Raw genomic sequence first — 56,626 nt, forward strand, 5'->3', positions numbered from 1 at the left:
CAGCTGGAAATCTCCGGTACGCACGGCAAGATCCACCGGCTGGCGGTGCGTGACGTGACGCGGCGACGCGGTGTGGGCCACTACCTGCTGGAAGAGACGATTGCGCAGAACGGATCGATAGCGGACTGGTGGATTGCCGATGATGGCAGTGACGATCAGCAGGTGCGGGCGGCGTTTATGCAGGCGTGCGGCTTCCGGGCGCAGAGTGACGGCTGGATACGGGCAACAGATGACGCAGAGGGGATGGCGGAAGAGGTGTGACAGTCCGGGGTGACAGAAAGCAACAGGGGCGACATGCTGTCGCCCCTGTGGGTATTACGCTTCGATCGCCATACGCAGTTTTTTCATGGCGTTCTTCTCCAGCTGCCGGACTCGTTCGGCTGAAACGCCATACTGATCGGCCAGCTCCTGCAGCGTGGTTTTGTTGTCTTCGTCCAGCCAGCGGGCGCGGATGATGTGCTGACTGCGCTCATCCAGGCCTTCCATCGCATAGCTCAGCTTGTCAGCGGCGTGTGCGTCCCAGTTATCCTCTTCAATGCCATCAGCAAAGTCAGAGGTCTTATCCTGGAGATAGAGCACCGGGGCCATGGAGCGGCCTTCACTGCTCTCATCGTCGGCAGACATATCAAAGGTCATATCCTGGGCAGCCATACGCGATTCCATTTCACGTACGTCTTTGCTGCTTACGCCCAGCTCACGCGCAACCATCTCAACTTCGTCCTGATTGAACCAGCCCAGACGCTGCTTGGTTTTACGCAGGTTAAAGAACAGCTTACGCTGTGCTTTGGTGGTCGCGACTTTCACGATACGCCAGTTACGCAGCACGTACTCGTGAATCTCGGCTTTAATCCAGTGCACGGCGAATGAAACCAGGCGCACGCCAACTTCCGGGTTGAAGCGGCGCACCGCTTTCATCAGGCCGATATTACCTTCCTGAACCAGGTCAGCCTGTGGCAAGCCGTAACCGGAGTAATTACGAGCGATATGAACTACAAAGCGTAGGTGTGACAGGATCAGCGTCTTAGCTGCATCCAGATCGCCCTGGTAATGCAGCCGTTCAGCTAACGCTTTTTCCTCTTCTGCCGACAGCATCGGCCAGGTGTTGGCAGCCCGGACGTAAGAATCCAGGGTACCCGGAGAAGCAATAGCTAAAGTTTGCATTTCTTTGGTCATTCAAACCCTCACAAATTCAATGGAATTGCCGCACATTTCCCTGCGCAGACGATACATTAAGTCAACGTCGCGCGAAATCCGAAAGCAATCTGTGCTACTTAGAGTGTGAAAGTTATCCACAAGTTCAATTATAGCAGTGAATATTTTACACACAGATGACAGGAAGGGAAGAGGGGGAAAGGTCCTCTGCATACACTGTCGGTAGCAGAGGACCATTATAACAAAAAAATGTTGCAGGCGTTTACTGCGGCGTAAATCGGCGTAAATGTTGTACCGTGGCCAGCCAGGCCGCCACCCAGCCGATGATCGCCGCAATCAGCAGCAGCAGCAGCGCTTCATCCCAGGAGAAGCCTTCCAGCGAGAAGGTGGTGCCGAAGACGGTCGCCACGCTGGCAACCACCGACTGCAGGCGCAGCACCAGCACTTCCGACAGCAGCAGCGACAGCACCGCTCCGCTGAAGCCCAGCAGCGCCCCGCCATAGAGGAAAGGCCGCAGGATGAAGCCATCCGTCGCGCCGATCAGCTTCTGAACGTTAATGGTGTCACGCCGGGCGAAGATGCTGAGCCGGACGCTGTTGCCGATCACCAGGAACACCGCCACGATCATCAGTACGCCAATCATTGACGCGATCTGCCCCACCAGCCCGGTCAGCGCGGCCAGTCGTGCAAACCAGCTGTCATCCATCCGGACTTCATCCACGCCCTGCACTTTCGTCACGCGGTCGCGCAGGCTTTGCATGGTGTCGGAGTTCTGGAAATTGAGCTTCGGCGTAATGATCGCGACGGCGGGCAGCGGATTCTGCTCCAGCATATCCATCGCGCCGCCAAAGCCTGACCAGTTACGGAACTCGTTCAGCGCCTCTTCGCGCGTCAGGTAGTTGACGTTATCCACCCCTTCCACCTGCTTGAGCTGCGCCACCACATTTTCGGCCGCGCTGTCATCCAGGGTCTTGGAGAGATAGACGGTTAACTGCGGTGCCGGATACCACTGGGTCGCCGCCTGGCTGACGTTTTTCCACACCATGTAGCAGACGCTGGGCAGGGTCAGGGAGATGGCGATCACCATCACCGTCAGCAGCGTAGCCAGCGGCTGACGCCACATATCAGAGAGGGTGCCGCGCAGCGCATAGCGCCACTGCTCCTGCCAGCCACCTTTCAGCGCTTTACTCTTCGACGGCTGCTTTGCTTTCGGTGCCGCCGGACGTTTAATGCGTTTATTGACCATCGTGGCCTCCGTGCAGGCGTCCCTGATTCAGCGTCATCATCCGGTAGTTGCGTCGGGCGATCAGGCCGCTGTCATGCGTTGCCATCAGGACGGTGACGCCAACGCGGTTAAACTCTTCGAACAGGCGCAGAATATCTTCTGACAGCGCGTCGTCGAGGTTACCGGTCGGTTCATCCGCCAGCAGCACCGACGGTTTGTTCACTACCGCACGGGCGATGCCGACACGCTGCTGTTCACCACCAGAAAGCTGAATCGGATAACTTTTCGCTTTGTCGAGCAGACCCACTTTATCCAGCGCGGCCGACACGCGACGACGGATATCTTCGCCACTGGCGCCCGAGATAATCAGCGGGATCGCCACGTTGTCATAGACCGAGCGATCCATCAGCAGGTGGTGGTCCTGGAAGATCATGCCGATCTGACGACGCAGAAACGGCACTTCACTGTTCCGCAGACGGGAAATGTCATGGCCACTGAACCAGATTTTTCCGGCACTCGGGCGCTCAATGCCACAAATCAGCTTCAGCAGGGTACTCTTACCGGCACCGGAGTGGCCGGTGAGAAACGCCATTTCGCCGGGGCGCAGATGGAAATCTACCCCCTGCAGCGCCTGACGTCCGCCGAGATATGCCTTACTGACCTCTTCAAAGCGAATCATCCTAATTAGTCCTCTCGGGCAAACAGTGCCTCAATAAAATCGTCCGCCTTAAACGGTCGTAAATCTTCAATGCCTTCACCGACACCAATGTAGCGAATCGGAATACCGAACTGATCGGCCACCGAGAAGATCACGCCGCCTTTAGCGGTGCCATCCAGTTTGGTGAGCGCAATACCGGTCAGGCCGACCGCTTCGTTAAACAGCCGGGCCTGGCTGACTGCATTCTGTCCGGTGCTGGCGTCCAGCGTCAGCATCACTTCGTGAGGCGCGGACTCATCCAGCTTTTTCATCACGCGGGTGATTTTTTTCAGCTCTTCCATCAGGTGCGATTTGTTCTGCAGACGCCCGGCGGTGTCGGCAATCAGCACATCCACGCCACGCGATTTCGCCGCCTGAATCGCATCGAAGATCACCGAGGCGGAATCTGCGCCGGTGTGCTGGGCAATCACCGGAATGTTGTTGCGCTGGCCCCACACCTGCAGCTGCTCAACCGCTGCCGCACGGAAGGTATCGCCCGCCGCTAACATCACGGATTTGCCTTCGGCCTGATACTGGCGCGCCAGCTTACCGATGGTGGTGGTTTTCCCCACGCCATTGACGCCCACCATCAGGATCACAAACGGTGTTTTGCCTGAAACGTCCAGCGGCGCGTCGACTTTGGCGAGAATCGACGCCATCTCCGCCTTCAGCAGGCCATAGAGCGCTTCCGCGTCGCGCAGCTGCTTGCGGTTTGCCTGCTGGGTCAGATGCGTAATGATGCGGCGCGTGGTATCCACACCCACATCCGCAATCAGCAGCTGCTCTTCCAGCTCATCAAACAGATCGTCATCAATCTTTTTGCCCCGGAACAGGCTGATAAAACCGGAACCGAGGTTCTGACGGGTTTTCACCAGGCTGCGTTTCAGGCGGGCAAAGAAGCCCTCTTTGGCGGGACGCTCCTGCTCCTGGGCGATGAATGGCGCAGCAGCCAGCGGCAGATCGCTGACGGTATCAGAGGCGCTCTCGTCCGCCGGTTCCTCAGCGATCACCTCCGCGTCGGCCAGCGCCAGCGCGGTCAGCTCATCCTCGCTCAGCGGCGCGTCGGCCTCGCCGGGCAGGGTTTCCGTATCCGCATCGTCCTCTGCCCGTGCGGCAGAATCCTGCTTGCTGTACAGGGCATCCGCGTCGCTGTGCGGCGTGTCGATAATCTCTGCGTCACCCAGCGCCAGCGCGGTCAGCTCCGCTTCGCTCAGCGGAGCCACGGCGTCATCCGGTGTCGTTTCAACGACGGCGGCATCGCCCAGTGCCAGCGCCGTCAGCTCCTCGTCACTTAACGGTGCGTCTGAGGAGACGGCATCCTCAACCGGCATGACCACGGCGTCGGCGTCAATGACCGGCGCGTCGTCATGTTCAGGTGCAGCAGATTCAGTGATAGCGTCAGATTCGGTAACGACAGATCCAGCGTCATCCAGCGCCGCCGGTGCCGCTTCAGATGGCGCGGCCGCGGTTACGTCCGCCTCATGCTGCTCGCTGGCTACCGTTTCGGTAATGGCAACCGTCTCTTCCGCCTGTGCTTCTGCCTGACTTAAAGCCGGGGCTTCCTGTTCTGGCTGCTGCTGAGCGGGTTCTGCGACCTGTTGTGTCTGCTCTTCCGCTGCAGGTTGTTTCTCTTCCTCTTTGCCAAATCCCAGCCAGGAAAAAAAGCCACGTTTTTTCTCTTTTGCCATTGTGTGACTACACTCCTCGATGGCTTTGTCCCGGTCGCGCAGGGTTTCCAGGGGTAAATCAATGAAAGTTGGTCATCGCCAGACCGGCGTAAACCGCAGAATAATGCATGACTTCAGCAACTCAGTAGTCTAACACTTTCCAGCCAGCTCACCACAGCACCCTTTTTTAACGTTTCTTCTCACCGATTCGCCCGTTAAACTACGCAACAAATTATGACGAGTTGTGAGCAAGATGAATAAAAACCCCCGCAGTACAGGCGGAACCGGGCAGATCCGCATCATTGGCGGCCAGTGGCGCGGACGTAAATTGCCGGTGCCGGACAGTGCCGGACTGCGCCCCACCACCGACCGGGTGCGAGAGACGCTGTTTAACTGGCTGGCCCCGGTGCTGCCCGAGGCGCGCTGCCTCGACTGCTTTGCCGGAAGCGGCGCATTAGGCCTGGAAGCGCTGTCACGCTATGCTGGATCGGCGACCCTGCTGGAGCTGGAACGTCCGGTGGCGCAGCAGCTGACAAAAAATCTGCAGACCCTGCGCGCCAGCAACGGCACCGTCATCCAGACCAATACGCTAAACTGGCTGGCGCAGCCGGGCGAACCCTTCGATGTGGTGTTTATCGACCCGCCGTTTCGTCAGGGATTGCTGGCCCAGACGCTGCAGTTGCTGGAGCAGAATCACTGGCTGGCCGATCAGGCGCTGATTTATGTCGAGAGCGAAGTGGAAAATGGCGCACCGCCGGTGCCGCCAGCGTGGGATCTTTATCGCGAGAAAATAGCCGGACAGGTGGCTTATCGTTTGTATCAACGTCAACAGGAGACGCAGGATGTTACTTAATTTGGGGCGTCTGTTGATGCTTTGCGTGTGGGGATTTTTACTGGCTAACGTGGTGCATCCCTACCCGAAACCGCTGACTTACTTTATCAACGTGGCGCTGTTCTTCATGATCATGATGCACGGTCTGCAGCTGGTATTGCTGCGCGCCACGCAGACTAAAGACGCGCCGCCTATCGATCGCGTCACCCAGATCAAAGTCTTTCTGTTCGGGGTTTTCGAGCTGGTCGCCTGGCAGAAGAAACATTTCCCGCGCAAAAAATAGTGCCGGGCGGGCGTCACGCCCGCCAGTTACTGCACGGGCGTGAAGCTGATAAAGCGCGTGCCCTGCATCTTCAGTTCGCCCTTCGCCCCTTTATCCAGCTGATGGTACTCCGCCTCTTTAATCTGCACCTTAATATCGCTGGCCCCGTTCAGCGGATGAAACAGGGCTTCATACCGCATCTCTTCGCCGGCGATCACTTCCCGCTGCCGTGAACGGCGATTGGGTGCCGGAAATTCCCGTTTGGTTCTGACTTCAGCCTGCAACGCCCGCACCGGTGACGCGTCATTGACCGCGCCTTCACGGCGTTGCTTGATGAACTGACGCGTGGCCAGCACGGCGATAACCGCCAGGACGATAATAAAAATCAGCGGGGGTTTACTCATGGTGAATCTGTGCCTGAGGAGAAGATGAAACAGGGAGCAAAGGATACAACCAGAGTTGCCTGATTGTCACATCTCTGAGGCGTAACCTAAACTGGAAGGGATATTTTGGGATCTTTCATCATTCTGAATAAAAAAGGGAGAAACAATGCTCTGGTCTTTCCTCGCTGTCCTTTTCTCCGGCTGGCTCTATGTCGATGCCACCTATCGCGGCCCGCAGTGGCAACGCTGGCTGTTTAAACCGGTCACCCTGCTGCTGCTGGTGGGTCTGGCCTGGCAGGCACCGGTGCTGCAGACCACGGACTACCTGATTCTGGCGGGGCTGATCGCAACCCTGATCGGTGATGCGTTAACGCTGCTGCCGCGTCAGCAGATGCTCTACGCCGTAGGGGCCTTTTTCCTGTCGCATCTGCTCTATACGCTCTGCTTCGCCGCCAGCATGACCATGACCTTCTTCTGGCCGATCCCGCTGACGCTGCTGATCATCGGTGTCGCCCTGATTGGCGTGCTGTGGAGCCGACTGGAGGATCTGCGCTGGCCCGTCTGCACCTTCATCGGCATGACCCTGGTCATGACCTGGATCGCCACCGAGCAGTACTTCTTCCGTCCGACGGATTACAGCTTCTCCATCATGGTGGGTTCAGCGCTGCTGCTGCTGGCAAACATCATCTGGTTTGTCTCTCACTACCGTCGTCGCTTCACCGCCGACAGCGCCATCGTCGCCGCCTGCTATTTTGCCGGTCACTTTATGATCGTGCGCTCCTTGTGGGTGGTGTGATAAAAGCGGCTTGACTCTGGAGTCCACTCCAGAGTGTAGGATAAGGGATGAGCTGCATGGCTCATCCCGCTCTTCTTACGCTCCGGAGGTCATATGCACCAACATCACGCCTGTGGCTGCGGCAAACCCCGTGCCAGTCACGCTGCAGCAAAACCGCTGTGCCAGGTTCGCCAGGCCCGTCCCCTCTCCCTTTCTGTTCATGCTGCGACACCCGTAACGGCTGATACGGCAGGCTGCTGCTGTGAAAGCAACAGCAGCCCTGGCACGGAGGCCGACGCCGCAGAGGAAAGCGACCGGCGAGACGCCGGTTACCCCTTTAGCTGGCAGGTCAGCGGGATGGATTGCCCCGGCTGCGCCCGCACCATTGAGACGGCCGTGCGCCAGATAAGCGGCGTCACCGACGCCCGCGTCCTGTTCAGCAGTGAGAAGCTTGTCGTCAGCGCCAGCCAGGATGTCCGGAACGCTGTCGAACAGGCGGTCAGAAAAGCCGGATTTGAGCTGACGGCCTCATCAGCCTCCTCAGTCACTCCCGCCGCCCGTCCGGGCTGGCAGCAAAACCGGATGCTGCTTTTACTGGCGCTGCTGGTGCTGCTCAGCAGCGTTCTCGGCCAGTTCGCGCCCGCCTGGGGGGATCGGCTGTTTGTGCTGACCACGCTCATCGGGCTGGCCCCGGTAGCCCGCGGCGCCTGGCAGCGCCTGCGCAGCGGTTCGCCGTTTACCATCGAAACATTAATGACGCTGGCGTCGGCGGGCGCGCTGATCATTGGCGCCCACGCCGAAGCGGCGATGGTGCTGCTGCTGTTTCAGCTGGGTGAACAGCTGGAAGGCTATGCCGCCGCCAGAGCGCGCAGTGGGGTGACCCGCCTGATGGCGTTACGGCCTGAATCGGCGATCCGCCTGCAACAGGGTCAGCGCACGGAAGTTCCCCTCGCGGCGCTGCGCCCCGGCGATCGGATTGAAGTGGCGGCGGGCAGCCGACTGCCGGTCGACGGCCGGTTAATCAGCCCGCTCGCCAGCTTCGATGAGAGCGCGCTGACCGGTGAGTCACTGCCGGTCACGCGAGCCAGCGGCGAAACGATTCCCGCCGGTGCCACCAGCGTGGATCGTCAGGTGGAGCTGGAAGTGGTGTCGGAACCGGGTGAAAGCGCTATTGACCGTATCCTGCAGCTGATTGAAGAGGCGGAGACACACCGTGCCCCGGTCGAGCGCTTTATCGACCAGTTCAGTCGTCTCTACACGCCGCTGGTGATGCTGCTGTCGCTGCTGGTGATGGTGGGGCCGCCCCTGCTCGGCGCAGGCGACTGGCAGCCGTGGATCTACAAGGGCCTGACCCTGCTGCTGATCGGCTGTCCCTGTGCGCTGGTGATCTCCACCCCCGCGGCCATTACCTCCGGGCTGGCGGCGGCGGCACGGCAGGGTGCACTGATCAAAGGCGGCGCGGCGCTGGAGCGGCTGAGTTCGCTGCGCAAAGTCGCGTTTGATAAAACCGGCACCCTGACGCCGGGCAAACCGCAGCTGACACAGATCCTGCGGTTTGGCGCGGCCAGTGAAGCGGAGATGCTGGCGCTGAGCGCCGCAGCCGAACAGGGGGCGACCCATCCGCTGGCCAGCGCCATTGTGGCGGCCGCCCAGGCGCGTCATCTGCCGATGCCGGATGCACGGGATCAGCAGGTTCTGGCCGGACGCGGCATCCGGGCCCGTGTAGCAGAGCAGCAGATTGAACTGCTGACGCCCGCTCATGCGCCAGGGCTGACCGCACAGCAGCGCAGGCAGATTGCGCAGCAGGAGGAGGAAGGTAACACCCTGGTGGTGCTGATGCGCGACGGTGAGGCGCTGGGTGCGCTGGCATTGCGCGATCGGCTGCGCAGCGATGCAGTGGCGGCCATTCAGGGGCTGAACCGGCTCGGCATTGAGAGTCTGATGCTGACCGGCGATAACCCGCGCGCCGCCGCGACGCTCGCCCGCGAGCTGGGGATCGATTATCGCGCCAGCCTGCTGCCCGCCGATAAAGTGGCCGCTATCCGTGAGCTGAGTCAGCAGCAGCCGCTGGCGATGGTCGGGGATGGCATCAATGATGCACCGGCAATGAAAGCAGCAACGCTGGGCATTGCCATGGGCAGCGGCACCGATGTGGCACTGGAAGCGGCCGATGCAGCGCTGACGCGGAATCAGCTCACGCAGCTGGCCCCGATGATTGCGCTGGCGCGCCGGACACGCCGCATTATCCGTCAGAATATCGGCATTGCGCTGGGGCTGAAGGCGATTTTTCTGGTCACGACCCTGCTGGGGCTGACCGGACTCTGGCTGGCGGTGCTGGCGGATTCCGGTGCGACCGCGCTGGTAACGGCCAACGCGCTGCGCCTGCTGCGCCACCGCGACTGAGCGCGCGGCGCCGGCCAGGGGCGGGGGATAACAGCGGCCGGTGCGGCTGGGGTTATCCCGCCATCCCTTTGCGGATCAGAAACTGATAGGGCAGCGTCTCCGTCTGCTGCGCCAGCAGACCATGTTCCATAAAGCGGCAAAAGCCGGGAATATCGCGGGTTGTGGCGGGATCGTCGGCAATGATCAGTAAGGTCTCACCCTCCTGCAGGCCACGTACGGTTTTGCGCACCATCATCACCGGCTCCGGGCAACGCAGGCCGCGGGCATCCAGCTGATGGTCGGCAGAGGAAAAAAGATCGCTCATATTCAACTCGCTTCAGGTCAGGGGCGCTCATTCTAGCGCGTGCTGACCGTGACGCAAGGCGATAACGATTGCGCTAAAATTAACCATTGCATAAAAAGCACAACGCGGTAATATGCCGCCGCTTTTTGCTCATAAAACTGCCTGGCACCGCCCGAACGGTGTCCCGCAATGGGTTCCCTCACCCCAACATTAAAAAGGTTGACTATGCTCGCATTTTCTTCGCGTCAGCGCATGCATGCGCTTTTCTGGTTGTCGCTTTTTCACCTGCTGGTGATCACATCGAGCAACTACCTGGTTCAGCTGCCTGTTTCTGTCTTTGGCTTCCACACCACGTGGGGCGCGTTCAGCTTCCCGTTTATCTTCCTGGCGACCGATCTCACCGTGCGTATTTTTGGCGCACCGCTGGCCCGTCGTATTATCCTGGCGGTGATGATCCCGGCGCTGTTTATCTCTTACGGCGTTTCGTCGCTGTTTTATCAGGGAGAGTGGCAGGGCTGGCAGGCACTGAAAGAGATCAACCTGTTCGTGGCCCGCATCGCCTGCGCCAGCTTTATGGCCTATGCGCTGGGTCAGATCCTCGACGTTCACGTCTTCAACCGGCTGCGCCGCCTGCCGCAGTGGTGGGTCGCACCGGGCTGCGCCATGTTCCTGGGGAATATCAGCGATACGCTGGCCTTCTTCTTTATCGCCTTCTATAAAAGTCCCGATGCGTTTATGGCGCAGCACTGGGTGGAGATTGCGCTGGTGGATTACAGCTTCAAGGTGCTGATCTGCATGGTCTTCTTCCTGCCCGCTTACGGCGTGCTGCTTAACGCCGCGCTGAAACGTCTGGCTGAACGCCAGACTGCCCGCCAGGTAAATTTCGGCTAATCCGCCATACATTTTTCCGCCATTACCCGCTAAGATCTTCTGACAATCATCAGGTTGCGTTTGCAGCCTGATTCCTGTTGTACTGATGCCTGACCGGAAATTTAAAAAGGGATTCTGATGCGTAACCTGGTGAAATATGTAGGAATGGGCTTACTGGTTCTGGGCTTAGCAGCCTGCGATCAGAAGAAAGATGACGCGGCGAATGACAACGGCGTCAGCGCCAGTCAGTCGGCGCAAACCGTGACGCTGATGGATGGCAAACTGAGCTTCTCACTGCCGCCAGGCATGTCAGACAAAAGCGGCAAACTGGGTTCGCAGACAACCAATATGCATGTCTATGCGGATGAAACCGGAGCCCGCGCCATCATCGTGATTGCCGGTGAGCCGACCAGCGAAGCGCTGGATGTGCTGTCGCAGCGTATGGAGCAGCAGCAGCGCAACCGCGACCCGCAGCTGCAGGTGGTGTCGAACAAAGCGGTAACGCTGAAAGATCAGCCTGCTCAGCAGCTGGATACGGTGATCTCTGCCAACAACCAGACCTCCTGGTCTTCGGTGGTGCTGGCGAAGGTCGACGGCAAGCTGGTGACGCTGCAGATTACGCTGCCAGGCGATAATCAGCAGCAGGCGCAGAGCGATGCTGACAACATCGTGAAGAGCATCTCGCTGAAATAAGCCGATCGCTGGCCTCTCTGCATTGCAGGGAGGCCAGCATTCTCAGAGCTGTTTATAACCCCGCATTCTCACGAATATATTTTCGCGCTTTGACCGCATATTCAAACGGATTGGCCAGTGCCGGGTCCTGCTCCGCTTCCACGACCATCCAGCCCTGATAGCCATACTCATCCAGAATTTTAAACACCGGCTTAAAGTCGATGACGCCATCGCCCGGAACGGTGAAGGTGCCCTTTTTCACCCCCTCCAGGAAGGAGAGATGATTCTCGCGAACCGCCGCGACCACCTCATCACGTACATCCTTGAGATGAACATGGAAGATGCGCGGCAGATAGTTCTCCAGCACCGCCAGCATCTGCTGCTGTGACCCCTCGGAGTAGTAGATGTGGCCGGTGTCATAGAGCAATCCGACCCGATCGTCAGTCATGGCCATAAAGCGGTCAATCTCTTCGGTGGTCTGAATGCCGGTGCCCATATGGTGATGCAGCGTGACGCGCATCCCCTTCTCTGCCGCGAGGCGTGCCAGTTCGTTGTAGCCGTCGGCCGTTAACTGCCACTCCTCATCACTGAAAATGGGTTTCTGCTCAAACACCGCCAGCGGGGTGCCCTGAATACTTTTGCTCTGCTCAGAGCAGCCAATCACCCGCGCGCCCATTGCATGGAGAAAGTTCATGTGATTGATGAACTCATCGATGGTTTTTGCTTTATCGCCGTTGGCGAAGAAGGTACTGAACCAGGCGTTGCAGATTTCGATGCCGCGGATATCGAGCATCGGTTTCAGGATCGCCGGATCGCGCGGGTATTTGCTGCCCACTTCGCTGCCGGTAAAGCCCGCCAGCGCCATCTCACTGACGGTCTGCTGAAAGGTGTTTTCATGGCCGAGATCCGGCATGTCATCGTTGGTCCAGCCAATCGGCGCGATCGCCAGTTTTACATTTTCTTTGTTCATCATCTTATTCCCGGACGGAGCGCGGCGAGGCCGCATACAGGGCTGAATCAGCGATAGAAATCAGGACGTGGCGGCATCTCTACCGGCTCAATCGCCCCGCTGTTCTGCGCTTTGATGCAGGCATCGGCGGCTACCGAGGCGGCAAAACCATCCCAGGCCGAAGGACCGGTCAGCTGGCCCGCTCTGATGTCATTAATAAACGCCTGCAGCTCCACGTCATACGCCTCGATAAAACGATCTTTCCAGTCGACCAGGATCGTGTTCGACAGGCGCGCCTCTTTGCGCAGCTGCACAGAGGAGGGTTCGGGCAGACGCGCAATGCCCTCCTCCCCCACCACTTCACACTGGATGTCATAGCCGTAGGCGCAGTTCACAAAAATCTCGACGTCGATGCGCACCCCTTTCCGGGTTTCGAACAGAACAATCTGTGGATCTTTCAGCTGCCCATGCGTCTTCGATGTGACGCGCGGGAAGACCACCTGCACCGTTTTGTAGTCATCATTTGTCAGCCAGCGCAGCACATCCAGCTCATGGATCAGGGTGTTGGTGATCGCCATCGGCGTGGTGTAGTTCTCCGGCACCGTCGGGTTGCGGTGCGCGCAGTGCAGCATCAGCGGCTCACCAATATCGCCATCGGTGATCACTTTTTTCAGCGCGCGGTAGCCTGCATCGTAAGGCCGCATAAAGCCGACCTGCACCAGCCGTTTTCCCGCCTTCATCTCCGCCTCCACCACCCGGCGGCAGCCTTCGGCACTCATCGCCAGTGGTTTCTCGCAGAACACCGGCTTTCCGGCGGCAATCGCCGCCAGGGTGAACTCTTCATGGGTGGGGTCCCATGAGGTGACCAGCACCGCCTCGACATCCGGTGACTGAATCACGTCGTGACCGTTCTGGAAAACCTCCGCTTCAATGTTCAGGCGCTGCAGGGCGGCACGCGCACCCTCGACATTAATGTCAGAGACCGCCACCACCTGTGCCCCCTGCAGCACATGGCTGCAGCGACGAATATGTTCCTGACCGATTGCACCTGTACCGATGACGCCAAGTTTCAAAGTCATAATTACACCTGTGTAGGGTTCGTACGGAGAAGAGGAAAACGGGCCGCGATACGGCCCTGAAATTAATATTTTCGCGCCTGGCCGAGATGCGTATTGAGCTTGTCCGCTACCGCCTGGGCGCGTTCGGTCTGCGAAGCCTGCGCCACCCCGACATGCCACCAGCTGAAATATTTGTGGATCATGGTTTTTGGCAGCACTTTGATGTCGATAAGGGTAGAAATCGTCTGGGTGCGGGCATCTTCCAGCGCCGCCCTGAGCTCTTCAAGCGTGGTAACCCGGTAGGTTTTACAGCCATAGCCTGCGGCAATCGCGGCGAAATCGACCGGGATAAAGCCGCCATCGAGCCTGCCCCCTTCCGGGTTGCGGAAGCGGAACTCGGTGGTGAAGCTGTCCATGCCATGTTCCATCTGCAGGTTATTGATGCAGCCGTTGGTCATGTTATCCAGCAGCACCACGTTGATCTTCGCCCCCTCCTGAATGGAGGTAACCAGTTCGGAGTGCAGCATCATGAAGGAGCCATCCCCGACCAGCGCATAGACCTCACGCTGCGGCTGAGCGAGCTTCACGCCCAGCGCGGCATTGACCTCATAGCCCATGCAGGAGTAGCCATATTCGACGTGGTAGGCGTTGTAATCTTTGGTGCGCCAGACGCGCTGCAGGTCACCCGGCAGGCTGCCCGCCGCCGCCACCACCACTGCCTCTTTGGGCAGCTGTTCATTCAGGGTGCCAAGCACGCTGCTCTGCGTCAGCCAGGAGTGGGTCAGCTGGTTAAACTCAGCAAACACCGCGTCGCGGTCGAGATGATCCGCAATCTCCGGCACAAAGTCGCCATCATGCCAGGCCACCTGATAGACGCGCTGCGTCTCTTTCAGCAGCTGGCTCTGCGCCTCTTCAATCTGGCTGCCCCAGTCGTTACTGTAGTGCTGTGATGCCAGCCCGGCGGTGAGCGCCGTCAGCCCCTCACGGGCATCGGCCAGCAGCTGCACGCCATCCAGCTTGTAGCTGTCGAAGTTGCTGACGTTGATGTTCAGGAAGCTGACATCAGGATGGCGGAAAATCCATTTGGAGGCGGTAGTGAAGTCGGTATAGCGGGTGCCGATGCCGATCACTAGATCGGCCTCTTTCGCCAGCAGGTTAGCGGCCAGCGAGCCGGTTTCACCGACGCCGCCGACATTCAGCGGATGGTCAGAAACCAGCGTGCCCTTGCCCGCCTGGGTTTCCGCAAAGGGGATCTGATAGCGCTCGGCAAACTGGCGCAGCGCCTCACCCGCCTCAGAATATTTCACCCCGCCGCCGCAGATAATGAGCGGTTTACGCTTGCGGGAAATCAGGGTCAGCGCATCCGCCAGCTGCGCGGCGACGGGCAGGCGGCGATCGAGCCGGTGCACCCGTTTGTGGAAGAAGTAGTCGGGGTAATCCCAGGCTTCGCCCTGCACATCCTGCGGCAGCGACAGGGTAACCGCACCGGTTTCAGCGGGATCGGTCAGCACCCGCATGGCGTTGATACAGGCGGACATCAGCTGCTCCGGGCGGCTGACGCGGTCCCAGTATTTGCTGACTGCGCGGAACGCATCGTTGGTGCTGATGCTGAGGTCGTAGCTCTGTTCAATCTGTTGCAGCACCGGATCGGGCTGGCGCGTGGCGAAGACGTCGCCGGGCAGCAGCAGCAGAGGAATGCGGTTGGCCGTCGCGGTGCCCGCGGCGGTGATCATGTTGGCTGCACCCGGTCCCACTGACGAACTGCAGGCAATAATCTGCCGGCGCAGTGACTGACGGGCAAAGCCCGTAGCGGCATGGGCCATCCCCTGCTCATTACGCCCCTGCCAGACCACCAGATCGCCGCTATCCTGTTCCAGCGCCTGGCCCAGCCCCAGCACGTTGCCATGACCGAAGATGGCGAAGATGCCTTTGACGAATTTCGTCTCAGTGCCATCAACATCGATGAACTGGTTATCCAGAAATTTAACCAGCGCCTGTGCCGTGGTCAGTCTGATTGTGCCCATATGCTTTTCCTTTACATGCTGGCGGACCCCGACTCCCGTAACACCGCGCCAGGCGCTGTCATCGGCGGAAAAGGCGACCGGAATAACTGAAACGTGAGGCGATTATAAACAAATATATTTTTCATAAAACACGCTTACAGAAGAAACATTTCATTTTGCGAGTGAGATCAAATTTAGCCGCTGCGTCAGCCCTGGCGGGCTGTCGCGAGGGTGAAAAGCGGAACGTTTAGCCATAAGCAGGGTACGATAAAAAAATTCATTCCGTTGCCGCCGCCTGACCGAACGGCACGCCAGCAGGTGCGTTCGCCTTCATACCCCTGCTGCAGCGGGCATCATCCTCTCAACACGCAGGCGGAGAGAGGAGATTCAGGATTTTTACCTGGTTCACAAATTTGCGATGGATATTTCATTTCGCATTGAATGTGGAATTTTTATTCCTCATACTGCCCTCATCGCCAGTCAGGCTCTTACAGACCCGAACGCAACGCGCATCTGACGTCGCGCGTTTTGCCCGCCGGCTCTGCCAGTCACAGAAGGAAACCACAGGTATGAATGCACAACAGAAGCCGCTTGATGTGATTTGTATCGGGCGTATTGCCGTTGATTTTTATGGTCAGCAGATTGGAGCACGGCTGGAAGATGTCACCTCCTTTGCGAAGTATCTGGGCGGATCGTCAGGCAACGTCGCCTATGGCACCGCGATTCAGGGGCTGAAATCGGCCATGCTGGCGCGGGTCGGGGATGAGCACAATGGTCGCTTTCTGCGTGAAGAACTGCAGCGCGTCGGCTGTAACACGGATGCGCTGATTACCGATCCGCGGCGCCTGACCGCGCTGGTGATCCTCGGCATCAAAGATGAAGAGACTTTTCCGCTGATTTTCTACCGCGATAACTGCGCGGATATGGGCCTGGTGCCGGATGACGTGGATGAGGCTTTCATTACCTCAGCCCGCGCCGTGGCGGTGACCGGCACCCACCTCTCCCATCCGCAGACCCGTGAAGCGGTGCTGAAAGCGCTGCAGATTGCCCGCCAGAACGGCCTTCGTACCGCGCTGGATATCGATTACCGCCCGGTATTGTGGGGGCTGACCTCGCCGGGTGACGGTGAAACGCGTTTCATTGAATCCTCCCAGGTGACGCAGCAGTTGCAGGAAGTGGTGCACTATTTCGATCTGATCGTGGGCACCGAAGAGGAGTTTCATATCGCCGGCGGCAGCACGGAGACCCTGACCGCGCTGAAAAATGTGCGTCAGGCGAGTCAGGCGACGCTGGTCTGCAAACGCGGTCCGCTGGGTTGCGTGGTGTTTGAGGGAGCGATCCCGGATAGCTGGGAAGAGACCCGCCTGCACACTGGCGTGCGCGTCGACGTGCTCAACGTGCTGGGTGCAGGTGACGCCTTTATGTCGGGACTGCTGCGCGGCTGGCTGAATGATGAAGGCTGGGAGCAGGCGTGCCGTTACGCCAATGCCTGTGGGGCGCTGGTAGTCTCACGCCACGGTTGTGCACCCGCCATGCCGACCAAAGCCGAACTGGATGATTTCCTGAGCCGCGACGATGCAGTGAAGCGCCCCGATCTCGACAGCCGTCTGAATCATCTGCACCGGGTCACCACCCGCAAACAGCAGTGGCCGGAGCTGAATGTTTTTGCCTTTGACCACCGCAAACAGCTGGCGGAGATGGCACAGGAGGCGGGCGTGGAGGCCAGCCGGATCCCGCCGCTGAAGCTGCTGCTGCTGAAAGCCGCTCAGCAGGCTGCCGAAGAGGCGGGGTTAGAGAATAAAAGCGGGATTCTGGCGGATACCACCTACGGGCAGAAAGCGCTGAATGCGATTACCGGTAAGCAGTGGTGGATTGGCCGTCCGATTGAGCAGCCCGGCTCACGTCCGCTGCGCCTGGAGCATGGCAATATCGGTTCGCAGCTGATCGACTGGCCCGCCGAGCATGTGGTGAAGTGTCTGGTGTTTTACCATCCTCACGACAGTGCAGAACTGCGCAAAGAGCAGGATGATCTGATACTCGACGTCTGGCAGGGCTGTAACAAAAGCGGCCATGAGCTGCTGCTGGAAGTGATCCTGCCTGAGAGCAACCCGGACAGGAATGAAGCCTATTACGTGGACATTCTGCGCCATTTTTACTCTCTGGGCATCCAGCCTGACTGGTGGAAACTGCCGCCGCTGTCCGCAGCGTGCTGGGAGGCGATCGGCACGCTGATTGAGCAGCAGGACCCTTACTGTCGCGGCATTCTGCTACTGGGTCTGGATGCGCCCGAAGAGACGCTGAAAGCGGGTTTTGCCGCGGCGGCCAGCGCGCCCTGGGTAAAAGGCTTTGCGGTGGGCCGGACTATTTTTGGTCAGCCTTCACGCGAGTGGCTGCAGGGGGAACTGGACGATCAGGCGCTGATTGCGCGCGTCAAAGGTAACTATCTGCGGCTGATTGAATACTGGCGCGCGGCGCGCGCCTGATGCTGTTCTGCTAAAAGCCGCTTTGAGAAAGTGCAGGCGCCGGGAACACGGTCAGATCGGAAAGACGCGACACCCGCCATCCATGGCATGCTCGGCCCGCGTCATCCCTGACGCGGGACGCTTTCCTCTTCTGACCGTGTTCCCTGCTCATCTGGCTGATGCGTTGTTGCCAGAGAGATCCTGACCGCATTTCTCACCCGCCACAGATATTTAACGCCGGTTTTCACCCGCTTATCGCCTGTGAAGAGGCGCGTTCCGGGCTCTCAAGCCAATCTGTGAACCATTTCATAAAGCCATGAAATAAACCGCGCGATTGACGCAAACAAATGAAATTTTCCATCCATCTGATACTATAGCGCTCATTATACAGCCATTATTCTAATTATTCGGGCAGAAGTGATGAACAATAATCCCACCCAACTTTCTCTGTTGCAGGACGATATTCGTCGCCGCTACGAAACGCTGAGCAAACGTCTTAAACAGGTTGCGCGCTACATTCTTGATAACAGTAACAGTATTGCGTTTGATACCGTCGCCTCGATTGCCCAGCAGGCCGATGTGCCCCCCTCTACCCTGATTCGCTTTGCTAATGCTTTTGGCTTCAGCGGTTTCAACGAAATGAAACAGGTTTTTCGTCAGCACCTGATGGAAGAGACGGTCAACTACACCGAGCGTGCGCGTCTGTTCCGTCAGACATCCACCGATGACAACGCCAGCGCCCCTGAGAGTCCGTCAGAGATCCTCAACGTTTTTACGATGGTAAACAGCCAGGCGCTGCAGCAGCTGGCGATGCAGGTGAATCCTGAACAGCTGAACAAGGCGGTAAAACTGCTGAGCGAGGCAGAGAACATCTATGTGATTGGCCTGCGCCGCTCCTTCAGCGTCGCCTCCTATCTGGTCTACGCGCTGCGTCATCTGGAGCGGCGCGCGTTTTTGATTGATGGCCTGGGCGGGATGTTTACCGAGCAGCTCAGCCTCGTTAACCCTAAAGATGTGGTGATTGCCATCAGCTATTCACCCTATGCGCGTGAAGCGGTCGAAGTGGTGGAGATGGGCGCCCGACGCGGCGCACATCAGATTGCGATTACCGACAGCCAGGTCAGTCCGCTGGCCGCCTTCAGCGACGTCTGCTTTGTGGTGCGTGAAGCCCAGGTGGATGGCTTCCGTTCACAGGTTGCCTCTCTCTGCCTGGCGCAGACGCTGGCGGTGTCGCTGGCGCTCAACAACGCCGGCACCAGCTGATTTCAGGGCGCGAAAAAGGGCAGCGTGACCCGCTGCCCTTATAGCTGAGAGAATGCTTTTCTGACGCCGCCGTGGGCTAGGTGTTACGCGGATAATTCTCGCTGTTCACCCAGGCGTGATCTTTCTCCCAGGTAAACTTCCACAGCCGCACAGGCCCCGCCATCACGTTCAGATAGTAGTTGTTGTATCCCGCCAGCGTCGCAACCGGGTGATAGCCGCGCGGCACCATCACCACATCGCGATTGTAAGGTGCCATACAGGCATCCAGCGAGCGATCGTCAGTATAAACGCGCTGCATGGCGAAGCCGGGTTCCGGATCGAAACGGTGATAGTAGGTCTCTTCCAGAAGGGTTTCGTTTTCACTCTCTTCATCATGCTTGTGGCTGGGGTAAGAGCTGGTATCGCCCTCATTGGTATAAACCTCGACCACCAGCAGGCTGTCAGCCGGTTTGTCATCGGGCAGAATATTGTGCACCAGACGCTGATTGCGCCCTTTGCCGCGATGCTCAACGCCCACGTCTGCGGGCGTAATCAGTCGTGCAGGCAGATGCCCGTGACCGGGCGCGCTGCAGACCGCCAGCTCCAGATCGCTGTCCGCGTAAACCACCACCTCATCATCGTGCGGCACATAAACGGAGTAAGGCGGCACGCGCTCAAAAGGAGACATGCGCTGACCAATCCCGGGAAACGCCGCGTGACGGGTTTTCACCGAGGCGAGTCCGGCCACCAGCACCAGACAGAGCTCTTTATCCCCGCTGGTAAGCTGCAGGGTTTCCCCTTTTTTCAGCAGATAAGCATCAAACCCGACATAGCGCCAGCCGGCGCGTTCAGGCGTCACATGCTGAATACGACCCTGCGCATCAGGGGCCTGGGCTTTCGACAGTAAAGACATCCTGATCCTCCTCTCTGTCACGGTTATCGCTGCAGTTGCCGCGCGGGCGTGACGTGCAGCCCGCCTGCGAACAGAAAGACCGGCAGAGTGATCTGCCGGTCGCGCATCCTGCCAGCGTGGAAATAAATCAGCCTAAGGTCGGCATACTGAATTCAGACACGGTCTGCTGACCGGATGGCCAGCGCACGGTGGCGGTTTTCATGCGGGTGTAGAAACGCACGCCATCCGGCCCGTGCACGTTGAGCGCGCCAAACACCGAGCGCTTCCAGCCGCCAAAGCTGTGGAATGCCATCGGCACCGGAACCGGCACGTTGACGCCCACCATGCCCGCTTCAACGTTCTGCACAAAGTCACGCGCGGTGTGACCGTTGCTGGTGAAAATGGCGCTGCCATTGCCAAACTCATGGCTGTTAACCAGCTGCAGCGCACTGTCGTAATCCGCCGCGCGCATGATGCTCAGCACCGGACCAAAAATCTCTTCACGCCAGATCACCATGTCAGAGGTGACGTTATCAAACAGCGTGCCGCCGACGTAGTATCCCTCAGCATGCCCTTCGACCTGGACATGACGCCCATCGACCACCAGCTTCGCGCCTTCCTGTTCGCCTTTGTCGATGTAGCCCAGCACCTTCTTCTGGTGCGCCGCTGAAACCACCGGCCCCATCTCATTCTCCATAGCCCCCTGATTCATACCGGGGCCGATGCGCAGTGCCTGCACCAGCGGGGTCAGGCGGGCAATCAGCTTGTCGGCGGTATCATCGCCCACGGCGACCACGACCGGCAGCGCCATGCAGCGCTCACCGGCAGAACCAAAGGCACCGCCCATGATGGCGTTGACGGTGGCATCCAGATCGGCATCCGGCATCACGATGGCGTGGTTTTTCGCCGCGCCAAACGCCTGCACCCGTTTACCATGCGCGCTGGCGGTTTTGTAGATGTGCTCAGCCACGCCGGAGGAACCGACAAAGCTGACGGCGGCGATACGCGGATCTTTGTAGAGCTGCTCCGCGTCTTCATTTGAGCTGTGCACCACGTTGAAGACCCCATCAGGCAGGCCCGCCTCGGTCAGCAGTTCAGCCATCCGCACAGACGCCGAGGGATCCAGCGCCGGTGGCTTCAGGACAAAGGTGTTGCCGCAGGCCAGTGCGATCGGGAACATCCAGAGCGGCACCATCGCCGGGAAGTTAAACGGCGTAATGCCCGCCACGACGCCGACCGGCTGCATCAGCGAATAGCTGTCAACGCCGCCGCCGACGTTAGGGGAGTATTCGCCTTTCAGCAGGTGCGGGATGCCGCAGGCAAACTCGATCACTTCAATGCCACGCGTTAGTTCACCCAGCGCATCAGACCAGACTTTGCCATGCTCAGACACAATCAGCGCCGCCAGCTCGTCACGATGCTGCTCCATCAGGGCCTTAAAATTGAACAGGACCCGGGCACGGCGCAGGGGCGAGGTTTTTGACCATTCGGCAAAGGCCGCATGCGCGACGCCAATCGCCTGAGCCACTTCATCGGCGGTACTCTGCGTCAGTTCACGTACCACTTTGCCGGTTGCCGGGTCGTAAACAGGAATGGTTTCGTTGCTGGCGCTGAACGTAATTTTGCCGCCAATAAAGTTACCTGTGATTGTCATGATGTTGCCTCTTTAGATGGTTAAGTTCCCTGCAGACGAACCATGCGACCTGCCGCGCTGCCTGACCAGGCAAAGCTGAAAGCGTGCTATGAAGCTATTGCATTGGAATAAATTTTTCAAATAATTCTTTTTGGAAGATTTGCTTTTAGCGGCACAGATCGCATTTTCTCCGTCGGCTTGCGCCTGGCGCGCTCCTGACCTACGGAGAGCGCCCGTGGCAACAATCCCTAGCCCGGCAGGCGTGGTTTAAGACGATCACGACGCGGTTCTCTGCGGGAGAGCCTCCGCAAGGCAGCACCCGGCTGAAACGAAATATGAAATTAATGCGAGACAGATCCAATAATCTCCATTTCATAATTCACTATTAATGAAATAAATGTTTTCTTTAGTCGCAATCTTCTTCTGTTTTGGGGTAATCACATGGCTATCGATCCAACCCGTTTCTGTATCAACCGCAAAATTGCTCCCCGGCTCTCGCTGGAGGCCTTTTTTCAGCTGGTTCATCGCCTGGGGCTGAGCAAGGTTGAGTTGCGTAATGACATGCCGGGTGGCAGCGTGACAGACGATCTGACGCCCGACCAGCTGCGCGCCCTGACCGACAGATATCAGATTGATATCGTCACCATTAATGCGCTCTATCCGTTTAACCGTATCGATGACGATCTGCTGACCCGCGCAGAGCTGTTGCTGCAGACCGCACAGCAGACGGGTGCGAAGGCGCTGGTGATGTGTCCACTGAATGAGGGGATTGCCCTGTCGCCTCAGGAGACGCAGGCGGCGATGCAGAAGCTGGCGCCGCGCTTTGAACACTATGGCATTCAGGGGCTGGTGGAGCCGCTGGGATTCCCGGTCAGCTCACTGCGCTCGGCCGCAGAGGCGCAGCGACTCATCGCCGCCGCGGGCGTACCCTTTAAGCTGGTGCTGGATACCTTCCATCACCATCTCTATGAAAAGGCGGAAGAGGAGTTCCTCACGGGTGTCGACGTGCAGCAGATTGGGCTGGTTCACCTGTCGGGCGTGGAAGATCGGCGGCCCACCGCTGAGCTGACCGATGAGGAGCGCATTATGCTGAGTGACAGCGATGTGCTGAACAGCGTCGTGCAGGTTAAACGGCTGGAGATGCTGGGCTATAAGGGGATCTACGCCTTTGAGCCCTTCTCAAGCCAGCTCAACAGCTGGACACCGGATGAAACGGAACGGCAGATCCGCCACAGTATCGAACTGCTGCAGGCCTGAAGCCGGTGTTGGCAGGCGCTGAAAACATGGCCCGCCCGGGCGCGTTTTACGGCGCAGTCTCGTCGGCTGCCGGTGACAGCGCCTGACGCCGTTGCAGGCGCAGCGTGCAGACAAACGCAACGCAGACCAGCAGCGCCGTGAGCAGATACACCTGCGACACGCCTGCATAGTTCATGATAAATCCGGCGATCGGCCCGGTAATGCCCAGCGACAGATCCATAAACGCGGTGTAAGTCGCCAGCGCACTGCCCTGATTCTGCTGCGGCACCACCTTCACCGCGACGACTCCCAGCGCCGGGAAGACCAGCGAAAAACCGGCGCCGGTCAGAAACGCGCCCGCTTTTGCCATCCAGGGGTCGCCCGCCGCCGCGACCAGAAAGAGTCCGGCAGCTTCCGCCGCCAGACAGAGGCTGGCAACGCGCAGGCCGCCGTGGCGGTTAATGGCATTCGGGAACAGCAGGCGCGTGCCAACAAAGGCGGCACTGAACAGGGAGAGGGCAAAGGCGGCACCCTCCCAGCCTTTATCCTGATAGAACAGCGTAATAAAGGTGGCGATGACCCCGAACCCCGCCGAGCCCATCGCCAGTATCGCGCCAAAGCCGGCAATTTTTCCCAGCACCGCACGAAACGGCAGCGGCCTGGCCCGGCTGGCTTTGACGGCCGGACGTGGTACGGCGCAGACAATGCCCGCCACACAGATAGCGACAATGACCAGCGACAGCCAGAGCAGGCCACCCGCCCGGAAGATCACCACGCCGAGCGGCGCGCCAATCGCCATCGCGCCATAGGTGACGATGCCATTCCAGGAGATGACCCGGCCAATATGCAGTGAACCGACCCGCGCAACGCCCCACAACGAGGTGCCGGTGCCGGTAAAGCTCTGGCCCAGACCCAGAATCACCCGCCCCACACAGAGCAGCGTCAGGCTTGTCATCGGCGAGTCGCTCAGCGCCGCCAGCAGAATACAGAGACCGCTGATCAGGCAGCCCACCAGCCCGATCACCACGACCTTCTTTGGTCCCCAGAGGTCGGCATAACGCCCGGCGTGGGGGCGGCTCAGCAGCGTCGCCACATACTGCAGGCTGATCACCACCCCCGCCCAGAAGGCGCTGAATCCCAGCTGGTCATGTACCCATCCCGGCAGCACCGCCAGCGGCAGACCGATAGTGAGATAGCTGGCAAAGTTATAGGCCACAATAGAGAGGATCAGCAGCGTGAGACGGAAGTTGCCGGTTGGGGTGGCCGGTTCCACTTTAGGCTGTTCAGGCATGAGAGATCCCGCTCGTATCAGGCTGAATGATAAGGTTTATCCGTCGACTATACCCGCTTTCACCGCTGACGTATCGGCGCTGCACCGTCAACCGGATGCAGCGTGCCGGACAAAAACCCTGCCGCGAAAGTGGAGTGTGGTGGCGCTGATTAAGGCCCCCTTCTGCCGCCGCGCTTTACCGTTTCTCTGATAAATCAGATTGTTAATTTTCTTTCAGCTACACTGTCAACAGCCAATTTACGTCACGGGAGAGGGAATGAGCGAGCTGCAACGGGAAAAGATCGGACAAAATATTCTGATCAAACTGGCAATGCTGGTCATTATCCTCGCCGGGGTGCGGGCAGCGTCCGACATTCTGGTCCCGCTGCTGCTGGCGGCTTTCTTTGCCATTGTACTCAACCCGCTGGTGACGATGCTGATGAGGCGTGGCTTCCGCCGCGGGCTGGCGATCGGGCTGGTGATCACGGTGATCTTCTGCGTCATGGTGCTGCTGGGCGCCATCATCGCCAGCTCAATGAGTGAGTTTTCCGATCTCTACCCGCAGCTGCGCGCCACCATGGAGCAGAAAATGACGGTGCTGCAGCATCTGGCCGCAGGCTTTCATCTCAACATCTCAACCGACGTCCTAATCAAACATTTCGACCCCAACACCATGATGAATCTGGCCACGGTGGCGCTGAGCGGCTTTTCCGGCGCGATGACTAACACCGTGCTGCTGGTGCTGACCGTCGTCTTTATGCTGTTTGAGGTCCATCACCTGCCCTACAAAATGCGTAACGCGCTGGTGAATCCCAAGATTCGCATCGCCGGGCTGCACAAAGCGCTGAAAGGGGTGACCCACTATCTGGCGCTGAAAACCCTGGTGAGCCTGATCACCGGCGTGGCGGTCTGGCTGACGCTCTTTCTGCTGGATGTGAAGTTCGCGCTGCTGTGGGGGGTGGTGGCGTTTATCCTCAATTTCATCCCCAACATCGGCCCGATCATTGCCGGTATCCCACCCTTTCTGCAGGCGCTGCTGCTGAACAGCCTGTTTGATGCTGCGATGGTGGCCGCCCTGTTTACGGCCATTCATATGGTGTTTGGCAATATGCTGGAACCGCGCCTGATGGGCCGGGGTCTGGGCCTGTCGACGCTGGTGGTGTTCCTCTCCCTGGTCTTCTGGGGCTGGCTGCTGGGCCCGGTTGGCATGCTGCTGTCGGTGCCGCTTACCAGCATCACGAAAATCCTGATGGAAACCACGCCCGGCGGCAGCCGTCTGGCCATTCTGCTGGGCACCGGACGACCTAAACGGGTGCGGGGCTTAACCAAGTAAGCGCTGCTGGACGTGCCGCAGATGGTTCTCCATGGCCTGACGGGCGGCCGCCTCATCCCCCGCCACGATCGCGCTGGCAATCTGCTGATGGTCAGCGTTCATCTCCAGCGCAAAGCTGTTATCAGCAAAATGGCGCTCCAGCCGCTCGACATGGGGGCTGTGGCGCTTGTTCCAGAGCTGTTCCAGCAGGTCGCGCAGCACATCATTGCCACTCATCTCGCTGATCAGCAGGTGGAAGCGTTTGTCCTTAGCCAGAAAGGCGGCATCGTTTTCCTGATGCTGCTGCAGCTCAGCGGCCAGCGCCAGCAGGGCCGCCCGCTGTGCAGGCGTACCGTTTCGGGCGGCAAAGCCCGCCAGCATCCCCTCAAAGGCTTCACGGGCCTGCAACAGATCCTGCAGACTGCAGGCCTCACTCTCCTGCGTGTCCCCGGCCTGCGGCAGCGGCTGGGCGACAAACACCCCGGTGCCGGTGCGGATATCGACCCAGCCGGTCATCTCCAGCGCAATCAGCGCTTCACGCACGGATGATCGGCTGACGCCCAGCTGTTTTGCCAGCTCGCGCTCCGGCGGCAGCAGCCCGCCAGCGACAAAGTCACCGCGCGTGATACCGGCCATGATGGCGTTGGCTATCTGACGGTAGAGCCGCTCCGTTTTAATGGCTGCCAGGGTCATTGTCCTCTCCTCCTGTCCTGCTCAATCGGCCCGCTGGCCGATGCAGTTTATGATGCTGCGATCCGGATCACGGCCTTGTTTTGCACACTATCATACTCTTGGTCCAGCGGCCTGACCACTGGGCCACATCACAGTTAAGGAGCAAACATGGAACATACCTGGCGATGGTACGGCCCGAACGATCCGGTTTCACTGGATGATGCGCGTCAGGCAGGCGCGACCGGCATCGTTACCGCACTGCATCACATTCCCAACGGCGAGATCTGGCCGGTTGAGGAGATCAAAGCCCGGCAGGCCCTGCTGGCGGAAAAAGGGCTGGTCTGGTCAGTCGTGGAGAGCATTCCGGTTCATGAAGCGATTAAAACCCAGCGCGGCGACTACCTGCGCTATATCGCCAATTATCAGCAGTCGATCCGCAATCTGGCCGCCTGCGGCATTGATACCGTCTGCTACAACTTCATGCCGGTGCTGGACTGGACGCGGACCGACCTCGCCTGGACGCTGCCCGATGGCGCTAAGGCGCTGCGCTTCGATGCCGACGCGTTCGCCGCGTTTGAACTCTGCCTGTTAAAACGTCCGGGTGCAGAGCAGGACTACAGCGCGACCGAGCAGCAGGCGGCCAGAGCGCGCTTTGCCGCGATGAGCGAGGAAGAGAAAAACACGCTGGTGCGCAATATCATCGCGGGCCTGCCCGGCGCCGAAGAGGGGTACACGCTGGAGCAGTTTCAGGCGCAGCTGGCGCAGTATGACGGCATCGACAAAGCAAAACTGCGTGAACATATGGCGACCTTCCTGCGCGCCATCGTGCCAGTGGCGGAAGAGGCTGGCGTAAAACTGGCGGTGCACCCGGACGATCCACCGCGTCCTATCCTGGGCCTGCCGCGCATTATCTCCACGCAGGAAGATATGCAGTGGCTGAAGGAAACCGTCGACAGCCTGCACAACGGATTCTGTTTCTGCACCGGCTCCTACGGCGTGCGGGCCGACAATGCGCTGGTTGAGATGGCGGAAACCTACGCCGACCGCATCAACTTTGTCCATCTGCGCGCCACGAAGCGTGAAGAGAATCCCGCCAGTTTCCATGAGGCGGCGCATCTGGCGGGGGATGTCGATATGGTGGGGGTGATCAGGGTCATTCTGGCCGAAGAGCAGCGCCGTCGTCGGGCGGGCAACCTGCGGGCCATTCCTATGCGCCCCGACCACGGCCATCAGATGCTGGATGACCTGCATAAACGCACCAACCCCGGCTATTCCGCCATTGGCCGCCTGAAAGGACTGGCTGAACTGCGCGGGGTGGAAGTGGCGCTGAAGCAGATCTTTTTTACTGATTAATTCTTCATTCACGCGCCCGCCCTGCGACCGTCCCGTGACGGCGCAGGGCCTTTCGCCCACCGCTGCGCATCGCCCGTTATCCCCCGCGTCCTGCCTGCTGAATTTGTGTCGCTGAATCGCAATAAAGACAAAACAAACGTCACATAAATGACACGCACTGTTCGATAATTGACCTGAGTCAGTCTGATTGATTGCAAAAACGCTAATCTGCTCCGCCCGGAGAGATGTTATTCTGCGCAGCGGATTAGCGCCTCCTGATAACACCAATAATATTCAGAGGATTTTGCGGTGCCGCTACTGAAACGAAAACGCGACTACGCCAGGCTGGTGATTATTATCTCCGGCCTGCTGCCTCTGGTTATTGGCCTGTTTTTTACCGCACTGGATGCGCGCCACACCGTTCATCAGCAGCAGATGAGCGCGGCAGAAACCCTGCTATCCCAGGCGGAGAGAATGAGCGACAGCGCCTGGGATATGATTACCGAGCTGCGCCAGTTTGATCAGGTGCCCTGCAGCCAGATTGAAAACCAGCTGCAGCGCATCGGCTCACTTAATCCCTACTTTCGCGCTATCGGTAAAATGGAGCAGGGAAAAATTGCCTGTTCATCGGTGTATGGTTCACGTCCTGCCCCGCTGAAAGCGATGATCCTGCGTGATGCCCCCGTCACCGGTAAAGCCTGGTGGAGCCTGTCGATTGCCGGTACCGCCGGTGTGCCGACGCGTCCCGCCGTGATTTTTGTGCGCGACCTGCCCGACGGCGAAAGTTTCTGGGCGGTGATCGATGGACAGTATCTGATCGATTTTATGCGCGCCATCAGCAGCACCCATCGCTACCATTTCAGCATGGATTTCAGTGATGGTGCGCCCATCTCCTATGGCGATCCGCAAATCGCCGCCGACAGCTGGTTCAAACCATCGATTTATCAGGCATCCTCCCAGCGCTATCCGCTGACGGTCACGCTGATAGCCTCGCCCACGGAGCTGATTTCGGCCTGGCGTCAGGTGATGTTTATCATTATGCCGATGGCGGCAATCTTCTCTATTCTGCTGATGATGATAATGGCGAACTGGCTGCAGCGACGTATTTCCTGGCGCGATGAGATCCGGCGCGCTATCGCCAGCGGCCAGTTCAGGGCGCACTATCAGCCGGTCTATGACAACCGGCTGCAGCGCTGCGTCGGTGTTGAGGCGCTGCTGCGCTGGACAACCCCGGACGGCAACGGCGTGCGGCCGGATATTTTTATCGGTGCCGCAGAAGCGGAAGGCATGATTGTGCCGCTGACCCGCCACCTGCTGGCATTGGTCGCCGAGGATGTCCGGAGCTGGCAGGTAGAGCCCCATTTCCACCTGGGAATTAACGTGGCGGCGGAGCACCTGCAGCATCCTGACTTTGTCGACGATATGCTGCACTTTGCTGAACAGGTCAGGGATAAGCAGTTCCTGATTACGCTGGAGCTGACCGAGCGCAGCCTGATCAAAGAGGGCGCGGCGGTGGCACGCAAACTGGAACACCTGCGTCACTGCGGCATGAAAGTCGCGATTGACGATTTTGGCACGGGTCACTGTTCGCTGAGCTATTTACAGACCTTCACGCTGGATTATCTCAAGATTGATCGGGGCTTTATCAACACCATCGAGTCGCTTGAGGGCAGAACACCCGTTCTGGATGCCATTATCCAGCTCAGTCATGAGCTGGAGCTGGAAGTCCTGGGCGAAGGGGTCGAAACCGCCTTGCAGTTCCGTTATCTGCAACAGCGCGGCGTGGTCTTTATTCAGGGCTACTATTACGCGCGTCCGCTGGACAATGCGGGGCTGATCGCCTGGCTGGCCGAACAGGGCGACCAGCCCGTCGAGCCGGACCTGGCCCTTACGACCTGACCGGCTACCGGCGTCTGACGACAGAACGCCGGCTGCCGATCGGCCCGTCGCGGTTCGCCATTTTGTCAGGGTCATCTCCTTCGCGCTCCCTCCCTCCTCCAGCCCGTCATTTCTCCCGTCCGGAAAAGCGTGAGGACCGCCGCTCAAGTGCTGAAAAAAGCGGCGATTGTCACGCAGAGTGATAATTTTTTTGCGGAGAGAAATAGCCTTATCAGTGGCAAAAAGAGGCTACATGTAGCCCAAACATGACAGATATCACACAAAAACGGTATACTCTGTCGCTGTTCGCAATAATCACAACAGTAATTATTGTGTTAACGGGCGCTAAAACAGCGCGTATTTACGGCTATGCTTAAATTTCTCAACGTGGCGGTCTGTACGATTCATCCGGCTCGCGCCGTTGAGAACTTTCGTGTTCCATTACAGGGTAATTCTATGAAATTGCGTAGGAAGCGTGTAAAACCAATTGGGATCAATGATGTCACCATCATTGATGATGCCCGTTTACGTAAAGCCATCACGGCGGCCTCTCTGGGTAACGCGATGGAGTGGTTTGACTTTGGCGTTTACGGCTTTGTGGCCTATGCGCTGGGTAAAGTCTTCTTCCCGGATGCGTCGCCAGGCGTTCAGATGATCGCGGCGCTGGGTACCTTCTCTGTGCCCTTCCTGATCCGACCGCTGGGTGGTCTGTTCTTCGGTATGCTGGGCGACAAATATGGTCGTCAGAAAATTCTTTCCATCACCATTATCATCATGTCGGTCAGTACCTTCTGTATCGGCCTGATCCCCTCCTATGCCTCCATCGGCATCTGGGCGCCGATTCTGCTGCTGTTAGCGAAGATGGCACAGGGCTTCTCTGTGGGCGGTGAATATACCGGTGCCTCGATCTTCGTGGCCGAATATTCGCCTGACCGCAAACGCGGCTTCATGGGAAGCTGGCTCGACTTTGGCTCCATTGCCGGCTTCGTGCTGGGTGCGGGTCTGGTCGTGCTGATCTCTTCCATTATCGGGGAAGCGAACTTCCTTGAGTGGGGCTGGCGTCTGCCGTTCTTCGTTGCGCTGCCGCTGGGCATCATCGGTCTTTACCTGCGTCATGCGCTGGAAGAAACCCCGGCATTCCAGCAGCACGTGGACAAGCTGGAACAGGGTGACCGCGAAGGTCTGCAGGATGGCCCGAAAGTCTCCTTCAAAGAGATTGCGACCAAACACTGGCGCAGCCTGCTCTCCTGTATCGGTCTGGTCATCGCCACAAACGTCACCTACTACATGTTGCTGACGTATATGCCGAGCTACCTGTCGCATAACCTGCACTACAGCGAAGATCACGGTGTGATGATCATCATCGCCATCATGATCGGGATGCTGTTTGTTCAGCCGATGATCGGCATGATGAGTGACCGTTTTGGCCGCCGTCCGTTTGTTATCATCGGCAGTCTCGCCCTGATGGTCTTCTCGATCCCTGCCTTCATGATGATCAACAGTGGCGTGCTGGGGATGATTTTTGGTGGTCTGCTGCTGATGGCGGTGATCCTGAACTCCTTCACCGGTGTGATGGCTTCGTCACTGCCTGCCATGTTCCCGACCCACATCCGCTACAGTGCGCTGGCCAGTGCCTTTAACATCTCGGTACTGGTTGCCGGTCTGACCCCTACGCTGGCCGCCTGGCTGGTCGAGTCAACTGACAACCTCTACATGCCTGCCTACTATCTGATGGTCGTGGCCGTGATTGGTCTGATTACCGGTCTGTTCATGAAAGAGACCGCGAACAAGCCACTGAAAGGGGCCACACCGGCCGCGTCAGATATGGAAGAAGCGCGCGAGATTCTGCAGGAGCATCACGATAACATCGAGAATAAAATCGAAGATATCGACGCAGAGATCGCCCGTCTGGAAGCGAAACGTAAAAATCTGGTGCAGCAGCATCCGGATATCAACGAGTAATCGTTCTGCTCTCCCGCCGCCCGGCGGGAGAGCATTTTTCCCCCTCCCTACCGCACACAATCCTTCATGCCCTGCGGGCAAAGGGAGTAAACTGTTGTCACTTTTTTCACCTGCGTAAGAATGAAAATGTCTGATTATTCCCTTATCCAGCGCCCAAGAAGATTGCGCGCCAGCGCGTCAATGCGTGAAATGTTCCAGGAGTCATCCCTGAGCCTGAACGATCTGGCTCTGCCCATTTTTGTTGAAGAAGAGGTCGACGACTACAAACCGATTCAGGCGATGCCTGGCGTGATGCGTATTCCGGAAAAGCGTCTCGCTTATGAGATTGAGCGTATCGCCAAAGCCGGTATCCGCTCGGTCATGACCTTTGGTATTTCGCACCACACCGATGCCACCGGCAGCGATGCGTGGAACGAAAACGGTCTGGTGGCCCGCATGTCGCGCATCTGCAAAGAGACCGTGCCGGAGATGATCGTCATGTCTGACACCTGCTTCTGCGAATACACCAGCCACGGTCACTGTGGCGTGCTCTGCGATCACGGTGTCGACAACGATGCCACCCTGGAAAACCTGGGTAAGCAGGCGGTCGTTGCTGCCGCAGCCGGAGCCGATTTTATCGCCCCGTCGGCGGCGATGGATGGGCAGGTTGAGGCGATTCGTCGCGCGCTGGACGCGGCGGGCTTCACCCAGACCGCAATCATGTCCTACTCCACCAAGTTTGCCTCCTCCTTCTACGGCCCGTTCCGTGAAGCCGCGGGCACGGCGCTGAAAGGCGACCGTAAAACGTATCAGATGAACCCGATGAACCGCCGTGAAGCGATTCGTGAATCACTGCTCGACGCGGCTCAGGGCGCAGATTCACTGATGGTGAAACCGGCAGGTGCCTATCTGGATATCCTGCGTGACATCCGTGAGCGCACCGAACTGCCTCTGGCGGCTTATCAGGTGAGTGGCGAATACGCGATGATCAAGTTTGCCGCAGCGGCCGGTGCCATTGACGAGCGTAATGTGGTGCTGGAAAGCCTCGGGGCGATCAAACGTGCCGGTGCAGACCTGATTTTCAGCTATTTCGCTCTTGATCTCGCCGAACAAAAGGTGCTCTGATCCCCTCCTCATAAAGAGCGTGATCGCGATGTCACGCTCTTCTTCTCCGCCAAAAGGCAAACACCAGAACCTGGCTTCGGCTAAACCAACAAAGGTCTCTGTGATGAAAGCACCTGACATTCCTGCCGACGAGGCACAACGTTTATCGCAGCTGCGTGCGCTGAACATCATGAACACCACCGCGGAGGAACGTTTTGATCGTTTAACCCGTCTGGCCCGCCGCCTGTTTGACGTGCCTATCGCGTTAGTCAGCCTGCTGGAAGCTGACCATCAATGGTTTAAATCGGCTCAGGGCTTTGCACCGCCGGGATCGCCGCGCAATATCTCCTTCTGCGGACACGCTATCCTGCAGGATGAGATCATGATTGTTGAAGATGCGCACAAAGATGAGCGTTTTCACGACAACCCGCTCGTCACCGGCGATCCACACATCCGTTTTTATGCCGGCTGTCCGCTGCGTGCACCAGGCGGCGCTAAACTGGGTACGCTCTGCATCATCGGACGCGAGCCGCGCCAGTTTGATGAAGAGGATCAGGCTACCATGCGTGACCTGGCCGCGATGGCTGAAGCGGAGCTGGTCGCCTTTCAGACCGCCACCTGCGACGAACTGACGCAGATAACCAATCGCCGCGGCTTTATGACCCTGGGACAGATGGTGCTGAACGAATGCCGGATGAAAAACCGGCCAGCCTCACTGACGTTTCTCGACCTCGACAAGTTCAAGCAGATCAACGACTCGCTGGGCCATCGCGAAGGCGACCGGGCGCTGATGGACTTTGCCGACGCGATGAAAGTGGTGTTTAAACACTCCGATCTCTTTGCACGACTGGGCGGCGACGAGTTTGTGGTGCTGCTCAATGGCATGTCGCAGCAGCAGAGCGAAGCGCTGTTACAGCAGTTTGCCTGCTATCTGCGCCAGCAGTCGATCAGCCTGAATCGTCGTTACCACCTGCAGTTCTCTTCCGGCATCGTTGAGTTTGATCCGGCGCAGCCGCAGTCGCTGGAACAGCTGCTGCACGACAGCGATGAGCGGATGTACCAGCGTAAAAAGCAGAAGCGTGTCGCGGTGTAACCTCAGCCGCCGCCGCGGCTGAAGGGTCAGGGACGCGCCAGATCGTCGAGCAGGGTCTGATTAAACTTTGCAGGCTCTTCCATTTGCGGCGCGTGCCCCAGGCCCGGAAACTCAATCAGCCGCGCCCCCGGAATGCGTTTTGCGACCGCTTTACCGAGCACCCTGTAATCGCCCAGCCGCGCTTTCACCGCCGGCGGGGCGATATCGCTGCCGATAGCCGTGGTGTCAGACATGCCGATCATCAGCGTGGTCGGCACCTTCAGATCGCCGAACTCATAAAACACCGGCTGCGTGAAAATCATGTCGTAGATTAAGGCGGAGTTCCACGCCACCTTCTCATGCCCCGGCCCGCTGTTGAGTCCGGCCAGCATATCGACCCATTTGTCATATTCAGGTTTCCAGCGGCCCGCGTAGTAGGTCTGCTGCTCATACTTCTTAATGCCCTCTGCGCTGAGCCTGAGTTCCCGCTGATACCACTGATCGACGGAACGCCACGGCGCCCCTTTCGCTTTCCAGTCTTCCAGCCCTATCGGATTAACCAGCACCAGCTTCTGCGTCTGCTGCGGGTACATCAGCGCATAGCGCGTCGCCAGCATCCCGCCGGTGGAGTGACCCACAATTACCGCCTTCTCCACACCCAAACGGGCGAGCAGCTGATGCGTATTGTCGGCCAGCTGCTGAAAGCTGTACTGATAGCGGGCGGGTTTGGTGGCGCTGCAGAAGCCAATCTGATCGGGCGCGATAACGCGGTATCCCTGCTGACTGAGGGCACGGATGGTCTCTTCCCAGGTGGCACCACAGAAGTTTTTACCGTGCATCAGCACCACGGTTTTCCCGTTGGCACGCGCGACGGGTTTCACATCCATATAGCCCATGCTGAGCGACTGCTGCTGCGATAAAAAATCAAAATGGTGCAGAGGATAAGGGTAGTGAAAGCCTTCCAGCTGTTCGCCATAGGTTGTGGCGGCACGGGTGGGGAGAGAGGTCAGCAAGGCCAGCGAGGTCAGCGAGGTCAGCAGCACAGCAAGCGGTTTCTTCAGCAGAAATGTCGGGCCCATCCGGGATTCTCCAGGTTAAAGGTGAGTCGTAAGCCTGGCAGGTCGCGGAAAAAAATCTATTGATGCGCTGTGCGGTGGCGAAGTGCTCATCCGGGCTGGCGCTGCATCCGCGCCGGTTGCCGCCTTATTCCGCCAAAAAAACCAACAGATTAATTACATCTCATCTTATTTATTAATAAGCACCGTTTAAATGAACCTCATGAGAGGTTGCGATTCAAATCCTGAAGAATCTTTACGCAAAGAATAAGCACATTAAGATAAATAATTCAGAATGCCCGCACGTTAAACGGGGGGTGCCTATGAAAGACAATAAATATAATGAAAGCGTAATTGTCTCCATCACTGAGTGGATTAATCACAATCTCGATCAGCGTTTAAGTATTGATGATATTTCGGAAAAGGCGGGTTATTCCAAATGGTATCTGCAGAAACTCTTTGCCCGCTATCATAATGAAACACTGGCGCGCTATATCCGCAGAAAAAAGCTTAACGCCTGTATTCATGATTTAAAAAACAGCCGTACGCCCATTATCAGCCTGGCGCTGAAATACCATTTTGAAAGCCAGCAATCCTTTACCCGCTCATTCAAACAGATGATGGGCTGCACGCCGAGCGCCTGCCGCAAGCGTCCGCTGAGTAATGGGAGCAGCGCAGCGCTGGCAGAGGCGCAGAATCCCTGTGCCCTGTGCGGCTACGCGCGGCCCGACGCGGAGATTCAGCCGCGCTGTGCCGTCACGGTGCGCCCTGTTACGCGCCCGGCACGCGGTTATGCGCAGGCCGACACTTTCCGCGATGCCGGTTAATCACTCATCCGGCTGATAATACTGCACACCAATCTGAATCCGCTCACGTCCCTGAGCAACGCGATGACGATTGGTGTCGCGCAGTGAATAGACACAGCCGCAATATTCCTGCTGATAGAAACTTTCGCGCTTGCTGATTTCGATCATGCGCGCCGACCCGCCACCTTTACGCCAGTTAAATTCCCAGTAGAGCAGATCGGGATAAGCGGCCGCTGCACGGACACCGCAGCTGTTAATCTGCTTCATGTCTTTCCAGCGTGAAATCCCCAGACAGCTGGTCATAACGGGAAAGCCGTTTTCATGCGCATAGAGCGCGGTTCGTTCAAAGCGCATATCAAAGCACATGGTGCAGCGTTCACCGCGCTCCGGAGACCACTCCAGACCGCGCGCCCGCTCAAACCAGTTGTCCCGGTCGTAGTCAGCATCAACAAACGGCACGCCAAATTTTTCAGCAAAACGAATATTCTCCTCTTTGCGCAGCTCATACTCTTTGAGCGGATGAATATTCGGGTTGTAGAAATAGATCGTGTAATCAATGCCGGATGCCAGCATCGCTTCCATCACTTCACCCGAACAGGGGGCGCAGCAGGAGTGCAGCAGGACTTTATTGTGACCGCCCGGCAGAGGCAGCGGCTGACGCTGGAAAGGTTCAGACATAAACACCTTCAATCAATAGCAGGAAAGCGGCAGTGTAATGCCGCCGGTGACGAGTTGCAAAATCTGCGCGGCTTTGTGTAATCGTGCCCCTACCCCTGTTTTGCCTCCGTCGCCACCCCATTGATATCTCATGCTTTATTTTGCGGCTCTGTCTGACTGAGCGGTAACAGTGGTCGGAAGTGTGATCGGCAACACACTGGCGTCGACTATGTTTACATAACATTAACAATGTTGACACTGGACTACCGCAAGGAGACTCGCATGGGCGCGGCAAAAAAATCGGGAAGTACGCAGAACCGCTTTACCTGGTTCGTCTGTTTTATGGCTGCGCTGTCCGGCCTGCTGTTTGGCCTGGATATTGGCGTCATCGCCGGTGCCCTGCCGTTTCTGGCGAAGGATTTGCAGATCACCAACCATCAGCAGGAGTGGGTGGTCAGTTCGATGATGTTTGGCGCGGCGCTGGGTGCGCTGGCGGCGGGCTGGATGTCATCAAAGCTGGGACGCAAGAAAAGTATGCTGGCAGGCGCGACGCTGTTTGTGATTGGCTCGCTCTGGTCAGCCTTCTCACCGGATGTGACCTCGCTGGTCTGCGCGCGCGTGATTCTGGGCCTGGCGGTAGGCATCGCCTCCTACACCGCGCCGCTCTATCTGGCCGAGATTGCGCCTGAGCGTATTCGCGGCTCAATGATCTCCATGTATCAGCTGATGCTGACCACCGGCATCGTGGTGGCCTATCTCTCCGACACAGCTTTCAGCTACAGCGGTAACTGGCGCGGCATGCTCGGGGTCATCGCGATTCCGGCGGTGATCCTGTTTATCGGCGTGCTTTTTCTGCCCAACAGCCCGCGCTGGCTGGCGGCACACGGTCGGTTTAATGAGGCGCAGCGGGTTCTGGACCGGCTGCGTAACAGCAGCGAGCAGGCCCGTGAGGAGCTGGAGGAGATCCGGGAAAGCCTGCAGGTGAAGCAGCGCGGCTGGTCACTGTTCCGCTCGAATGGCAATTTCCGCCGCGCGGTGTGGCTCGGCATGCTGTTGCAGGTGATGCAGCAGTTTACCGGCATGAACGTCGTGATGTATTACGCCCCTAAAATCTTCAACATCGCCGGGTTCTCCAGCACCAGTGAGCAGATGTGGGGCACGGTGATTGTCGGGCTGGTCAACATGCTGGCGACGCTGATTGCCATCTTCTTTGTGGATCGCTGGGGCCGCAAACCCATGCTTACCACCAGCTTTCTGGTGATGGCCGTGGGGATGGGGGTGCTGGGCACGCTGCTGCACATCGGCGTTGAGACCGACTTCCGCAAATATTTTGCGGTGGCGATGCTGCTGATGTTTATCGTGGGCTTTGCGATGGCAGCCGGTCCGGTTGTCTGGCTGCTCTGTTCCGAGATCCAGCCGCTGAAAGGGCGTGACTTCGGGATTACCGCCTCCACGACCACCAACTGGGTCGGCAATATGATTGTAGGGGCAACCTTCCTCACCCTGCTCGATCAGCTGGGGAATGCCAACACCTTCTGGTTCTACGGTGCGCTGAATCTGGTGTTTATCGTGCTGACGATGATGCTGGTGCCGGAGACCAAACATGTGACGCTGGAGCACATCGAACGCAATCTGATGAAGGGCAAAGCGCTGCGTGATATCGGGGCGTAACCGCCCCGACGCGGCTTACCACTGCAATGACTGGCCGGCGTAATCGACGTAGTGATGTCCTCCACGACCGCGCCAGTGGGTCAGCTGCCGGACGATACCTTCTGCGCTCTCTTCTGCCGTCAGGGGCGCGCTTTCGCCACCCATGTCGGTTTTTACCCAGCCGGGGTGCAGCGTCAGCAGCGTTCCGCCCTGCGCGTCCACAGCAGCGGTCAGGGTGCGGCTTAACATGTTCAGTGCCGCTTTGCTGGCAGCATAAATCGGCATCTGCGCATCCGGGTTTTCATTCAGGCTGCCGAGCTGGGAGGAGGTCAGTGCCAGCACACCACTCGGCTTCAGCAGTGGCAGCAATCTCTCTGCGCTGCGTACCGGCGCGATGGCATTGGTCAGGAAGAGCTGCGCCAGTTCCTGATCGTCACTCTGCGACAGGGTCTGGTGCGACGGCCCGGAAATGCCGGCATTAATCAGAATGGCATCGAACCCCTCACCGGTGAGCTGGCCAGCCAGCTCTTCCACCGCTGACGCCTGGGTCATATCCAGCGCGTGCCAGCGGATTTCGGGCCGGTTGCCCTGCGCCGGGATGCCGCTGCGATGGGTGGCCGTAACCTGCCAGCCCTGTCCGGCGAACGCCTGCGCCACCGCCAGGCCGATACCGCGTGAGGCGCCGATAATCAGTACCTTATTTTGCTGAGCCATATTCACTCCTCGTTAGTGGTCTCATCACAAGCTTAACGGCAAATCGGCGCAGAGCGCGGCCCGCCGTGCTTTTTCGCCGGGCCACCGCACGTCAGGTAACTTTTCACTGCTGGCAGAGGAGGTTGCCTCTGTCAAAAAAGTATTGCTACGCATATTGCAATGCGCATCAAGCCGCCATCGGGTAGCGGCTGAGTGTATGTTTTAGTGGGGACTGAATGAAGGCCTGGCACTTATACTGGATCAATCCGGCAAATCCTCCATTCATCTCAACAACTCTTGCGAAAAAACCTCGTTTCGATGATCACTAAATAGCCAACTTCATTTTTTTCTGATAATTTTTTCTTACTTTATTCTGAAGTTAAGGAAAGGCTCGACATAACCTAACTTTATCAACAACCTGATTAATATAAGAAAAAACAAACCCAATCCTTTTACATCCCGGCAACTTCATTACACAAGCTAATGAAGTCCAAACACACGGCTCAGGTCGAACAGAAACAGGGTGAGCAATGGATATTTTCAATAACCTCAATGGTCTATCAGCTAAGATTCAGCAACAGGCAGCAATTATTCAGACAGAAGAAGCTACTAAAAGCGCTTTTGTCATGCCCTTCATCAGCCAGATACTGGGATATGATGTTTTTGATCCCACAGAAGTTATACCTGAGTTCATTTGTGATGTCGGAACAAAAAAAGGTGAGAAGATTGATTACGCCATTTCTAAGGGCGGTGAAATTCAAATCCTGATTGAATGTAAAAAAATTGGCGAGCCTTTGAATGTTAAACATGCTTCGCAGCTGTTCCGTTACTTTCATGTGACTAATGCCCGGATTTCTATCTTAACAAATGGCCAGCTTTATAAATTCTTTACCGATCTCGATGCACCAAACAAAATGGACGAGAAGCCTTTTTTAGAACTGGATTTGTTGGATATTGACGAACACGTAGTGCCAGAACTGGTTAAACTAACTAAAACGGCTTTTGATGTTGATTCGATTGTCAGTGCAGCCGGTGAGCTTAAATTCATCAGCCAGATAAAAAAGATGATTTCCAGTCAATTCAGCGAACCCGATGAGGACTTCGTTAAGCTTTTTGCCTCACGTGTTTATGACGGCATACTCACACAAAAAGTCAGAGAACAATTTTCTGTTCTGACTAAAAAGGCTGCTACACAGTGGCTCAATGATCAGGTGAACGAACGACTCAAGTCGGCAATTAGTGGCGGAACCATGGTATCAACTCAATCCAGTGCCGATATTTCCAAAAGCAGTACTGACGAAAAAAGTGAGGCAGACAGTAGTAACATCGTTACTACTGAAATGGAAATTGAGGGATTTCATATCGTAAAATCGATAATCAGAAAAGTTATTGAACCTCAACGTATCACTTTTCGCGATACCCAAAGCTATTTTGGCATTTTGATTGACGACAATAATCGTAAGCCGATTTGCCGCCTTCATTTCAATCGGAGCCAGCTTTATATCGGGTTGTTTGATGGCGAGAAGAAAGAGACCCGCCATCCGATAACATTGCTAAACGATATCTACAACTTTACCGATCTGTTAAGAGAGACCGCACAGCAATACAGTTAAAGTCAGGAAGCCAGGATGTTTTCCTGGCTTTACTTATCCCTGTGTGTCCCGGCTTTTATCATCCGGACTGTCGCCGTTCTCGTTCCCCTGGCTCTTCTCCACTTCCTGGGGATGGCCCATTGAGAGCGCCGTGGCGCTGGCCGGATCGAACAGTGACAGGCTTTCAATCTGGTCAACCATGATCACCTTACGAAACGACATCGCATCTTTCGGTGTCGAGTCGAGCGTAATGCCATGCTCGGCATACCATTTGCTGTAGTTGTGCTCCACCGCCAGCTTCAGCGTCTTGCTGTCGCGATAGCCGCTCAGCATCGGAATCAGCACAATGTTTTTGGTGCTCTCATATTCGAACGTGGAGGCGTGAACCATGCCGATGTAGATGCGGCGGGACTTCAGCGTGATCCACGCCAGTTCACCCTCTTCCATGCACTGAAACAGCAGTTGCTCCACGCCGTTAGATCGGGAGAGCCGCTGATAGAGATCTTTACGGCCTGAAACGTTCAGCCGTGCGCTGCCCGCCCAGTTAGAGCGGTAAAGACAGAGCAGGATCGCGAAGGCCAGCATAATGACGACCGGAGCCTGGATGCCAAGAAAGCTCCAGTTCATGAACTCCACCTGCCACTTCAGATGGGCGCCCGGTATAACCTGAACAGCATTTGCCAGCGCGGAGATGCCCAGCAGCAGCAGCCAGACAAGGCCGGTGGCAAAGACCCCCTGCAGGACAAAAATACAGCCATACAGCGCGACCAGGAAATAGACGTCCCAGCCTGATGAGCGGCGGATTTTAAAACGGCTGTTGAGATCGCGGCTGGTGTACCAGTAACCACTCACCATCAGGACCATGAATATTGCGGTACCCACCTCAGACTCCCTTTAACGCGTTCACATGGCGGGAAAAATCTTCGTGGACTTCCTCGCTCAGCGTGTTGACCGAGATATTGCCGTTCTCATCAATGATGATGCGTTCACCTTCGGCAATCGAGTCGTTGATATCCTGGCGGGTCATGATCTGCAGAAATTTCTCGGGACTGGCAAAGACCGACTTAATAAACCTGAACATAGCGATCCACTTGTGAGTCAAAAAAAGAAGTATGTGACTGAATCCACACTCTCGCCCAATTAATTTCAGGGGAAATTTCTTAAAATCAGCTAATTAGCGAAGCGGTAAGGCGTTGTTTCCGGCGATTTTTTCCTGAAAACCTCAACGTTACCAGCGGCCTGGCGTCGCAGACGCCTCCTGCTCTGTTGGATTGAGCTGCGGGGACGCGGCGCGCTCTCCCGGCCAGGAAAGACTAAGCTCAAGGGTCATCCGCGTACTCTTACCCTGTCTGAAACGCATCGAGGAAAGTTTGCATGAAACTACGAACACTGGGCCGTACCGATCAGCGCGTCTCTGAAATTGGCTTTGGCGCCTGGGCTATCGGCGGAACCTGGGGAGAGGTCAGCCTGGAGGATGCCAGAGCCGCACTGCATGCCGCGCTGGATGCGGGCGTCACCTTTATCGATACCGCCGACGTCTATGGCGATGGCCGCTCTGAAAAAATCATTGCCGAGGTGCTGAAACAGCGCGGCGGCGAACGCCCTTTCGTGGCTACCAAACTGGGGCGGCGCCTCTCTCCCCATGTGGCTGAAGGCTACAATGCGAAAAACCTCAACGATTTCATTGACCGCTCGCGGGATAATCTGCAAACCGACACGCTGGATCTGGTCCAGCTGCACTGCCCGCCCACCGAGGTCTATTACAGCCCGGAGGTGTTTGCGGTGATGGATGAGATGGTGGCCGCCGGAAAAATCCGTCACTACGGCGTATCCGTTGAGAAAGTCGAAGAGGGTCTGAAGGCGCTGGAGTTTCCCAACGTCGCGTCCATTCAGCTGATTTACAACATTTTCCGCCAGCGTCCGGCTGAACGGCTTTTGCATGAGGCGAAAAGCCGAGATGTGGCTATCATCGCCCGTGTGCCGCTGGCATCAGGCGTGCTGACCGGCAAAATGCATGCCGACAGCGTGTTTGCCGCTGACGATCACCGCACCTTTAACCGTCATGGCGAAGCGTTTGATAAAGGAGAGACCTTTTCCGGCGTGCCTTATGAGGTGGCGCTGGAGGCGGTTGAGGAGATTCGCCGCTTTGTTCCGGGCGACATCACGATGGCCCTGTTCGCGCTGCGCTGGATCCTGATGAACGACGATGTCAGCGTGGTCATTCCCGGTGCGAAAAACCGCCAGCAGGCGGAAGCGAATGCGCGTGCCAGCGGCGTTGACGCGCTCTCTGCGGAAACGATGGCGGCGCTGAAGCAGCTCTATCAGGAGAAGATCGCGCCCCACGTGCATCAGCGCTGGTAAACGGGCGTTACAACGCCTGGGCGCAGGCCCAGGCGGAACTCCAGGCCCACTGGAAGTTATATCCCCCCAGCCAGCCGGTCACGTCCGCCACTTCACCAATAAAGTAGAGTCCCGGCACCGCGCGCGCCTCCATGGTTTTTGAGGAGAGCTGGGTGGTGTCCACGCCGCCCAGCGTCACTTCGGCGGTGCGATACCCCTCGGTGCCGTTTGGCTGGATGCGCCAGGCGTGCAGGGTCTGCGCCAGTTCCGTTTGCTGTCGGCTGTTGAGCTGCTTCAGCGTGACATCCGGCACCACGTTCAGCGCCTGCAGCACTTCCACCAGCCGTTTCGGCAGGATTTTTGCCAGACTGTTTTTCAGGCTGAGGTTAGGATGGGCGTCGCGCTGCGCCGTCAGAAACGGTGCCAGCGGGGTGGCGGGCGACAGATCGACCGTCACGAACTCACCCGGCTGCCAGTAGCTGGAGATCTGCAACACCGCCGGGCCGGATAGCCCGCGATGGGTGAAGAGCATCGCCTCTTTAAAGCGGGTACCATCCTCTGCATCGATGGTGGTGTCCAGCGCGACGCCAGAGAGCGTCTGCAACTGCTCCAGCAACGGTTTATGCAGGGTAAAGGGCACCAGAGCGGCCCGCATCGGGAAGACGCTCAGCCCGAACTGCTCCGCAATTTTGTAGCCAAACGGCGAGGCACCCAGACCCGGCATCGACAGGCCGCCGCTGGCGATCACCAGCTTTTCAGCCTGCACCGTGCTGCCGTTGAGTTGCAGCGTATAACCGCGCTCATCGCGCGTGACGCTGAGCACTTCACTGCGCAGCCGCAGAGTGACATTGCCCCTGTCACACTCGGCCAGCAGCAGATCGACAATCTGCTGCGCAGAGTCGTCGCAGAAGAGCTGGCCCAGGGTTTTCTCGTGCCAGGCGATGCCGTGGCGATTAACCAGATCGATGAAATCCCACTGGGTATATCTGGCCAGCGCCGACTTGCAGAAGTGGGGATTGTGCGACAGATAAGCCGCCGGTTCTGTGTAGAGATTGGTAAAGTTGCAGCGCCCGCCGCCAGACATCAGAATTTTGCGGCCCGGCTTCTTGCCATTATCCAGCAGTAATACGCGGCGTCCCCGCTGTCCGGCCTGGGCGGCACAGAACAGGCCTGCGGCCCCGGCACCAATGATGATAACGTCAAACTGTTCCACTGCAGCTCACTCATATAACAGGAAAGGCGCAGATTGTAGTGATCTGCTCACTGAGACGCCAGCGTCAAAAAATTGCCGTAAATGTGTCATAATGTATCTGCTTAATATCTAACCCTTTTTCGCTGACTTACGCGTCAGGCTTACAACGAAAGGTCAAATTAGGGCTATATTTTCCTTTCCCATACAGCACGTTGTCGCGGATAATGCGCCGCGTTCATGTCCTCCAAAAATGGCGTAACGTTTATGCTACATCTGTTTGCTGGTCTAGACCTCAGTACGAGTCTGTTATTGGTTCTTGCCCTGCTGTTTGTATTGTTTTACGAAGCGATCAACGGTTTCCACGACACGGCCAACGCGGTTGCGACGGTCATCTATACCCGTGCCATGCGTGCCCAGCTTGCTGTGGTCATGGCAGGCGTATTCAACTTCCTTGGCGTGCTGCTCGGTGGATTGAGTGTCGCTTACGCTATTGTTCATATGCTTCCCACCGACCTGCTGTTAAATGTGGGATCGGCACACGGTCTCGCCATGGTGTTTTCTATGCTGCTGGCGGCGATTATCTGGAACCTCGGCACCTGGTATCTCGGTCTGCCGGCCTCCAGCTCCCATACGCTGATCGGCGCCATTATCGGTATCGGTCTGACCAACGCCCTGATGAGCGGCACCTCGGTCGTTGATGCCCTCAACATCCCGAAAGTGCTGAATATCTTCCTTTCTCTGATCCTGTCGCCGATCATCGGCCTGGTGATTGCGGGTGGCTTAATCTTTATTCTGCGCCGCTACTGGAGCAGCACCAAAAAGCGTGCGCGTATTCATATGACGCCTGCTGACCGTGAGAAGATCGACGGCAAGAAGAAGCCGCCGTTCTGGACCCGTATTGCTCTGATTGTATCGGCAATCGGTGTCAGCTACTCGCACGGGGCAAACGACGGCCAGAAAGGCATTGGTCTGATCATGCTGGTCCTGATTGGTGTGGCTCCGGCGGGGTTCGTGGTCAACATGAATGCCTCCGGTTACGACATCACGCGCACCCGCGATGCGGTCAATCACCTGGAGCAATATTATCAGCAGCATAGCGCCTCGCTGACGCATATCATCCAGATGGCACCGCCAAAACTGCCGACACCGGAAGAAGTGCCGGCCACCAGCCCGCAGGAGTTCCACTGTGACAGCGCCCGCGCACTGCAGGCGGTTCAGCGTGCTCAGGGACTGCTGAATAACCTGCAGAGCTACGATCAGCTGACGGTTGAACAGCGCGGTCAGATGCGTCGTCTGCTGCTCTGCATCTCCGACACCGCCGACAAGGCGGCGAAACTGCCGGAGACCACGCCCGATGACAAACGCTTCCTCGGTAAGCTGAAAAGCGACCTGCTCGGCACCATCGAGTATGCGCCGGTCTGGATCATTATGGCTGTGGCGCTGGCGCTGGGCACCGGCACCATGATTGGCTGGCGTCGTGTCGCCACCACCATTGGTGAAAAAATCGGTAAAAAAGGCATGACCTATGCGCAGGGCATGTCAGCTCAGGTGACGGCCGCGCTGTCGATTGGCGTCGCCAGCTACACCGGTATGCCGGTTTCGACCACGCACATCCTCTCCTCATCCGTTGCCGGTACCATGCTGGTTGACGGTGGCGGATTGCAGAGCCGGACCATCAAGAACATCGCGATGGCGTGGGTCTTCACCCTGCCGGTCTGTATTGTGCTGTCAGGTTCGCTCTACTGGATTGCGCTAAAACTGGTGTAATGCAACTGGTGTAATACCAGCTAAAAAGGGCGACTCCGGTCGCCCTTTTTTAATGCCAGATCGCCAGCGCCACCAGGCTGATAATGACCAGTCCGCACAGCGCGCTGGTCAGAATAAACTGCCCCCGCACCCGCTCGCAGCGCCGGATAAACTCATCGTCATGATGGTCGAGATAGCGCTTAGCCCAGATATAGGTCACCAGCCTCACCTGCTTGCTCGGCTGACCGTGAGAGGTAAAAAAGCCCGCGCCGTCGACATACTGATAGAGCAGTGGATCGCACCCCCGTAATACCGCCAGCAGTGCGCGCAGAGATGAAAAATAGCGCGCCATATTCACGATACATACCACACAAAGCGCCCAGAAAAGCGCAACCGTGCTGATCATATTCTCCCCCCTCCCGACTGGCGGCGCAGTCGCTGACCCAGCGATAAATCCCTGAGCAAACCTGCCGTCATCACCAGCCACTGAATCACCGGACTGCGAAAGTTTTCGACCCCCTGAGCGGCTGCGAATCGGACCGCCTTTTTTCAGTGTAGGAGAAATCTTTACGTTTTTTCCAACGATGATTTTCGTTCGGCGCGAGTAAATCCGGCACAGCCTTGATCTTATTCACAAGCCAGACGGCAACCACAGCATTTACGGTGAGAGAAGACTATACTCAGGGCATAACTACATCACCTGCAACGCAGGCAGACACTTTGGTGGCGCTCATCGCCCGCTCGCGCAAGGGATTTTGCTCAGCTGTGACGCGGCAGGAACACCGGATGCCATCCTTAATCTCGCGAAAGGAGTTTTATCATGGCTTATAAACATATCCTGATTGCAGTAGACCTTTCCCCCGAAAGTCAGTTACTGGTGGATAAGGCCGTTTCGCTGGCTCGCCCGTACGATGCCCGCATTTCCCTGATTCACGTCGACGTGAACTACTCCGACCTTTACACCGGTCTGATCGACGTTAACCTGGGGGATATGCAGAAGCGTATCTCGGAAGAGACGCACACTGCCCTGAAAGGGTTATCAGAGGCGGCCGGTTATCCGATCAGTGAAACCCTGAGCGGCAGCGGCGACCTGGGTCAGGTTCTGGTCGATGCCATTAAGAAGTATGACGTTGACCTGGTGGTCTGCGGTCATCATCAGGATTTCTGGAGCAAGCTGATGTCTTCGGCCCGTCAGTTGATTAACACGGTGCATATCGATATGCTGATTGTGCCGCTGCGCGATGCCGACGACGAATAAATCCTTTTCTGAAAGCCGGCGTCAGCCGGCTTTTCTCTGTCGTCTCTTTCAGGTTCGGCCCGGCCCCCGCATTTATCCGCTTCATTTCGCTTATCTGAACATCATATTAAAACCGGCGTTACATTAATGAATCGTTGATTCGCTAATGCGAATCGTTTTATTACATGCAGCGCGCTGTTTATCACAATTTTACTATGGGCAACCTTTTTCCCATTCGCTATCTTTCGCCTGCTCTCTGACCTGTTTACATCAGAGAGAGCAGGAAAAAGATAAGCTGATCTATTTAATCAATAAGGACATTAACAATGAGAGAAATTAACGAGAAAGAAATTGCGGCGGTAAGCGGTGCTGGCCTGCCTGAATTTCTGGGTGACGTGAACAGCGCACTGACGGACGTTTCGGGCTTACTGGATAGCACCCTGACGTCGCTGAAGGAAAGCACCACATTCGGAGAGCGACTGAGTCTGACCTTCAGAGCCCTCGGCCTGAATGTGGCCAAAAGCTTTCTGACCGCCTTTTCCGGCTTCCTGACGACAATATCGGCCTGATTTATTTACCCTGTTTGTACGATTGCGCAAACAGGAGAGGCTGAAGCATGCCTGAAACGTTATCAGGCATGCTCTTTAAGCAAAAACAGAAAACGAAATTGCCACTCGCGCTGACATGCGTTATTCGCTGAGCGGGGGATAAATATCAAAGCGATGACTTTTAGTCACTACGGCGGCCTGCGTAACCACACCCGCCAGCGGCGGCGCATAGTCTGGCCGTTTTACCACAATGCGTTTTCTGGCCAGCCGGCGGGCAGGCTCCAGTAACGCATCCGCATCCTCATCCGGCCCCACCAGCGACTGAAAGACCCGCATCTCCTTTTTCACCAGCGCACTTTTCTGGCGATGGGGATACATCGGATCGAGATAAACGACGTCAGGCGGTGGCGTGATATCACCCAGTGCCTGGGCACTGGCCGCATGAATCAGCGTCAGCCGCTCGCGCAGCCAGGGACCGATTTCTGCATCCTGATAGCCACGCTGCAGACCATCTTCCAGCAGTGCTGCCACCACCGGATGGCGCTCCAGCATCCGTACCCGGCAGCCCAGCGCCGCCAGCACAAACGCATCGCGTCCCAGACCGGCGGTCGCATCGACCACATCCGGCAGATAACTGCCTTTGATGCCGACCGCTTTGGCGACGGCTTCACCGCGTCCTCCGCCGAAACGGCGACGATGGGCCATGGCGCCGGTGACGAAATCAACAAAAATACCGCCCAGCTTTGGCTCATCCCGCTTACGCAGTTCAAGGTGGGTCGCAGTCTGCACCAGCGCCAGCAGTGCGGTATCATCCTGCTCCAGCTGCCAGCGCTGCGCTAAACGTGACAAGGCGCCGTCTCCGGCGCCTGATTCATCGAGCAAACAGATTTTCACGAACCGACTTATCCCTGAATGCCGTAATGTTCCAGCATCGCATCGAGCTGCGGCTCACGGCCACGGAAGCGCTTAAACAGCTCCATTGGCTCTTCCGAACCGCCGCGCGTCAGGATGTTATCCAGGAAAGACTGGCCGGTTTCGCGGTTGAAGATCCCCTCCTCTTCAAAACGGGAATAGGCATCCGCCGCCAGCACGTCCGCCCACAGATAGCTGTAGTAACCTGCCGCATAGCCGCCCGCAAAGATGTGGCTGAAGGCGTGCGGGAAACGGCCCCATTCCGGCCCCGGCACCACCGCCACGCGGCTTTTCACTTCGCGCAGGGTTTCCAGAATCTGCGCGCCTTTTTCCGGGTTGAATTCGGTATGCAGACGGAAATCGAACAGGCCGAACTCCAGCTGACGCAGGATAAACAGCGCGGCCTGATAGTTCTTCGCCGCCAGCATTTTATCCAGCAGGGCTTTCGGCAGCGGTTCGCCGGTCTCATAGTGTCCGGAGATAAATGCCAGCGCATCCGGCTCCCAGCACCAGTTTTCCATAAACTGGCTTGGCAGTTCGACCGCATCCCATGGCACACCGCTGATACCGGACACGCCAGGCGCTTCGATGCGGGTCAGCATGTGGTGCAGACCGTGACCGAACTCATGGAACAGGGTAATCACTTCGTCATGGGTGAAGAGCGCAGGTTTCCCCTTCACCGGACGGTTAAAGTTACAGGTCAGATAGGCGACCGGCTTCTGCAGGGTGCCATCGGCTTTACGCATCTGACCCACGCAGTCATCCATCCAGGCGCCGCCACGTTTGTGTTCGCGGGCATAGAGGTCGAGATAGAAGCTGCCGCGCAGTTCGCCGGTTTCATCGAACAGATCGTAGAACTTCACGTCAGGATGATAGACCTCAACGTCGTTACGCTGCTTCGCACTGATGCCGTAGATGCGTTTAACCACTTCAAACAGGCCAGCGACCGCACGCGCTTCCGGGAAGTATGGGCGCAGCTGCTCATCGCTGATGGTATAGAGATGCTGCTTCTGCTTTTCCCCGTAATAGGTGAGATCCCACGGGTTCAGCTCTTCAACGCCATGCTCTTTTTTCGCGAAGGCGCGCAGCTGCTCCAGCTCTTTTTCCCCCTGCGGACGGGCGCGTTCGGCCAGGTCATTCAGGAAGTCGATCACCTGAGACGGGCTCTGGGCCATTTTGGTCGCCAGCGATTTGTCGGCGTAAGAGTCAAAGCCCAGCAGCTGTGCCAGCTCGTGACGCAGCGCCAGCTCTTCCGCCATGATCGGGCCGTTATCCCATTTACCGGCGTTTGGCCCCTGATCGGAGGCGCGTGTCGCATAGGCGCGATACATCTCTTCACGCAGCGCCGCGTTGTCGCAGTAAGTCATCACCGGCAGATAGCTTGGGATATCCAGCGTCAGCAGCCAGCCCTCCTGCTCTTTGGCTTCGGCCTGCGCTTTCGCCGCCGCCAGCGCACTTTCTGGCATACCGGCCAGCTCACTTTCGTCGGTGATCAGTTTGCTCCAGCCCATGGTGGCATCCAGCACGTTGTTGCTGTACGCCGAGCCCAGCTCGGAGAGGCGCGCGGCGATTTCGCCATAGCGCTGCTGCTTCTCTTTCGGCAGACCGATACCGGAAAGCTCAAAATCGCGCAGGGCGTTATCTACCGCTTTCTTCTGCGCCAGATCCAGGGTCGCGTATTGATCGCCCTCTTTCAGATCGCGATACGCCTGATACAGTCCCTCATGCTGACCCACCCAGGTGCTGTACTCCGACAGCAGCGGCAGCGTCTGCTCATAGGCTTCGCGCAGCTCCGGGCTGTTCTTCACGGCATTGAGATGGCTGACCGGCGAGAAGATACGGCTCAGGCGGTCATCCGTTTCAGCCAGCGGCTGAACCAGGTTATCCCAGGTGTAAGGCGCGCCGTGCGCCACGACTTTTTCAACTTCTGCGCGACACTGACTGAGCACTTCAGTCACGGCAGGCACCACATGTTCAGGCTGGATGGCAGAAAAAGGGGGAAGCGTAAAAGATGTCAGTAGCGGATTGGTCATAGCGCAGTCCTTTATGGATGTATGGGGCGCAGCGGGTCGCGCAACGCAATCTCAATAACATGCGGCTTAGTGTAGCGAAAATCAATGGCAGGCAGGATGAGGTGAGGAAGAAACCGCCGGATGGCGCGCCCGATTTGTTGTCACGCTTCTGGCACATCGCCCGTCCATCCCTGATATAATCGCGGATTCTCATGCTTTTCCTGCGTCGGGTGCTGTGCGTCGTTCTGTGGGTAATACGTGAGGTAATAATTGGTACAAATTGATTTCCCATCGATTAAAACCTTATACATTCAACAGGATAAACAATGCTGAGTTATCGCCATAGCTTCCATGCTGGCAACCACGCCGACGTACTGAAGCACACCGTGCTGAGTCTGATCATTACGGCGCTGAAAGAGAAAGAGAAACCGTTCTTCTACCTGGATACTCACGCAGGCGCGGGCCGCTATCAGCTCAGCGGTGAACACGCCGAGCGCACCGGCGAATATCTGGAAGGCATCTCCCGCATCTGGCAGCAGCCCGATGCGCCTGAACTGCTGCAACCCTACTTTGATGCGATTGCTGCGCTGAACCGCAGTGGCACGCTGCGCTACTATCCCGGCTCGCCGCTGATTGCCCGTCACCTGCTGCGTGAAGATGACAAACTGCAGCTTACGGAACTGCACTCCAGCGACTACCCGCTGCTGCGTAACGAGTTCAGCAAAGATAAGCGCGCGCGCGTCGATCGTGCCGACGGCTATCAGCAGCTGAAAGCGAAGCTGCCCCCGCTGTCGCGTCGTGGTCTGGTGCTGATCGACCCGCCGTACGAGATGAAAAGCGATTATCAGGCGGTGGTGAAAGGCATTCAGGAAGGCCATAAGCGTTTCAGCACCGGTGTTTTTGCGCTGTGGTATCCGGTGGTGTTACGTCAGCAGATCAAACACATGCTGCGCGATCTGGAAGCCACCGGTATCCGCAATATCCTGCAGATTGAACTGGCGACCCGTCCTGACAGCGATCAGCGCGGCATGACCGCTTCCGGCATGATCGTGATTAACCCGCCGTGGAAGCTGGCGCAACAGATGGAAACCCTGCTGCCGTGGCTGCATCAGAAGCTGGTGCCCGCCGGAACCGGCCACGCGGTCGTGAACCAGATCGTACCTGAATAAGTGCGTCCGGCCTGATGTGGCTCCTGCTGGCCGGTGCGCTGGCCGCGCTGCAACCCGCCCGACGGCTGGCTCTCCTGCTGTTAGCGTTCGCCGTCGGAGTGGGGTTCTATCAGCATGTTCTGACGTGGCCGGTGCTGCCGTTGCTGGCTGGCACCGGGGTGCTGGCCGCGCTGCGTCTCTGGCATCCGGCCCCTTCCCGACGGCACCGCCTCAGCGAAGCCCTGCTGGTTGTGATTGCCGTGGGGTTATTTCTCCATCTGTTCCCCGGCTTTGCTAATCCCCGCCAGGTGGATGAGGTGCGTGCTGGCGCGCAGAGCGTGCCTTTCAGTTTTTCCTTTAACTTCGATAAAGCCCTGGTTCCCTTTGTGCTGCTGGCCGCGCTGCCCACCCTCTTCCGCGCCCCTGCCCACCCGCCGCGCTTTCGCTGGCTCAGTGCGCTGGCGTTAATCGCCGCGGTTCCGCTGCTGCTCGGTAGCGCCGTGCTGCCGGGCGGCCTGGCGATTGAGCCCCACTTTCCACCGTGGCTGGGGGCGTTTGTGCTGGCGAATCTCTTCTTCGTTTCGCTGGCGGAAGAGGCGCTGTTCCGGGGTTATCTGCAACAGCGGCTGAGAGAGGCGCTGGGGGGGATGCCCGCGCTGCTGCTAAGCGCGCTGCTGTTCGGGCTGGTGCACGCCCCCGGCGGCGTGCTGCTGGTGATTTTTGCCACCCTGGCGGGAGGATTGTACGGCCTGGCGTGGCACTGGAGCGGCCGCTTATGGCTGGCGACCCTCCTGCACTTTGCCCTGAACCTTACCCATCTGCTGCTGTTTACCTATCCCGCGCTGCAACATTAAACGGTGAAGACCGCCAGGTCGCTCGCCAGCTCGGTGCGAGGGAAAATCGTCTGGCACTCGGCCAGCAGGCGGCTCATATCCTTTGCCAGATAGCGGGAGCTGAAGTGAGTGGCGATCAGCCGTTTGGCTCCGGCGCGCTTTGCCACGTCGGCCGCCTGCAGGGTAGTGGAGTGTCCGCGTCCGTTGGCTTTCTCCTCCATCGCCGCCTCCAGCGTAGTTTCATGCACCATCAGGTCAACATCCGCCGCCAGCTGCAACGCGACATCGGTCGGCGCCGTATCGCCAAAGATGGCCAGCTTTTTGCCCGGCGTCGACGGGCCGAGATAATCCGCGCCATTGACCACCCGCCCATCTTCCAGCGTCACGCATTCCCCCTGTTTCAGCTGCTGAAACCATGGCCCGCGCGGAACCCCTTCCGCTTTCAGCCGCGCGGCATCCAGCAGGCCGGGTTTGTCGTGCTGCTCAATGCGATAACCAAAACACGCAACCGGATGGTTCAGCGGCCAGGCACTGATCCGGAACTCGCCATCATCCAGCGTCCAGCCCGCCTCAATCTCAACAATGTTCAGCGGATAGTCGGTGTAGGAGCCGCTGATCGCCAGCGCCGTTTCAACAAAGGTCTTTAAGCCTTTCGGGCCATAGACCGTCATCGGGGTGGTTAGCCCGGCCATTGAGCGGCTGGTGAGCAGCCCCGGCAGACCAAAAATATGGTCGCCATGCAGATGGGTGATAAAAATTTTATCCAGCTTGCCCGGTTTCAGGCTGGAGCGCATAAACTGTAACTGCGTTCCCTCGCCGCAGTCGAACAGCCAGGTTTCCCCGCTCAGTGCGCGGGTGAAGGCGATGGCGGTGACGTTGCGTTGCAGGCTGGGCGCACCGCCGCCGGTGCCGAGAAAAGTAAGGTGCATGGTATGCTTCCCTGAAAGCGATGAAAAAACAGAACCCTATTACAATCATAGGCGCAATCTTTGCGTCATTTCGACCGACAGCGTTACACTCAACCCCAAATTTTTATGCAACCGGATGGATACTTCAATGACCCGACATTTCGACTATCTCGCCATTGGCGGCGGCAGCGGCGGCATCGCTTCAATTAACCGTGCGGCCATGTATGGCCAGAAATGTGCCCTGATTGAAGCCAAAGAGCTGGGCGGCACCTGCGTGAACGTAGGTTGTGTGCCGAAGAAAATCATGTGGCACGCCGCGCAAATCGCCGAAGCTATCCATCTGTACGGGCCGGATTATGGCTTCGACACCACCGTGAATCGTTTCGACTGGGCCACGCTGGTCAAAAACCGCAGCGCCTATATCGATCGTATCCACAACTCCTATGACAACGTGCTGGGTAAAAACAAAGTCGAAGTGATTAAAGGCTTTGCCCGGTTTGTCGATGCACACAGCGTGGAAGTCAATGGCGAGATTATCACAGCCAGCCATATTCTGATCGCCACGGGCGGCCGCCCGGTTCATCCTTCGATTCCGGGTGCGGAGTACGGTATTGATTCTGACGGCTTCTTCGAGCTGGACGCCCTGCCAAAGCGCACCGCGGTGATCGGTGCGGGCTACATCGCGGTGGAGCTGGCCGGTGTGGTGAACGCGCTGGGATCGGAAACCCATCTGTTCGTGCGTAAACACGCGCCGCTGCGCAGCTTTGATCCCCTGCTCAGCGAGACGCTGGTAGAAGTGATGAACAGCGAAGGGCCGATGCTGCATACCGAAGCCGTTCCGAAAGCCGTGATTAAAAACGAAGATGGCAGCCTGACGCTGCAGCTGGAAAACGGCAGCGACTACACCGTGGACTGCCTGGTCTGGGCGATTGGCCGTGAGCCTGAAACGGACAATCTCAATATTCAGGCCGCGGGCGTGGCGCTGGATGAGAAAGGCTACATCCGCGTCGATAAGTTCCAGAACACCAATGTGTCAGGCGTTTACGCCGTGGGCGATAACACCGGTGCGGTTGAACTGACCCCGGTGGCGGTGGCCGCGGGCCGTCGCCTCTCTGAGCGCCTGTTTAACAACAAGCCGGACGAGCATCTCGACTACAGCAATGTCCCGACCGTGGTGTTCAGCCATCCGCCGATTGGCACCGTCGGTCTGACAGAGCCGCAGGCGCGCGAACAGTATGGTGACGATCAAGTGAAGGTCTACAAATCGTCGTTTACGGCGATGTACACCGCCGTGACGCAGCATCGTCAGCCGTGCCGCATGAAGCTGGTCTGTGTGGGTGCCGATGAGAAGATTGTCGGGATTCACGGTATCGGATTCGGCATGGATGAGATGCTGCAGGGCTTCGCCGTGGCGCTGAAAATGGGTGCGACGAAGAAAGACTTCGACAACACCGTGGCGATCCACCCGACCGCAGCGGAAGAGTTTGTGACCATGCGCTAGCCACCTCTCCCCTGCGCATGACTGACCGTTACCCGCTGAGACGTTGCTCTGCGGGTAGCGGCTTTAATTAAAATAGGTTTCCCGCAACGGCGTTAATGCCGCACCCAGTGCCGAGCTGTCCCCCTCAATGGCGCTGAGCAGAATATCCGGATATTCCGCAGAAATGCCCCAGCGTTCACCCGAGCTCGTGCGCGGCATAGCTAAAAACATCTCCCCCAGCTGACGGGGAATTTCACCCCCTAATATGATGGCGCCGGGATCAATCACCGCATTCATGGCATCCATTGCCCGATGCAGATTTGGCGTTACGTCTTCTACCCACTGTTGCGCAATCGGCCAGGCCGGATCGAATTTATGATTGAGATCGCGTATATCTCTGATTTCAATACCGCCATCACGTAACCGATCGATCAGGATCCCGAGGGCCGGGCGTAGCTTGCCCTCTTCCGGCGTAAAAATACGGCTGATCTCCCCCGCATTCCCGAATGCCCCCTGGAACGGTTTGCCGTTAATCACGATGCCACCGCCAAAACCATAATTAAAAGAGAGATAGCCAAACGTATCATATTTCAGCCCGGCGCCTAAAAAGGCTTCAGCGTGCGCCGCCGTTGTGGCGTTATTTTCAATCCATACCGGTCGATCAAATAACATGGTAATTTCACGATGCAGATCGATGCCCATCCACGCTTTTAAAGGTTCAGGCGGATTGAAATACTTTCGTGATTCATAAAGAAAGCCCGCCATGCTGTATCCCACCCCACAGACTTTTTCTGGCGAAATACCATATTGTTTTAAGGTATCCAGATAGTGATGTCTGATATTCAGTAAGGTCCGGGCAGGATCGCGCGGGTGCGTATCCAGTACGCAGTATTCTGTAATGCCGCCCCGGAAATTAATCAGGCTGGCGGCCACGCTGTCTGAGTTAATCGAGATGCCGTAACCATAACGCGCGTTCGCATTGAGGGATAACGACGGGCTGGGCTTGCCTCTTCCCTGGGATGGCGATTCCCCCAGGCTGAGAAAGCCGTTTTCGGTCAGCGTATCAACAATGCGGTGAACAGATGACTGATTCAGAATGGTTTGCGAAACCAGCGAGGAGCGGGAAATGCCATCGTTGCGGCGGACAAGCTCAAGAATGAGTTTTTCACTGCGATTAAGTTCGACTTCATGACCAGCGGAATATCCATAAACCACAGCGTTCTCCTCAACCTGTTTAATAATGCCTTCTGTTAACAACCTAGCATGCTTTTATGCATAGCGAATAGTTAAAGACCCTGCCCTGGCGTTTTCGTTAAATGTGCCGATATTCAGCCTCTCCTGCCCTGCCTTACACGATCATAAAAGCGTCATAATGGTGAAACATTAAGAGGGGAGACTCCAATATCATGCAATGAGCATGATATTAAAACGTGCCTTATGTACGGACTGGCACTTTCACCGTGCACAGGGCTCTGCCTTCATTTACACACTTTTTTTGTGCATCAGGTGAACAATGCAAACGCGCTTAAAGGTTGCTGAACGCATCGCGCAGGAGGCCTCGCTTTTGGCTCTGGACTATTTCAGACGGCTAAGTGAGTCAGAGATCGGCGAAAAAAGGCCGCAGGATCTCTTCAGTGAAGCCAATCGGGAAGTGGAAAATCTGATTCGGCAGCGCCTGGAACATCACTTCCCACAGGATGCCATTATCGGGGAAGAGCATGGTGGTGAGCCCAGCGCCAGCTACTGGTCTGTTGATCCGATTGATGGCACGAGTCACTTCCTGCGCGGCTCATCCCTGTGGGGGATTTCTGTTGGCTATGTGATCGATGGCGAGCCGGTGATGGGCGTGATCGTCCATCCGGTTTTAAACCTCATGCTGAGCGGCGGCAAAGAGACAGGGCTTTATCTGAATGGCGAACCCTTTGAACGTCCCGTGGTCGCCGAAGCGCTGAAAACCGTGGCGATTGGCGACAGTCCATCATGGGATTTCACCCATCAGCTCTGTATTGAAAAGGCGTATCGGGACGACGGCTGGAATGTGGTGCGCTATCGCTGTACTACCGTAGGTTTAACCTTTAGCGTGATGGGTTACGTCGACGGTTATCAGGAATGTTTTAGCAGCATGTGGGACGTTTCTGCGGGCTATGCGCTCTGTAAAGCAGCGGGACTGGATGCGCATCTTGCCGGTTCACAGGAAAAGAGCAGAACACATGTTAGTGTCGGGACGGCCGAAATGAATCGCCTCTCCGCCCGGTTTATCCCTTACCCGCGTTTTACGCCCGCCTGACCACGCATTGCCTCCGGCTTACCTCATCACGGCATTTCAGGACAGCGTGCCCCCGCTGTCCTGCCCACTATGCATGTTCACCCGGCCCTCTGCCCGAATATTAATTACAACGCATGAAAATGGTTAGCGTGTTAAACGTACGATTCTAAAGTAAACACCTACGCAACTGTTATATCTAGGTTTTAAAAAGTTAATAAATTCTTAACCTGCCTGAAATTGCTTAACTCCGATATGCCAAATTATTATGCGCCTC

The 56,626-nt window shown here is 57.5% G+C and carries 51 protein-coding genes (1 of these 51 running past the window's edge); 27 read left to right on the forward strand and 24 right to left on the reverse strand.

Going from position 1 to position 56,626, the window contains the following annotated elements; translation table 11 throughout:
- Positions 1–261: the 3' portion of an aspartate 1-decarboxylase autocleavage activator PanM gene (gene panM / locus AC1V0D_RS18100; RefSeq protein ID WP_167429066.1), read on the forward strand. 162 nt of this gene lie to the left of the window's left edge; only the last 261 of its 423 coding nucleotides appear in the window; its start codon lies beyond the left edge, outside the window; its stop codon occupies positions 259–261.
- 54 nt (positions 262–315) lie between these two features.
- Here the strand turns inward: panM and rpoH are convergent, their stop codons facing one another.
- The 4 genes from rpoH to ftsY all read right to left on the reverse strand — a co-directional run bounded on the left by rpoH (position 316) and on the right by ftsY (position 4,762).
- The gene (gene rpoH, locus AC1V0D_RS18105) at positions 316–1,173 is read right to left on the reverse strand and encodes an RNA polymerase sigma factor RpoH (RefSeq protein WP_009087795.1); all 858 of its coding nucleotides are present in this window, start codon (positions 1,171–1,173) and stop codon (positions 316–318) included.
- A 241-nt stretch (positions 1,174–1,414) separates the two neighbouring features.
- Positions 1,415–2,398 (reverse strand): permease-like cell division protein FtsX, encoded by a 984-nt coding sequence (gene ftsX, locus AC1V0D_RS18110; protein WP_009087796.1) that lies wholly within the window; start codon positions 2,396–2,398, stop codon positions 1,415–1,417.
- Complete coding sequence (ftsE, locus tag AC1V0D_RS18115; protein WP_009087798.1) at positions 2,388–3,056, reverse strand: cell division ATP-binding protein FtsE; 669 nt, start codon at positions 3,054–3,056, stop codon at positions 2,388–2,390. The genes ftsX and ftsE overlap by 11 nt, the downstream gene beginning before the upstream one ends.
- 5 nt (positions 3,057–3,061) lie before the next feature.
- Positions 3,062–4,762, reverse strand: coding sequence for a signal recognition particle-docking protein FtsY (gene ftsY / locus AC1V0D_RS18120; protein WP_482907845.1), 1,701 nt, complete (start codon positions 4,760–4,762; stop codon positions 3,062–3,064).
- A 232-nt stretch (positions 4,763–4,994) separates the two neighbouring features.
- Here ftsY and rsmD point away from each other — a divergent pair, with 232 nt between their 5' ends.
- Positions 4,995–5,594, forward strand: a complete 600-nt coding sequence (gene rsmD / locus AC1V0D_RS18125) for a 16S rRNA (guanine(966)-N(2))-methyltransferase (RefSeq protein ID WP_009087801.1) — start codon at positions 4,995–4,997, stop codon at positions 5,592–5,594.
- Positions 5,584–5,856: a DUF1145 family protein gene (locus AC1V0D_RS18130; protein WP_009087803.1), complete on the forward strand. Its 273-nt coding sequence runs from the start codon at positions 5,584–5,586 to the stop codon at positions 5,854–5,856. Before rsmD ends, AC1V0D_RS18130 begins: the two co-directional genes overlap by 11 nt.
- A 26-nt stretch (positions 5,857–5,882) precedes the next feature.
- On the opposite strand, the gene AC1V0D_RS18135 is transcribed toward AC1V0D_RS18130, so the two are convergent.
- Entirely contained in the window at positions 5,883–6,239 is a 357-nt protein-coding gene (locus AC1V0D_RS18135) for a DUF2500 domain-containing protein (protein ID WP_058956962.1), read from the reverse strand.
- A gap of 145 nt (positions 6,240–6,384) precedes the next feature.
- Between AC1V0D_RS18135 and AC1V0D_RS18140 the strand changes: the two genes are divergently transcribed.
- On the forward strand, positions 6,385–7,014 hold the full coding sequence (locus AC1V0D_RS18140; protein ID WP_009087807.1) for a lysoplasmalogenase: 630 nt from the start codon (positions 6,385–6,387) through the stop codon (positions 7,012–7,014).
- A gap of 93 nt (positions 7,015–7,107) precedes the next feature.
- Complete coding sequence (locus AC1V0D_RS18145; RefSeq protein ID WP_482907846.1) at positions 7,108–9,396, forward strand: zinc/cadmium/mercury/lead-transporting ATPase; 2,289 nt, start codon at positions 7,108–7,110, stop codon at positions 9,394–9,396.
- Positions 9,397–9,448: 52 nt separating this feature from the next.
- Here the strand turns inward: AC1V0D_RS18145 and tusA are convergent, their stop codons facing one another.
- The gene (gene tusA / locus AC1V0D_RS18150) at positions 9,449–9,700 is read right to left on the reverse strand and encodes a sulfurtransferase TusA (protein WP_009087811.1); all 252 of its coding nucleotides are present in this window, start codon (positions 9,698–9,700) and stop codon (positions 9,449–9,451) included.
- Positions 9,701–9,904: 204 nt separating this feature from the next.
- On the opposite strand from tusA, the gene AC1V0D_RS18155 reads away from it, so the two are divergent.
- Positions 9,905–10,570, forward strand: a complete 666-nt coding sequence (locus tag AC1V0D_RS18155; protein WP_046100753.1) for a 7-cyano-7-deazaguanine/7-aminomethyl-7-deazaguanine transporter — start codon at positions 9,905–9,907, stop codon at positions 10,568–10,570.
- Between the two features lie 117 nt (positions 10,571–10,687).
- Complete coding sequence (locus AC1V0D_RS18160; protein WP_009087815.1) at positions 10,688–11,242, forward strand: DcrB family lipoprotein; 555 nt, start codon at positions 10,688–10,690, stop codon at positions 11,240–11,242.
- Between the two features lie 52 nt (positions 11,243–11,294).
- On the opposite strand, the gene iolE is transcribed toward AC1V0D_RS18160, so the two are convergent.
- The 3 genes from iolE to iolD form a co-directional block, all read right to left on the reverse strand.
- On the reverse strand, positions 11,295–12,191 hold the full coding sequence (gene iolE, locus AC1V0D_RS18165) for a myo-inosose-2 dehydratase (protein WP_009087817.1): 897 nt from the start codon (positions 12,189–12,191) through the stop codon (positions 11,295–11,297).
- Positions 12,192–12,238: 47 nt separating this feature from the next.
- Positions 12,239–13,249: a bifunctional inositol 2-dehydrogenase/D-chiro-inositol 1-dehydrogenase gene (gene iolG / locus AC1V0D_RS18170; protein WP_009087818.1), complete on the reverse strand. Its 1,011-nt coding sequence runs from the start codon at positions 13,247–13,249 to the stop codon at positions 12,239–12,241.
- A 62-nt stretch (positions 13,250–13,311) separates the two neighbouring features.
- Complete coding sequence (gene iolD, locus AC1V0D_RS18175; RefSeq protein ID WP_009087820.1) at positions 13,312–15,252, reverse strand: 3D-(3,5/4)-trihydroxycyclohexane-1,2-dione acylhydrolase (decyclizing); 1,941 nt, start codon at positions 15,250–15,252, stop codon at positions 13,312–13,314.
- 548 nt (positions 15,253–15,800) lie between these two features.
- Between iolD and AC1V0D_RS18180 the strand changes: the two genes are divergently transcribed.
- Together AC1V0D_RS18180 and AC1V0D_RS18185 are read left to right on the forward strand one after the other, a co-directional pair.
- Positions 15,801–17,714 carry a bifunctional 5-dehydro-2-deoxygluconokinase/5-dehydro-2-deoxyphosphogluconate aldolase gene (locus AC1V0D_RS18180; RefSeq protein ID WP_336794631.1) on the forward strand — a complete coding sequence of 638 codons (1,914 nt, stop codon included), beginning with the start codon at positions 15,801–15,803 and terminating at the stop codon, positions 17,712–17,714.
- Positions 17,715–18,113: 399 nt separating this feature from the next.
- Positions 18,114–18,956, forward strand: a complete 843-nt coding sequence (locus tag AC1V0D_RS18185) for a MurR/RpiR family transcriptional regulator (protein ID WP_009087824.1) — start codon at positions 18,114–18,116, stop codon at positions 18,954–18,956.
- 76 nt (positions 18,957–19,032) lie between these two features.
- Here AC1V0D_RS18185 and iolB read toward each other — a convergent pair whose 3' ends face one another.
- Complete coding sequence (iolB, locus tag AC1V0D_RS18190) at positions 19,033–19,848, reverse strand: 5-deoxy-glucuronate isomerase (protein WP_111207856.1); 816 nt, start codon at positions 19,846–19,848, stop codon at positions 19,033–19,035.
- Positions 19,849–19,975: 127 nt separating this feature from the next.
- Positions 19,976–21,481: a CoA-acylating methylmalonate-semialdehyde dehydrogenase gene (locus tag AC1V0D_RS18195; protein ID WP_426607706.1), complete on the reverse strand. Its 1,506-nt coding sequence runs from the start codon at positions 21,479–21,481 to the stop codon at positions 19,976–19,978.
- 420 nt (positions 21,482–21,901) lie between these two features.
- On the opposite strand from AC1V0D_RS18195, the gene AC1V0D_RS18200 reads away from it, so the two are divergent.
- Positions 21,902–22,717 (forward strand): TIM barrel protein, encoded by an 816-nt coding sequence (locus AC1V0D_RS18200; RefSeq protein WP_482907847.1) that lies wholly within the window; start codon positions 21,902–21,904, stop codon positions 22,715–22,717.
- A 46-nt stretch (positions 22,718–22,763) separates the two neighbouring features.
- Here AC1V0D_RS18200 and AC1V0D_RS18205 read toward each other — a convergent pair whose 3' ends face one another.
- Positions 22,764–23,987: an MFS transporter gene (locus tag AC1V0D_RS18205; protein ID WP_482907848.1), complete on the reverse strand. Its 1,224-nt coding sequence runs from the start codon at positions 23,985–23,987 to the stop codon at positions 22,764–22,766.
- Between the two features lie 256 nt (positions 23,988–24,243).
- On the opposite strand from AC1V0D_RS18205, the gene AC1V0D_RS18210 reads away from it, so the two are divergent.
- On the forward strand, positions 24,244–25,299 hold the full coding sequence (locus tag AC1V0D_RS18210; protein ID WP_009087834.1) for an AI-2E family transporter: 1,056 nt from the start codon (positions 24,244–24,246) through the stop codon (positions 25,297–25,299).
- Here AC1V0D_RS18210 and AC1V0D_RS18215 read toward each other — a convergent pair.
- On the reverse strand, positions 25,288–25,971 hold the full coding sequence (locus AC1V0D_RS18215; protein WP_058956954.1) for a FadR/GntR family transcriptional regulator: 684 nt from the start codon (positions 25,969–25,971) through the stop codon (positions 25,288–25,290). The genes AC1V0D_RS18210 and AC1V0D_RS18215 overlap by 12 nt on opposite strands.
- A 147-nt stretch (positions 25,972–26,118) precedes the next feature.
- Here AC1V0D_RS18215 and uxuA point away from each other — a divergent pair, with 147 nt between their 5' ends.
- From uxuA to AC1V0D_RS18240, 5 genes are all read left to right on the forward strand, one after another.
- Positions 26,119–27,303: a mannonate dehydratase gene (gene uxuA / locus AC1V0D_RS18220; protein WP_009087838.1), complete on the forward strand. Its 1,185-nt coding sequence runs from the start codon at positions 26,119–26,121 to the stop codon at positions 27,301–27,303.
- Between the two features lie 288 nt (positions 27,304–27,591).
- Positions 27,592–29,181 carry an EAL domain-containing protein gene (locus AC1V0D_RS18225; RefSeq protein WP_058956953.1) on the forward strand — a complete coding sequence of 530 codons (1,590 nt, stop codon included), beginning with the start codon at positions 27,592–27,594 and terminating at the stop codon, positions 29,179–29,181.
- 435 nt (positions 29,182–29,616) lie between these two features.
- Positions 29,617–31,122 carry a glycine betaine/L-proline transporter ProP gene (proP, locus tag AC1V0D_RS18230; RefSeq protein ID WP_009087842.1) on the forward strand — a complete coding sequence of 502 codons (1,506 nt, stop codon included), beginning with the start codon at positions 29,617–29,619 and terminating at the stop codon, positions 31,120–31,122.
- 126 nt (positions 31,123–31,248) lie between these two features.
- Positions 31,249–32,226, forward strand: coding sequence for a porphobilinogen synthase (hemB, locus tag AC1V0D_RS18235; protein WP_009087843.1), 978 nt, complete (start codon positions 31,249–31,251; stop codon positions 32,224–32,226).
- Positions 32,227–32,329: 103 nt separating this feature from the next.
- The gene (locus AC1V0D_RS18240; RefSeq protein WP_009087845.1) at positions 32,330–33,298 is read left to right on the forward strand and encodes a GGDEF domain-containing protein; all 969 of its coding nucleotides are present in this window, start codon (positions 32,330–32,332) and stop codon (positions 33,296–33,298) included.
- 26 nt (positions 33,299–33,324) lie between these two features.
- On the opposite strand, the gene AC1V0D_RS18245 is transcribed toward AC1V0D_RS18240, so the two are convergent.
- The gene (locus tag AC1V0D_RS18245) at positions 33,325–34,356 is read right to left on the reverse strand and encodes an alpha/beta fold hydrolase (RefSeq protein WP_482907849.1); all 1,032 of its coding nucleotides are present in this window, start codon (positions 34,354–34,356) and stop codon (positions 33,325–33,327) included.
- 299 nt (positions 34,357–34,655) lie between these two features.
- Here AC1V0D_RS18245 and AC1V0D_RS18250 point away from each other — a divergent pair, with 299 nt between their 5' ends.
- Positions 34,656–35,159: a helix-turn-helix domain-containing protein gene (locus tag AC1V0D_RS18250; RefSeq protein ID WP_471803918.1), complete on the forward strand. Its 504-nt coding sequence runs from the start codon at positions 34,656–34,658 to the stop codon at positions 35,157–35,159.
- Here AC1V0D_RS18250 and AC1V0D_RS18255 read toward each other — a convergent pair whose 3' ends face one another.
- Positions 35,160–35,816 (reverse strand): epoxyqueuosine reductase QueH, encoded by a 657-nt coding sequence (locus AC1V0D_RS18255; protein WP_009087852.1) that lies wholly within the window; start codon positions 35,814–35,816, stop codon positions 35,160–35,162.
- A gap of 261 nt (positions 35,817–36,077) precedes the next feature.
- Between AC1V0D_RS18255 and AC1V0D_RS18260 the strand changes: the two genes are divergently transcribed.
- The gene (locus AC1V0D_RS18260) at positions 36,078–37,466 is read left to right on the forward strand and encodes a sugar porter family MFS transporter (RefSeq protein WP_046100768.1); all 1,389 of its coding nucleotides are present in this window, start codon (positions 36,078–36,080) and stop codon (positions 37,464–37,466) included.
- 15 nt (positions 37,467–37,481) lie between these two features.
- On the opposite strand, the gene AC1V0D_RS18265 is transcribed toward AC1V0D_RS18260, so the two are convergent.
- Complete coding sequence (locus AC1V0D_RS18265; RefSeq protein ID WP_325937336.1) at positions 37,482–38,159, reverse strand: SDR family oxidoreductase; 678 nt, start codon at positions 38,157–38,159, stop codon at positions 37,482–37,484.
- A 509-nt stretch (positions 38,160–38,668) separates the two neighbouring features.
- Between AC1V0D_RS18265 and AC1V0D_RS18270 the strand changes: the two genes are divergently transcribed.
- The gene (locus AC1V0D_RS18270) at positions 38,669–39,751 is read left to right on the forward strand and encodes a type I restriction endonuclease (protein WP_140925618.1); all 1,083 of its coding nucleotides are present in this window, start codon (positions 38,669–38,671) and stop codon (positions 39,749–39,751) included.
- A gap of 33 nt (positions 39,752–39,784) precedes the next feature.
- Here AC1V0D_RS18270 and AC1V0D_RS18275 read toward each other — a convergent pair whose 3' ends face one another.
- Both AC1V0D_RS18275 and AC1V0D_RS18280 read right to left on the reverse strand, forming a co-directional pair.
- Positions 39,785–40,612: a hypothetical protein gene (locus tag AC1V0D_RS18275; RefSeq protein ID WP_033736088.1), complete on the reverse strand. Its 828-nt coding sequence runs from the start codon at positions 40,610–40,612 to the stop codon at positions 39,785–39,787.
- 1 nt (position 40,613) lies between these two features.
- Complete coding sequence (locus AC1V0D_RS18280; RefSeq protein WP_033736089.1) at positions 40,614–40,811, reverse strand: hypothetical protein; 198 nt, start codon at positions 40,809–40,811, stop codon at positions 40,614–40,616.
- 293 nt (positions 40,812–41,104) lie between these two features.
- Here AC1V0D_RS18280 and AC1V0D_RS18285 point away from each other — a divergent pair, with 293 nt between their 5' ends.
- The gene (locus tag AC1V0D_RS18285; protein WP_482907850.1) at positions 41,105–42,091 is read left to right on the forward strand and encodes an aldo/keto reductase; all 987 of its coding nucleotides are present in this window, start codon (positions 41,105–41,107) and stop codon (positions 42,089–42,091) included.
- 7 nt (positions 42,092–42,098) lie between these two features.
- Here AC1V0D_RS18285 and AC1V0D_RS18290 read toward each other — a convergent pair whose 3' ends face one another.
- Positions 42,099–43,283 (reverse strand): BaiN/RdsA family NAD(P)/FAD-dependent oxidoreductase, encoded by a 1,185-nt coding sequence (locus AC1V0D_RS18290; protein WP_482907851.1) that lies wholly within the window; start codon positions 43,281–43,283, stop codon positions 42,099–42,101.
- 243 nt (positions 43,284–43,526) lie between these two features.
- On the opposite strand from AC1V0D_RS18290, the gene pitA reads away from it, so the two are divergent.
- Complete coding sequence (gene pitA / locus AC1V0D_RS18295) at positions 43,527–45,029, forward strand: inorganic phosphate transporter PitA (RefSeq protein ID WP_146239924.1); 1,503 nt, start codon at positions 43,527–43,529, stop codon at positions 45,027–45,029.
- A 49-nt stretch (positions 45,030–45,078) separates the two neighbouring features.
- Here pitA and uspB read toward each other — a convergent pair whose 3' ends face one another.
- Positions 45,079–45,414 (reverse strand): universal stress protein UspB, encoded by a 336-nt coding sequence (gene uspB / locus AC1V0D_RS18300; RefSeq protein WP_009087864.1) that lies wholly within the window; start codon positions 45,412–45,414, stop codon positions 45,079–45,081.
- 414 nt (positions 45,415–45,828) lie between these two features.
- On the opposite strand from uspB, the gene uspA reads away from it, so the two are divergent.
- Together uspA and AC1V0D_RS18310 are read left to right on the forward strand one after the other, a co-directional pair.
- Positions 45,829–46,266 carry a universal stress protein UspA gene (gene uspA, locus AC1V0D_RS18305; RefSeq protein ID WP_009087866.1) on the forward strand — a complete coding sequence of 146 codons (438 nt, stop codon included), beginning with the start codon at positions 45,829–45,831 and terminating at the stop codon, positions 46,264–46,266.
- 305 nt (positions 46,267–46,571) lie between these two features.
- Positions 46,572–46,814 (forward strand): hypothetical protein, encoded by a 243-nt coding sequence (locus AC1V0D_RS18310; RefSeq protein ID WP_058956944.1) that lies wholly within the window; start codon positions 46,572–46,574, stop codon positions 46,812–46,814.
- 120 nt (positions 46,815–46,934) lie between these two features.
- Here AC1V0D_RS18310 and rsmJ read toward each other — a convergent pair whose 3' ends face one another.
- Positions 46,935–47,687 carry a 16S rRNA (guanine(1516)-N(2))-methyltransferase RsmJ gene (gene rsmJ, locus AC1V0D_RS18315; RefSeq protein WP_046100774.1) on the reverse strand — a complete coding sequence of 251 codons (753 nt, stop codon included), beginning with the start codon at positions 47,685–47,687 and terminating at the stop codon, positions 46,935–46,937.
- Between the two features lie 8 nt (positions 47,688–47,695).
- Positions 47,696–49,738, reverse strand: coding sequence for an oligopeptidase A (prlC, locus tag AC1V0D_RS18320; protein WP_111207843.1), 2,043 nt, complete (start codon positions 49,736–49,738; stop codon positions 47,696–47,698).
- Between the two features lie 305 nt (positions 49,739–50,043).
- On the opposite strand from prlC, the gene AC1V0D_RS18325 reads away from it, so the two are divergent.
- Entirely contained in the window at positions 50,044–50,886 is an 843-nt protein-coding gene (locus AC1V0D_RS18325) for a 23S rRNA (adenine(2030)-N(6))-methyltransferase RlmJ (RefSeq protein ID WP_009087873.1), read from the forward strand.
- Positions 50,887–50,900: 14 nt separating this feature from the next.
- Positions 50,901–51,719 (forward strand): CPBP family intramembrane glutamic endopeptidase, encoded by an 819-nt coding sequence (locus AC1V0D_RS18330; protein WP_337021990.1) that lies wholly within the window; start codon positions 50,901–50,903, stop codon positions 51,717–51,719.
- Here the strand turns inward: AC1V0D_RS18330 and rnz are convergent.
- Positions 51,716–52,627, reverse strand: coding sequence for a ribonuclease Z (rnz, locus tag AC1V0D_RS18335; RefSeq protein ID WP_058956939.1), 912 nt, complete (start codon positions 52,625–52,627; stop codon positions 51,716–51,718). The genes AC1V0D_RS18330 and rnz overlap by 4 nt on opposite strands.
- Before the next feature lie 127 nt (positions 52,628–52,754).
- Between rnz and gorA the strand changes: the two genes are divergently transcribed.
- Positions 52,755–54,107: a glutathione-disulfide reductase gene (gene gorA / locus AC1V0D_RS18340; protein ID WP_009087879.1), complete on the forward strand. Its 1,353-nt coding sequence runs from the start codon at positions 52,755–52,757 to the stop codon at positions 54,105–54,107.
- A 63-nt stretch (positions 54,108–54,170) separates the two neighbouring features.
- Here the strand turns inward: gorA and AC1V0D_RS18345 are convergent, their stop codons facing one another.
- Positions 54,171–55,301, reverse strand: a complete 1,131-nt coding sequence (locus AC1V0D_RS18345) for an ROK family transcriptional regulator (RefSeq protein WP_325954494.1) — start codon at positions 55,299–55,301, stop codon at positions 54,171–54,173.
- Between the two features lie 298 nt (positions 55,302–55,599).
- Here AC1V0D_RS18345 and AC1V0D_RS18350 point away from each other — a divergent pair, with 298 nt between their 5' ends.
- Positions 55,600–56,373: an inositol monophosphatase family protein gene (locus tag AC1V0D_RS18350; RefSeq protein ID WP_482907852.1), complete on the forward strand. Its 774-nt coding sequence runs from the start codon at positions 55,600–55,602 to the stop codon at positions 56,371–56,373.
- Positions 56,374–56,626 lie beyond the last annotated feature (253 nt).

Source organism: Pantoea sp. PA1 (assembly GCF_056856975.1).

What these genes read in the sequence shown, in the direction of transcription:
- rpoH (WP_009087795.1), bottom strand. Translation starts at nt 1,173, where the DNA reads ATGACCAAAGAAATGCAAACTTTAGCTATTGCTTCTCCGGGTACCCTG.
- ftsX (WP_009087796.1), bottom strand. Translation starts at nt 2,398, where the DNA reads ATGGTCAATAAACGCATTAAACGTCCGGCGGCACCGAAAGCAAAGCAG.
- ftsE (WP_009087798.1), bottom strand. Translation starts at nt 3,056, where the DNA reads ATGATTCGCTTTGAAGAGGTCAGTAAGGCATATCTCGGCGGACGTCAG.
- ftsY (WP_482907845.1), bottom strand. Translation starts at nt 4,762, where the DNA reads ATGGCAAAAGAGAAAAAACGTGGCTTTTTTTCCTGGCTGGGATTTGGC.
- rsmD (WP_009087801.1), top strand. Translation starts at nt 4,995, where the DNA reads ATGAATAAAAACCCCCGCAGTACAGGCGGAACCGGGCAGATCCGCATC.
- AC1V0D_RS18130 (WP_009087803.1), top strand. Translation starts at nt 5,584, where the DNA reads ATGTTACTTAATTTGGGGCGTCTGTTGATGCTTTGCGTGTGGGGATTT.
- AC1V0D_RS18135 (WP_058956962.1), bottom strand. Translation starts at nt 6,239, where the DNA reads ATGAGTAAACCCCCGCTGATTTTTATTATCGTCCTGGCGGTTATCGCC.
- AC1V0D_RS18140 (WP_009087807.1), top strand. Translation starts at nt 6,385, where the DNA reads ATGCTCTGGTCTTTCCTCGCTGTCCTTTTCTCCGGCTGGCTCTATGTC.
- AC1V0D_RS18145 (WP_482907846.1), top strand. Translation starts at nt 7,108, where the DNA reads ATGCACCAACATCACGCCTGTGGCTGCGGCAAACCCCGTGCCAGTCAC.
- tusA (WP_009087811.1), bottom strand. Translation starts at nt 9,700, where the DNA reads ATGAGCGATCTTTTTTCCTCTGCCGACCATCAGCTGGATGCCCGCGGC.
- AC1V0D_RS18155 (WP_046100753.1), top strand. Translation starts at nt 9,905, where the DNA reads ATGCTCGCATTTTCTTCGCGTCAGCGCATGCATGCGCTTTTCTGGTTG.
- AC1V0D_RS18160 (WP_009087815.1), top strand. Translation starts at nt 10,688, where the DNA reads ATGCGTAACCTGGTGAAATATGTAGGAATGGGCTTACTGGTTCTGGGC.
- iolE (WP_009087817.1), bottom strand. Translation starts at nt 12,191, where the DNA reads ATGAACAAAGAAAATGTAAAACTGGCGATCGCGCCGATTGGCTGGACC.
- iolG (WP_009087818.1), bottom strand. Translation starts at nt 13,249, where the DNA reads ATGACTTTGAAACTTGGCGTCATCGGTACAGGTGCAATCGGTCAGGAA.
- iolD (WP_009087820.1), bottom strand. Translation starts at nt 15,252, where the DNA reads ATGGGCACAATCAGACTGACCACGGCACAGGCGCTGGTTAAATTTCTG.
- AC1V0D_RS18180 (WP_336794631.1), top strand. Translation starts at nt 15,801, where the DNA reads ATGAATGCACAACAGAAGCCGCTTGATGTGATTTGTATCGGGCGTATT.
- AC1V0D_RS18185 (WP_009087824.1), top strand. Translation starts at nt 18,114, where the DNA reads ATGAACAATAATCCCACCCAACTTTCTCTGTTGCAGGACGATATTCGT.
- iolB (WP_111207856.1), bottom strand. Translation starts at nt 19,848, where the DNA reads ATGTCTTTACTGTCGAAAGCCCAGGCCCCTGATGCGCAGGGTCGTATT.
- AC1V0D_RS18195 (WP_426607706.1), bottom strand. Translation starts at nt 21,481, where the DNA reads ATGACAATCACAGGTAACTTTATTGGCGGCAAAATTACGTTCAGCGCC.
- AC1V0D_RS18200 (WP_482907847.1), top strand. Translation starts at nt 21,902, where the DNA reads ATGGCTATCGATCCAACCCGTTTCTGTATCAACCGCAAAATTGCTCCC.
- AC1V0D_RS18205 (WP_482907848.1), bottom strand. Translation starts at nt 23,987, where the DNA reads ATGCCTGAACAGCCTAAAGTGGAACCGGCCACCCCAACCGGCAACTTC.
- AC1V0D_RS18210 (WP_009087834.1), top strand. Translation starts at nt 24,244, where the DNA reads ATGAGCGAGCTGCAACGGGAAAAGATCGGACAAAATATTCTGATCAAA.
- AC1V0D_RS18215 (WP_058956954.1), bottom strand. Translation starts at nt 25,971, where the DNA reads ATGACCCTGGCAGCCATTAAAACGGAGCGGCTCTACCGTCAGATAGCC.
- uxuA (WP_009087838.1), top strand. Translation starts at nt 26,119, where the DNA reads ATGGAACATACCTGGCGATGGTACGGCCCGAACGATCCGGTTTCACTG.
- proP (WP_009087842.1), top strand. Translation starts at nt 29,617, where the DNA reads ATGAAATTGCGTAGGAAGCGTGTAAAACCAATTGGGATCAATGATGTC.
- hemB (WP_009087843.1), top strand. Translation starts at nt 31,249, where the DNA reads ATGTCTGATTATTCCCTTATCCAGCGCCCAAGAAGATTGCGCGCCAGC.
- AC1V0D_RS18240 (WP_009087845.1), top strand. Translation starts at nt 32,330, where the DNA reads ATGAAAGCACCTGACATTCCTGCCGACGAGGCACAACGTTTATCGCAG.
- AC1V0D_RS18245 (WP_482907849.1), bottom strand. Translation starts at nt 34,356, where the DNA reads ATGGGCCCGACATTTCTGCTGAAGAAACCGCTTGCTGTGCTGCTGACC.
- AC1V0D_RS18250 (WP_471803918.1), top strand. Translation starts at nt 34,656, where the DNA reads ATGAAAGACAATAAATATAATGAAAGCGTAATTGTCTCCATCACTGAG.
- AC1V0D_RS18255 (WP_009087852.1), bottom strand. Translation starts at nt 35,816, where the DNA reads ATGTCTGAACCTTTCCAGCGTCAGCCGCTGCCTCTGCCGGGCGGTCAC.
- AC1V0D_RS18260 (WP_046100768.1), top strand. Translation starts at nt 36,078, where the DNA reads ATGGGCGCGGCAAAAAAATCGGGAAGTACGCAGAACCGCTTTACCTGG.
- AC1V0D_RS18265 (WP_325937336.1), bottom strand. Translation starts at nt 38,159, where the DNA reads ATGGCTCAGCAAAATAAGGTACTGATTATCGGCGCCTCACGCGGTATC.
- AC1V0D_RS18270 (WP_140925618.1), top strand. Translation starts at nt 38,669, where the DNA reads ATGGATATTTTCAATAACCTCAATGGTCTATCAGCTAAGATTCAGCAA.
- AC1V0D_RS18280 (WP_033736089.1), bottom strand. Translation starts at nt 40,811, where the DNA reads ATGTTCAGGTTTATTAAGTCGGTCTTTGCCAGTCCCGAGAAATTTCTG.
- AC1V0D_RS18285 (WP_482907850.1), top strand. Translation starts at nt 41,105, where the DNA reads ATGAAACTACGAACACTGGGCCGTACCGATCAGCGCGTCTCTGAAATT.
- pitA (WP_146239924.1), top strand. Translation starts at nt 43,527, where the DNA reads ATGCTACATCTGTTTGCTGGTCTAGACCTCAGTACGAGTCTGTTATTG.
- uspB (WP_009087864.1), bottom strand. Translation starts at nt 45,414, where the DNA reads ATGATCAGCACGGTTGCGCTTTTCTGGGCGCTTTGTGTGGTATGTATC.
- uspA (WP_009087866.1), top strand. Translation starts at nt 45,829, where the DNA reads ATGGCTTATAAACATATCCTGATTGCAGTAGACCTTTCCCCCGAAAGT.
- AC1V0D_RS18310 (WP_058956944.1), top strand. Translation starts at nt 46,572, where the DNA reads ATGAGAGAAATTAACGAGAAAGAAATTGCGGCGGTAAGCGGTGCTGGC.
- prlC (WP_111207843.1), bottom strand. Translation starts at nt 49,738, where the DNA reads ATGACCAATCCGCTACTGACATCTTTTACGCTTCCCCCTTTTTCTGCC.
- AC1V0D_RS18325 (WP_009087873.1), top strand. Translation starts at nt 50,044, where the DNA reads ATGCTGAGTTATCGCCATAGCTTCCATGCTGGCAACCACGCCGACGTA.
- AC1V0D_RS18330 (WP_337021990.1), top strand. Translation starts at nt 50,901, where the DNA reads ATGTGGCTCCTGCTGGCCGGTGCGCTGGCCGCGCTGCAACCCGCCCGA.
- rnz (WP_058956939.1), bottom strand. Translation starts at nt 52,627, where the DNA reads ATGCACCTTACTTTTCTCGGCACCGGCGGCGGTGCGCCCAGCCTGCAA.
- gorA (WP_009087879.1), top strand. Translation starts at nt 52,755, where the DNA reads ATGACCCGACATTTCGACTATCTCGCCATTGGCGGCGGCAGCGGCGGC.
- AC1V0D_RS18350 (WP_482907852.1), top strand. Translation starts at nt 55,600, where the DNA reads ATGCAAACGCGCTTAAAGGTTGCTGAACGCATCGCGCAGGAGGCCTCG.